The organism is Candidatus Xiphinematobacter sp. Idaho Grape, from assembly GCF_001318295.1.
Classification (GTDB): Bacteria; Verrucomicrobiota; Verrucomicrobiia; order Chthoniobacterales; family Xiphinematobacteraceae; genus Xiphinematobacter.
Map to the genome: position 1 here is coordinate 519,043 of NZ_CP012665.1, position 55,641 is coordinate 574,683.

Here is a 55,641-nt window from a genome sequence, read left to right on the forward strand (position 1 = left end):
AAATCCGAATGACGCGTCCTCATATCCATGGTTCTAGCACCCCTTAGAAAGGAGGCGACATCTAGCCCTTGGAGGGACATGGGGACTAATCCCCCTGCACTCATAACAGAAGTACGCCCACCCACCCAACTATGTATAGGAAAACGTCTCAGCCAACCTTCTGCCCTAGCAATGGAATCTAGCGTACTATCGACCTCAGTGACTGCCACGAAGTGTTTATTGAAGGGGGAAATTCCGGCTTGCTTGAAGGCATGTTGGACTGTCAGCAATCCATTATGGGGTTCTTTAGTGTTCCCGGATTTCGAGATCACTACAACAAGAGTAGCATCCAACTTACCAGAGAGCTTTGCCAGTACCCTTGCGAAGCCATCTGGATCTGTATTATCCAGAAAGTGAACCGATAGGGGATCTTGTGCGTTTCCTAGGGCATCGGACACGAGTTGTGGACCAAGAGCGGAACCTCCAATTCCAATAGAGAGTACATCCGTAAACTTTTTCCCGGTAACCCCGCGTACGGTGCCAAGGTGAACATCAGCAGAAAATTTGAGAACAGTATCCAGGGCATTGGCAATGCCCATACGTAACTCTGCAGTGGGGGCAAGACCAGGATCTCTCAACCAGTAATGGCCTACCATACGGTTTTCATCTTGGTTAGCGATATTCCCTCTTTCTAATTCCTCCATAGACAAAAGAGCTTGTTTTGCACGGCTTTGCATACTAGGCAAAAAATCCTCCGAAAAACCCATACGGCTGATGTCCAAAGAAAAACCCGAATCTTCATAGCGTAGAAAGTATTCCTGGAACCTAGTCCAGAGGGACATTGCGCTCATAGAGCATAGCAAAATGAAAGATGGAATTTGCAGACCAAACCCGTTAACTGGAGAGATACTTCTTGGCAAACGTAAAACGCATGGAAAGGGAATTCTTTACTCTGTCCGAAGCAGAAACTCAAACAGTGGGTGAGGCTCTTGCGGCGAAGCTCTCCACTGGCAGTGTGCTCTGTCTAGAAGGACCCATGGGGGCTGGAAAAACTCAGTTTGTTAAGGGGTTAGCTCGGGGACTAGGATTTTTCGGAGAAGTGACAAGTCCCACCTTCCCCTTAATTCATGAATATGAGGGTGGTCGTCTCTTCTTGGTCCACTTTGATTTCTTTCGCCTAGATTGTGAGAAAGCAGTAGAGGAGTTAGGATTTAGTGATTACCTGGACCAGGCCATACTTGCCATTGAATGGGGAAGTAAGTTCCCTGCACTCTTGCCCTCTGGTACACGAACTATTCTGTTTAGGATTTTAAAAAATGGGGGGCGATGTATTGCCTTTTCGCACACACCTTGAAAGTATTGGCCATAGAAACTTCGACTCACCAAGGGAGCATAGCTATCCGGCAGGAGGGCAAGCTCTTGTTGATAGAACGCTTTGTACATCCCAGAGGCGGTGTGGAAGTTTTGTGTCGCACCTTAGAACAGATAATAAAGAGAGAGGGGCGTGTGCACCGCATTGCTGTTGGAATTGGACCGGGTACTTACAATGGGATTCGGGCTGCTATTTCCCTGGCTACGGGTTTAAAAATTGCCTGGAGGATTCCCTTGTGTGGTATCCCTTCCATTCTTGGGATAGAGTCCCTTACAGAGCGCTATGCGGTTGTCGGAGATGCGCGGGGAGGGTCGTTATTCTTCGGTGCTGTTTCTGGGAGACATCTAGAAAACCTTCAGCTCTTGTCTCATACAGAGTTTCAAAGGAAGCTCTACATTTGGAGCCAAACTTGTAAGGATCCTGTCTATGCAGCCGCTCCAGTTCCAGCGCTTCCAGAGCTACGTGTGCTTGCTCCCAGTGCTGGGAAATTGGCCTTTCTTGCGGAAGAGTACCCGACTTCAGAGCAAGGGCCTTCCCCCCTCTACCTGAAACCCCCACACACTACTCAGTCTACCTCTTCTCAATTTATCTTTTAACTAAGACATAACTGGTTGGTAGGTCACTTAAAAAGTCCCTTTCCTTTAAAAGTTCCTAAACCTAGTAGGGCACCCCGGTGGTTGCAGGAAAGACAGCGGTTCCTGCTTCACGAGACTCACAACGCACTTGTCAAGAGTGCAGATCCCCACGCGACGTGGGCAAATCGCTGACCGCGACGGCATCCCGCTAACACAGGTTAAAGTCAGTCATAATTTAGCTGTCAGATTCCCCGTGCTCTTTAGTCAGACTGACGAAGAGGTACTTGCATTTGCTAAGCAACACATCCTTTCTGGAAAGGACATTCTTGAGTGTTACAAAAGGCACAGCATTTCCCGTTGAGCATAGCAAGAGGACTTTGCAGCCTGCAGAAATTTACTGTCCTAAGTGGAATGGTAGCTCCCAGATTGGTGGCTGCGACCTATAAACCAGGATCCTATTATCCACATGGCAGGTTATTAGCAGCTAGTATAGTGTTTGGTTGTGTGGGGAAAGAAGCTCCCCTTTCTATCCGTATCCTTACAGTGGAAATGGAGGTTTCATCTCCCTAGAAAGTGAGGGGCGGCCAAAGCCTTATCTCAACATCCCTTCCACTCCATGTTGCCAAGGGCCTTTCATGCAGTTTATCCTCCTGGTTCCACTTTTAAAGCGGTAACAGGCCTCGCCAGCACTTTTCAATAACTCCATTGCCTTGCACACAGCCGTTTCGATTGTCCAAGCGCCTTTAGAGTTGGAAGTTCTGCCTTTCACAACTGGAAAAAGTATGACGCTGGAACGCTGGATTTCTTCGAAGCTTTGGTCTAGTCTTGCACCGCCTGGTTTTACCAGGTCGTTCCAAAAACAGGAGCTGTTTCAGTCGTTACCCTTGCTCAGAGCTCGGCTAGTAAGCAGGTGCAGACCATCGACAATCAGATTGTAAATGCCTATCAAGATTGTGTCTAGGGGGGCGTTTTGACATCCCGAGAGGGATTTGTCGGGTTTGTAAGGGCTGCGCTTGCGGAGATAACAGGAGGGTACAAACCGGCACGGCACGCCAAGCACAGGTTTAAAGTTACCACGGTTGCTGCTAAATGGGGATAGAGCTTAATGGAGGCCAGGGACCAAGTCCGAGGAACGAGCTTTCGCCTGGTGTGTTGGTTTCTCCCACCTACAAACTGTCCTCGGCACGCCTTGCAGCAATCTCTGAAGGAGAAGCAGGCGACAGCGCCTTTCACTGTGGATTCATAATTGCAGCACCGCTGATCGCCAAAGTGTTTGCCACTATGTTTTGGCGGAGTGCAGAGAGACACGATGGTAAAGACAATGGAGAATATACAGAAGATGGTGGTGTGAAAAGAAGCGCGGAAAAATTAAAGGCGACTTACAGATTTGGGTTGTAACAACCTGCTGAGACGAGTAGCAAAGCACTCACCGTTGAGGAACTCCGGCTGGACGCACGCATCGGTCGGAGCTAGTCCGGGGTCTCCTCCGCGAACATTACAACGCTTTTTTCAAAATTTCGGGAAGCTTGCTAGAGTTTCTGCATATCAAACGGAACAACTCCCAGTGAAAGAATTTGGTTGCATGCTGACATGCAAAGGCTGTGGACCGACAAATACTTAGACTAACAGGACACACTTCCTCACTAGGAGTACACAAAAATGCACATCGCAATTCGCAGCCTAGTTAGGAGCGCAGTAGTCCAGGACTACAAGTAAAACTCACGACAATTGCAACCCCTTGTGAAAGGAAAAAGAAAGCTATTAAAAAGAAAGTTATTTCTAGCTGCTTACTTAGATGCCCTAAGAATAGGAGTATCTCCAAGAGTCACGCTAAACTGGCCACGTAAGGATGTGTACATACTTGGCTGATAAAATGTCCGAAATTCTAAAATTTACTTGCACCTCTCCCTATGGGACGAGTAGCCTCCCCCCTCAGTGCGGGTGCTCGGAAGAGGGGGTGGTCCCTTGGTCCCTGTATGCACTAGGTGAGTGGATTATTGTTTTTTCCACGGAGGGTCTTTTCGCAATTTCTCAACTTGATGCCAACAACTAACCAGCTCGTCCGTAGTGGGCGAAGCAGAGTCACTGTAAAGTCAAAATCGCCAGCGCTTGCCAAGTGCCCTCAGCGCCGTGGCGTTTGCGTCCAGGTGATGACGCGGACGCCGAAAAAACCGAATTCCGCGCTACGAAAGGTGGCCAAAGTACGTTTGACCAATAGTCAGGAAGTAATTGCTTACATCCCTGGTGAGGGGCATAATTTGCAGGAGCACTCAATTGTATTGATACGTGGGGGCCGTGTGAAAGACCTTCCAGGAGTACGTTATCACATTGTGCGGGGCACGCTGGATAGTCTCGGGGTGGACGGCCGCCGCCGCGGTCGCTCAAAGTATGGGTCGAAACGTCCAAAACCTGGAACTGAGAAAGAAGCTCAGGGGAGCAAGAAAAGGTAGATTAGTTTATGTCACGGAGACACAGAGTCCTTCATAAAGAGGCCAAGCGCGATGCGCGATATGCCAGCCCATTGGTTGCCCGTTTGATTAATACTGTCATGCGTTGCGGAAAAAAGTCAGTTGCGGAATGCATTGTTTATACTGCTATTGAACAATCACGTGAGGGCAGTAATGCCATTGATCCCTTAGAGACTTTTAATAGGGCAGTTGATAACATAAAGCCCCGTCTAGAGGTCAAATCTCGCCGTATGGGTGGAGCTACTTACCAGGTGCCCGTTGAGGTGAATCCTGATCGTCAGATTGCTCTTGCCATTCGATGGATTGTTATGCTCGCAAGCAAGCGGAAAGGACTACCAATGGTAAAGGCACTCGCTCACGAGTTAAAAGATGCTGCGGCAGGGCAGGGGAGTGCCATTAAAAGGCGGGACGATATGCATAAAATGGCTCAGGCCAACCGTGCGTTTGCACACTTTCGTTGGTAGCTGTAGATGATCGAATCAAGATTCAACTTCACCGCTTTGCGTTGCTACAATGGCCCACCTTAATTCACCGCCGGCTCGTGCATTTCCGTTAGAGCACACGCGCAACATTGGGATTGCTGCGCATATTGATGCTGGAAAAACCACCCTTACTGAGCGCATTCTCTTTTATACTGGCATGATTCACAAGCTTGGTGAGGTTCACGAAGGAACTACAGTCACCGATTGGATGGAGCAGGAACGTGAACGAGGTATCACTATTACCTCCGCAGCTACTACCTGTACATGGGATCAGCATAAGGAGGAAGGAGTCTGTAAATTGTTTGAGGGACAAAAGCAGCGGATTAACATTATCGATACTCCTGGTCATGTCGACTTTACGGCAGAAGTAGAACGTTCCTTGCGTGTCTTGGACGGGGCCGTTGCCGTCTTTTGTGGAGTTGCTGGAGTGCAACCGCAGTCTGAGACTGTTTGGAGACAGGCTACGAAATATGGTGTTCCCAGAGTTGCCTTTATCAATAAAATGGACCGCACAGGGGCCGATTTCGACATGGCCGTGCGCAGCATGCGTACCAAACTGAATGCGAATGCATGGCCAGTCCTGATCCCGCTAGGGAACGAGAGCAACCTGCGTGGCCAACTTGATGTAGTCAATAAAAAAGCTGTCCTCTACCTGGAGGATAATAGTCTGGGTTCTACATATGAGATCGTTGAGGTTCCGGAGGAGTGGAGAGAAACTTCTGAAAGAGCGTATCGTGACCTCTTCGAACAAATGGTGGACTTGGACGACGAGCTCGGCATGCTCTTTCTGGAAGAAAGAGCCATTTCTGTACGAGATCTAAAAGCTGCTGTCCGTCGTCAGACTATTGCGAATCGCTTTGTACCCGTGGTAGGGGGATCTGCCTTCAAGAATAAAGGGGTTCAGTGCTTAATTGATGCAATTGTAGATTACCTCCCGAGTCCATTAGACGTCCCCCCCGTGCGAGGCCAAGATCCAGACAGTGGTTCTGTTATGCTAGCAACAGCAGATGACAGTAGCCGTTTTTGCTCGCTAGCCTTCAAACTCTGGGCTGACCCTTTTGTAGGAAAGCTAGTCTTTTTCCGGGTTTACTCTGGGAAGCTGAGCAAGGGTGATGTTGTGTACAACCCAAGAACCAACAAGCGGGAGCGTATTAGTCGTCTCATTCAAATTCAGGCAGACAAACGCGAAGATATAGATACCTGCTGTTCTGGGGATATTGCTGCTATCGTTGGTATCAGAAATATTACTACTGGTGATACACTTTGTGACGAGAATTGTCCTATTTTGCTTGAGCCGCCATCTTTTCCTGATCCAGTAATCTCTATGGCTATTGAGCCAAAGACTAGGCAGGATCAGGAAAAGATGGCAGTTGCCCTACAGCGTCTTTCAGAAGAAGATCCAACCTTTCGTGTCTGTACCAACACAGAAACAGGCCAAACAATTATTGAGGGGATGGGGGAGCTACATCTTGAAATCATTCGAGATCGGATGCTACGAGAGTTTAAGGTAGGTGCCAATGCGGGTAGACCTCAAATTGCCTATAAGGAAAGCGTTTCCAAGTCAGCCAGTGGGGAAGGTCGGCTCGTCAAGCAATCCGGCGGTCGCGGCCAATATGGGCATGTCATTATTAGGGTGTGCCCCAACGACCGCGGTAAGGGTATTACAATTGAAAATAAGGTAGTAGGTGGAACTATCCCAAAAGATTTTATCCCAGCAGTTATCAAAGGCCTCCACGAAGGTCTGCTCAATGGGGTTCTGGGAGGATATCCAGTCATTGACGTACACATTGATATTGTAGACGGTTCCTATCATGAGGTAGATTCCAGCGAGGTTGCATTCAAGATGGCTGCTATTTTTGCAGTTAAGGACGGCCTTAAAAAGGCAACCCCAGTTCTACTCGAGCCCATCATGAAGGTGGAAAATATAACTCCGGAAGAGTTTCAAGGAGACATTATGGGTGATCTCAATCGCCGCCGCGCGCGCATCGTGGGTATCGATGGGAAGGGCACTGTCTGCATCATCAATGCAGAAGTACCCTTGGCGGAAATGTTTGGGTATGCCACTGCAATCCGTTCACTCTCGAAAGGTCGATCATCCTACTCTATGCAGCCGTCGCACTTTGAACAAGTGCCGCAACAAACGCTCGGCGTGGTACTAGAGCAGAAAATTAATGGAAAGGACTGATGCCTACAGCAATGAAGCAAAAGATTCGGATCCGTCTTAAAGGGTATGATTTTCGCATCCTTGATGCCTCCGCTGCAGAGATTGTTGAGACGGCGCGCCGTACAGGTTCCAAGGTTAGTGGTCCAATTCCACTACCAACAGAAATCGAGCGCTTTACTGTTAACCGCTCGCCCCATGTGGATAAAAAGTCGATGGACCAATTTGAAATTCGGACTCATAAGCGCCTCCTGGACATTGTAGAGCCAACTGCAAAAACTGTTGACGAATTACGCAAACTCAATCTACCAGCTGGCGTAGACATTAACATCAAGATCTAGCTCGTATGAGTATCGGACTGATAGGAAAAAAGAAGGGGATGACTCGATTGTATGACGATAAAGGGCGCACCGTTCCCATAACTGTCATTGAGGCGGGTGGGAACTGGGTGCTACAAGTGAAAACACTGGAAAGGGATGGCTATATCGCCATTCAGGTAGGTTTTGACGGCCAAAAAAAACAACGAGTGACTCAGGCACAGCTTGGCCACTTTTCCAAAAGTGCCTCTGAACCCAAAAGGACAATTCGAGAATTTCGAATGGATCCGGATGAAACTGCTCCGTCACTTGGCAGTCTGCCAGTAACCCATTTCCAGGTAGACCAATTTGTAGACGTTATTGGGTATAGTAAAGGGAAGGGATTTCAGGGAGTTGTCAAACGGCATGGCTTTGCCGGACAGCCAGCTAGTCACGGATCTATGATGCATCGCAGAAGTGGTGCTATTGGCAATCGTTCTACTCCAGGTCGGGTGTGGAAGAACATTGGCATGCCTGGCCATATGGGCAACAGGCGTATCACCGTGCAAAACTTGAGGATTGTCCAAGTGCGAGAACGAGATGGTATCCTCCTAGTTTGCGGAGCTATACCTGGCCCAATAGGGAGATATGTTCTCATTTGTCCCTCTAAGAAGAAGAAAGGCGGCATTCAGCTTTTCAACAGATAGATATGGGTGCAGCTATACTAACAGTGCAGGAAGCTGAGGAGGCAAAAGTTGCGTTGATTACCAATGCGAAGGGAATACAAGCTGTGCATGATACGGTGGTTGCTCTTCACGCAAATTCCCGTAGTGGTAGCGCTAATACTAAGTCTAAGGGCGATGTGTCACTGTCCGGTACAAAATCTTGGCGGCAAAAGGGGACAGGACGTGCGAGAACTGGGTATAGATCCTCTCCCATCTGGAGAGGAGGAGGGGTAGTTTTTGGCCCCAAGCCGCGCAGCTTTTCAAAAAAAGTCCCTAAGCGAATCAAGCGTCTCGCCTTACGTAAGGCTTTTAGTGTTCGCCTTTTTGAGAAAGATATACTCATCGTAGACTCCTTCCAGGTAGCAGAGCCAAAAACAAAGCAGTTCCTTGCTCTTCTTGACAACAGTGTTTCCCAAACATGTACAAAGGTGCTTGTTATCGACGTCATGTTTGATACAACAACCATGAGGGCGGCGCGTAATGTCCAGGGAGCGCTTCTGGTACCCGCCAAGGATGTTCATGCTGCTCACCTGCTGTCTTTTGATAAAATTCTACTTACCAGAACAGCCCTTAGTACTATCGCTGCAAGGTTCTCCAAATGACGAAAGAAGCACAAAATCCAGTTCGTGGCGTGCTTTTTACAGAAAAAGCGACCCTCCTCTCCAGCAAATCGAACCAGTATACCTTTCGTGTTCTGCCATCCGCTAACAAAATTCAAATTCGGCAGGCGCTCAGGCAGCTTTTTAACAAAAAGATATTGGCTATCAATACGATGAGTTGTTCCGGAAAGAGAAAACGTGGATACCGGTCTAGCAAGTTTGGCCGCAAGGCGAACTGGAAAAAGGCCATAGTTACACTGAGTAGTGTGGAGAAGCTCGACTTTACGTAAGCTAAGATATGGCTTAAAGATTCAGACTTAAGTTTATGGCTCTAAAAACCTTCCATCCCCTCACTCCGTCTCTGCGTTTTAAGGTACTCCCCAAATTTGATGAGATTACCAAGGTCTGGCCTGAAAAGTCCCTGACTCTTCCTCTGAAGAGGACTGGCGGTCGTAACAACCAGGGGAGGTTAACCAGTCGTCACCGTGGTGGTGGACACAAAAAGAGGTTGCGAGTTGTCGATTTCAGACGTTACAAGCTGGGGGAAGCAAAGGTGTTGGCAATTGAGTATGATCCCAATCGCAGTGCGCGCGTTGCCCTGCTGGAGTACGTGGACAGGGAAAAAGCTTACATCTTGGCTCCGGCAGCTCTTCGAGTGGGACAGAAGGTGGTGGCAGGGGACAAAGCAGATCCTACTGTTGGCAATGCGTTGCCTCTAAGATCCATCCCTCTTGGGACTCCCATCCATAATATTGAGCTAGTCCCTGGGCGTGGTGCCAAGCTCGTGCGTAGCGCCGGGGTACAAGCTTTTCTAGCTAATCGGGAAGGAGGGGCTGCTTTCATTAAACTTGCGTCTGGTGAGATACGAAAAATCAGTGAGAAGTGTTTTGCGACGATTGGGCGAGTAGGTAACGTCGATCACATGAGTATTTCTAGCGGAAAGGCCGGGCGCAGCCGCTGGTTGGGGCACAGGCCACACGTGCGCGGGGTAGCTATGAATCCAGTGGATCATCCCATGGGAGGAGGACAAGGTAAGAGCAAAGGCGGTGGCGGACGTCACCATCCCGTCAGTCCATGGGGCCAGCTTGCTAAGGGATTTAAAACAAGGCGGAAACATAAGCCTTCTAGTCGCTTTATCGTGCAACAAAAGCTGAGAAATAAATAGCTACCTCATATGGGCAGATCACTTAAAAAAGGGCCATTTGTTGAATGGAAGCTTCTTGAAAAGATCGATGATTTGAATAGCAGTGGGACGAGGAAATCCATTAAGACATGGTCCCGGAAGTCTACTATCACCCCTGACTTTGTCGGACACACTTTTAACGTCCACAATGGAAAGGTCTTTGTTCCAGTCTTTGTCACGGAGAATATGGTTGGCCACAAGCTAGGTGAATTTTCTCCCACCAGGATTTTTAGGAAGCATGGCTCGCACACCGCCAAGGCAACCAAGTAGACTGAAGAAGTAGGCTGATTGTTTTTTTAAGGGCCGTGTACTTTTTACTTTTCTCACGAAAAGGGTTGTCCAGAACCAATGAATCTTGTTCACTATTGCCAACTTTGGAGGTTTGTCTACAAAGGTTAGATAATGGGAAACCGAGATAATGCAGGTAAAAGCAGTATATAAGTATGCAAGGATCTCAGCGTTCAAAGCGCGTGAAGTGATTCGTTCCATTCGTGGCCTGCCTGCACTTGAGGCCGTAGGTGTCCTGCAACTAGGCGCGCTCTCTAAGAAGGCGTCTCCGTTGATTCTTAGGACGCTCAAGAGTGCGATCGCAAATGCTAGAAGCAACGGTAATGTAGGTGTTCTTGTGGTTAAAGAGGCTACAGTAGGGGAAGGGCCGACTTTCAAAAGGTTTCGGCCAAAGGCGCGCGGCAGTGCTGGTCCAATCCGGAAGCGTACTAGCCACATTACCGTCGTTCTGAGCGATGCAATCGAGGTGAAACAAAAAGGGCAAGGGATGAATCGGGAACCACTTCCTGGAAGTCCGTCCGAGGAAGTTCTAGATACAAGCGGGTCTAAACATAAGCGGGGGGCTTGATTCTGATGGGGCAAAAAATTCATCCAAAACTCTTCCGGTTACCTCTCACGCGAGATTGGGCCTCGCGTTGGTTTGCCCCTAAGAAGGATTATGCTGAATCCCTGCTAGGGGATGAAAGAATTCGTCGGTACCTGAAAAAAAAGCTAAGGGGGGCCGCAGTTTCTAGGAGTGTTGTCGAGCGGGCCTGGAACAGCTTGCGTGTCACAATCCACACAGCACGACCAGGGGTAGTTATCGGACGTAGAGGGGTTGAGATTGAGAAAATGACTCAAGAAATCTCGGATATGGCGATGGGTAAGCAGGTAAAGATCGACATTGTGGAAATCAAGCGTCCTGACCTGGATGCGCAGCTCATAGCGGAAAATATTGCTTCCCAGCTGGAACGCCGTATTTCTTTCCGTCGTGCTATGAAAAAGGCAGTACAAACTACTATGGATGCAGGAGCTCTAGGCATCAAAGTGCGATGTGCAGGGCGCCTGGGGGGGGCGGAAATTGCCAGAACAGAGTGGACGCGGGTCGGAATGGTTCCACTGCACACTTTGCGAATTCCTATCGATTATGGATTTAGTGAGGCTAACACAGTAGCTGGTAAGATCGGCGTCAAAGTGTGGCTTTGCAGAAAGGAAGAAAAAACCAAGGCGGAAGTGATCTGAAGGTACCCCCAAAACTGTCGCATGCTTAATCCAAAAATGGCCCTCTTATGCCACTAGTGCCAAAACGCGTAAAGTATAGAAAAGTTCAACGTGGGAGCCGTGCAGGGACAGCGTCACGTAATTTGAAGATCGATTTCGGTGAATTTGGGTTGCAAACCCTGGAGCGGGCCTGGATCACGAATGTTCAGGCTGAGGCTGCACGTATCGCAATGACACGGAATATGAAACGGAAAGGGAAGCTCTGGATTCGTTTTTTTCCGGATAAATCTGTCACAGCACGTCCTCCTGAGACCAGAATGGGAAAGGGAAAAGGCCAGCCCGCATATTGGGTGGCTGTCGTACGCCCAGGTAACATCCTTTTTGAAGTGGATGGTGTGTCGGAGTCCATTGCTAGGGAATCTTTGCGCCTTGCCGCCAACAAATTGCCGGTACGCACTCGCTTTGTTGTCCGTCACCACGCAGTAAAACTGATGAGTACTGCTAACTAGTACAGCGAGTCCTAGGCTATACCAATATGAAAAACGATCTGAGAGACCAGTTATACGGATTGACCCTTGATGACCTCCGTGCGCGTGAACAGGAATTAAGAAAAACAATCTTTAAACTTCGCCTTCAGCAGCAAAGCGGACGGTTGGACAAGCCTAGCATGTTGCGAACTCTTCGTCGCCACATCGCTCGTGTTCAAACCATTATGAATGAAAAGATTAGAGACACAAATAACAGCGTTAATGTTGCCTTGTTGAAATGACCGCCTACAATGACGGAGAGAATGCCCATGTAGATCATTTGCCGAGGCGTGCCTTGCATAAAGTGCGTACGGGGAAGGTGGTTTCGGATAAAATGGACAAAACAATAGTTGTCAGTGTTGTGTCTAGAGTTGCCCACCCCCGTTTTAGGAAAATTGTTAAGCAGGTGAAGAAAGTTTATGCTCATGATGAAAGGAACGAAGCTAGAGTGGGAAACTACGTTAGTGTTGTGGAAACGCGGCCATTGAGTAGTCTGAAACGCTGGCGTTTGGTAGAAATACATAAAGCGTTAAGTTGAGTAGCAACAGAACCTAGCAGCATAAGCTCCATGATCCAGGTAAGAAGTATTTTAAGTGTTGCTGATAATACTGGTGCACATAAGGCTAGTATGATTGGTGTTATTGGAAAGGCGACCCGTGTTGCCAGAGTAGGAGACACTATTCGAGCCAATATTAAGGAAGCCAGTGCTGGGGGATCTGTTAGAAAGGGTGAAGTCGTCCTTGGGGTGGTTGTCCGTACTAAGAGTCATATTAAGCGAGAGGATGGTTCCTATCTACGATTTGATACAAATGCTGTTGTTCTCATCGATAAAGATGGAAATCCACGCGGTACCCGCATTTTCGGTCCTGTGGCACGTGAGTTGCGCGAAAAATTTATGAAGATTATTTCTCTTGCACCTGAAGTGTTATGATGGGTGGGCGCTTTTCCATTTGTCGGGGTGACACGGTAAAAGTAATTTCTGGAAACCATCGCGGTGCCCAGGGTAAGGTTCTTCAAGTTCTGAGGAAAAAGTCTAGAGCTATTGTAGAGGGGGTACACCTCCTCAAGAAGCACCAGCGTAAGAGTCAGGAGTACCCAAATGGTGCCCTTATCGAGAAAGAAGGACCCATTCACATTTCTAACCTTCAGCTGATAGAAAAGGGAAAGGGAGAAAGAGGAAAGAAGAGCGCCATAAAAGGAAGCCCGCGGGAGAAACCCCCTTCCGGAGAAGGCTAACAAATTCAAGATGCAAGCTAAGCTACAAGAAGAGTACAGAAGGCGCATAATTCCGGTTCTCCTAGAGAGGTACAGGTACAGGAACGTCCACCAGGTCCCCAGAATTGAGAAGGTAGTCATCAACACCTGCGTGGCCTCGGCCTCTAGTATAAAGGAGGCCCTAGAAGTTGCCCAGGCTGATCTAGGCCTAATCACCGGACAGAAGCCTATAGTAACTCTTTCCAAGAAAAATGTCTCTAATTTCAAATTGCGAAAACACCAAGAAATTGGCTCCAAGGTGACACTCCGTGGGCGCATCATGTACGAGTTCTTGGAGCGTTTTATCTTCGCAGCCTTGCCAAGAATACGTGACTTCCGTGGAGTTTCTGCTAAGGCTTTCGATGGCCATGGAAATTACACAATAGGGATCAGTGATCAGTCGATTTTTCCCGAGGTTGAGCTTGATAAAGTCAAGTACACTATTGGCTTTGACATCACCATCGTAACTACTGCTAGCACTAATGAGGAAGCAAGGTCACTCCTAGCCGAGGTTGGTATGCCATTTTCAGATAAGAAGTAAGGAGCCCAAAACTCCCCCTAGATTTTTTACCGTTAACTTGATTCACTGCCATCTATGAGCGTTTTGACCGATCCCATCGCTGACCTCTTGACTAGACTGCGCAACACCTTTCGGGCCCGTAAGAGCGAGTTTACTGTTCCCTATTCAAAATTAAAGAGCGAGATTCTGCATCTCCTTAAGCGAGAAGGATATATAAAGAGTGTCGAAGTGGATTATACAGGAAAACACCCGACCTTGAAAGTTCACGCTAAATATGTAAACAAGGGATCTGCCATTGCCGGTTTGCGGAGAATCAGTCGGCCTGGGCTCCGGAGATACGTGGGTTCTAAAGAGATCCCTCGCGTATTAGGGGGGATGGGGATCGGACTGCTCTCGACGCGGCTAGGAATCTTAACCGATCAGGAGGCCCGCCATCGCAACGTTGGTGGGGAAATCCTTGCTCACGTCTGGTAGGCCGATATAAATCCCGACAGTAGTCGGGATCCATTTGATTTTAATAAAGTTTGCCTCTACGAGAAAAGTGGCTCCTGAGCAAGGAGCTGTTGCAAAGAGAGACAGAGAAAAACATGTCACGACTTGGTAAGAAGCCGATTAAACTTCCTCAGGGGGTAAGCGCTGTGTTTTCCCCGGATGGCAGCGTAGCAATAGAAGGCCCAAAGGGGAGATTAGCATGGGTACTGCCTCCCATGATAAGGGTTCAAGTCAAGGAGAGGGAGGGTGAATTGCTAGTAGGACGGAGTGATGACTCACGTCGCGCGAGGGCCATGCATGGGCTAACACGGACACTTCTCTCTAACATGGTATCGGGAGTTTCAAGTGGATTTAAGCGAGAATTAGAAATTCATGGAGTAGGCTTTAGAGCCGCTGTGCGGGAAAAAGTTCTAAATCTTAGTCTGGGATTTTCACGCCCAATTCTTTTTCCGGTTCCAGAAGGCATCCAGGTTACCGTAGTGGACAATACTAAGCTAACTATAGAAGGAATTGATAATCAGCTTGTTGGGCAATGTGCTGCAGATATTCGGAGGTATTATCCACCGGAGCCCTTTAAGGGAAAGGGCATCCGACTAAAAGGGGAACAAATTCGTCGCAAAGAGGGGAAAACGGTTCAATAATCGCTTCTTCATTATGTCTAATGTCCAAAAACGTACCATTCGCCACTTTCGAATTCGAAGGAAGATCTTTGGCACCACACAGCGTCCGCGTCTGAGCGTGCATTTTTCAGGTCGGCACATTACTGCCCAAGTAATCAATGATGTAGATGGCAAGACAGTTGCTTCCGTAAACACTACAGAAAAAGACCTGAGGGGGACCGCTAGGGCAAATACGACTGGCGCGAAGACAGTTGGCACACTTATTGCTAAGCGAGGACTAGCGAAGGGTATCCGTCTCGTTGTGTTTGACCGTGGGGGGTTTCGATACCACGGTAAGGTAAGAGTGCTGGCTGATGCAGCACGAGAGGGGGGTCTCCAATTCTAGCCCAGCGCTTCCCCTTTCTCCGCGAGGACAAAACATCACATGCTAACTCCCAAGAATAGTAAAGAAAGAAGGAATACCTCTCGGCCTCCACGAGGAGCCAACAGGCAAGCTGCCGATTCCAAAAATACCCTCACTGACAAAGTTGTTTTCATCAACCGATGTGCCAAGGTGGTCAAGGGTGGACGCCGTTTCAGTTTTAGCGCGCTAATTGTCTCAGGCGACCGCCAAGGACGGGTTGGAGTTGGTTTTGGAAAGGCAAATGAGGTGAGTGAGGCTATCCGGAAGGCGACAGTAGCAGCGCACAAATGCCTGCTTAATGTTGCTATTACTGCAAATACGCTTCCCCATGAGGTGGTTGGGGAGTTTGGTGGGGGGCGTGTCCTACTACGGCCTGCTTCTCCTGGAACAGGAGTAATTGCTGGCGGCGGCGTACGCGCTATGATGGAAGTTGTCGGTATTCGAGATGTCCTGGCCAAGTCTCTTGGATCTAGCAATCCTACCAATGTGGTTAAGGCGACCCTGAATGCTCTAACTACCCTCCGAAAGCGTGAGCAGGTTGATCAAGTTCGTGGGAAAACTACTCCATTCCAAGGCTTCCTTGCAGCCGGCTGAATCAGCTATCGTCAGCCAACAGGCTATCCTAATTATGAGACTTCATGACTTAAAACCCCTCCCTGGAGCTAAACATCGTAGAAAGCGCCTTGGTGTAGGCGAAAGTAGTGGCCGTGGAAAAACCTCCGGCAGAGGACATAAGGGACAGAAAGCGCGTTCTGGTGGAAGTATTCGCCCGGGATTTGAAGGGGGTCAGATGCCGCTGATTCGGCGCTTGCCAAAGCGTGGTTTCAACAATTCCCGTTTTAAGGAAACAGTTGGAGTCGTCAACGTGGGCGATTTGGAGGAGTTCTTTGAGGATGGTTCATTGGTCAATGAGTCAACATTACGCAAGAGAGGGCTTGTACGAGGACATCTGCAGGTAGTCAAGCTCCTAGGAAAGGGCAGTATAACAAAGCAGTTCAGTATCGAGATAGATCGCGTTAGTGCTGCAGCGAAAGAAAAAGTGGAGAAAGCTGGAGGGAGCGTCGTGCTATGCAAGACCTCTTCGGAAGGTACTTAGAGAAGTATTTGTTCTCCTCATGGGAGCAATCCGGGGTGCTGCGAGGATATTGTTTTGTGGGATGTTGTGGGTGTTACGCATCGATGGACTGGGCACATACCCCGTCTCTGGTTAGCTATGGTTTCCGCCTTCAACAACATCTTTAAGATTCCCGAGCTTCGGAGGAGGACAATGTTCACCTTGGCCATGATCGTAGTCATGCGTTTAGGAGCAGCGATCGCCACTCCAGGGGTAAATGCGGAAGTACTTCGGCAGTGGTTTGTTAGTGCTACTGGTTCGCACTCAAGCGGTGGTGTCGCCACACTCTTTAATCTTTTTACAGGTGGAGCGCTGGGTAATTGCGCGATTTTTTCATTAGGCATCATGCCCTACATTAGTGCATCCATTATGCTGCAGCTACTAACAGCGGTGGTTCCTCGTCTTGGAAAACTAGTACGCGAGGAAGGGGGACGCCAAAAAATCATGCTTTATGCCCGGTATATTACTATTGGACTTTGTATCGTCCAGGGCTATTTCCTTGCGCTTTCTCTTGAGAATCCTGCCTCCAGCCCGTTTCTTCAGGGCATTGTCGGAACAATGCAGCGGTTGGATATGGAGCTAGTTCCGTATCCTGGTCTTGGGTTCCGTCTACTCACCATTATCACAATGACTGCAGGCACTCTTTTTCTCATGTGGCTAGGTGATCAAATTACCGATCGAGGGATAGGTAATGGCACTTCCTTAATCATCACAGTAGGAATCCTTGCCCAGCTTCCTGCAGGTCTCTTCCAGGCTTGGAAGACATTCGTTCCCACTGTTACCGGTGTAACGGCCAGCATAAATCCTCTCGTTCTAGTTCTAATGTGCGCCTTTTTGGTGCTTGTGATAGCTGCAGTAATTGCTGTCACTCAGGCACAAAGAAAGATTAGTATCCAGTATGCAAGGCGAGTAATGGGGCGCAAGGTATACGGCGGGCAAACGCAATACATGCCCCTCAAAGTTAACTACGCAGGGGTGATGCCCATTATCTTCGCACAAGCAATCCTGATTTTTCCTTCCACTATTTTAAAGATGGCATTCCCTCAACATAGAACTGCCTCCAATTTAGCAGACATGCTAGCCTCTGGATGGTTGCATTATACTCTCTACGGGTGTATGATCTTCTTCTTCAGCTATTTTTGGGTAGCGACGCAGTTTCAACCTGTGCAAATTGCCGATGATTTAAAAAAATGTGGGGGGTTCATCCCTGGTGTACGCCCGGGAAGGCCAACAGCGGATTTTTTGGACTATGCTATGACGCGGCTAACCTTCGCCGGTGCCGTCTTCCTCACTGCCATTGCTATCCTGCCGCAGATTCTATACCAGGGGCTAAGTCTGCCTTATACAGCAGCACAATTTTTTGGAGGCACGGGGTTGCTGATTATCGTTGGTGTCGTCCTCGATACCATGCGCCAGGTGGAAACTCATCTGCTCCAGCGGCACTACGATGGCTTCTTGCGTAAAGGGCGACGGCGTGGTGCCGAGTACTACGTGGGTGGCGGAGTAGTTACAGCAGATTCTTCCCTGGTGTGGGCTTATGTTGCTGTAGCGATCCTAGTTATCACTGGTACCACTATTTTCGTAGCTTACCGTCACTAAAGAAGTGAGCAGACAGTGTAAAGACAGCCAGCATCCTGGGGCTTTCTTCGTAGAAAGAGAGAACACCAGCCTACCCTTGTCCCTGCATAATTTTCAGGAAAGAGAAGGTAAACTATGATCCCTATTAGGAAGAGCAAGGAGATTTTTCAGATGCGTCTGGCTGGTGAGATCGCGGCTGGGATTCTCGGAGAGCTTGTTGGGATGATAGTGCCTGGGGTAACGACGAAAGATGTTGATGAGGCAGCAGGAAAGTTAATGGATGCAGCTCAAGTGCGTAGTGCCTTTCTCGGCTACCGAAATTTTCCTGGAAGAATTTGTATTAGTCTTAATGAGGAAGTCGTTCATGGGATTGGTAGCAGCCGTCGTCACATTCAATGTGGAGATATTGTGAAACTCGATGTGGGTGTTATTCGAGAGGGTTGGGTTGGTGATACCGCTGCTACCATCACTGCCGGTGTGGTCTTGCCTGAGGTTTCCCGCCTAGTCTCCGCTACCCAAGGAATTCTTATGAGCGCTATTTCTATAGCCACGGCTGGAAGGAGACTGGGTGACCTTTCCGCCCACATTGAAGAATGCGCTTTTGCTGCTGGTTATAGCGTTGTCCGCGAATTTGTGGGACACGGTGTTGGTCGTAATCTTCATGAAGAGCCACAAATCCCGAATTTCGGCGAGCGCGGTACCGGGCCTGTATTGAGGGCTGGCATGACTCTTGCCATCGAACCTATGATTAATGCTGGTAGAGCTGATGTCCGTATTCTTGAGGACAAATGGACTGTTGTGACTGTAGACGGAAGTCAATCTGCTCATTTTGAGCACACTGTGCTCGTGACGAATGAAAAACCAGAAATTTTAACATGTCCAAGGAAAACTCCATTGAAGTAAAAGGTAAGGTAGTTGAGCTTCTACCTAATACGATGTTTCGTGTGGAACTGGAGGGCGGGCAACGCGTCCTGGCCCATATCTCTGGAAAGATGAGGTTAAATTTTATTCGCATTCTTCCTGGTGACATGGTTACAGTGGAGGTCTCTCCTTATGATGTGGCCAAGGGACGCATCACTTATCGGTGCAGATAAAGAGCTACAGTAAGCGCTAGAATGAAAGTCCGAGCTTCAGTAAAACGCCAGTGTGAAGGCTGTAAGATCGTGCGGCGGAAAAACGTTGTGCGGGTTCTTTGTAAGAACCCAAGGCACAAACAGCGTCAAGGTTAACCAATATCAGTCCAACATTTATTATGCCTCGACTCCTTGGTGTTGAAATTCCTGGTGATAAGCGTATTGAAGCTTCCCTGCAGTATATTTATGGAATTGGCAAACACACGGCTGCTCGCATTTTGGAGCAGGCCGATGTTGGGGTGGATCTTCGGGCTAGAGCGCTAAGCCAAGAGCAGATTGCGGCGATTGTTCACGCCATCTCCGCCAGCAAGATTTTAATTGAGGGAGACCTGCGTCGAGAGGTTCAAAATCACCTTAAACGCCTACAAGGCATCAATTGCTACCGTGGGATACGCCATCGTCGTGGGCTTCCTGTACGTGGCCAACGAACGTCTACTAATGCTCGCACCAGGAAGGGAGCTCGTAGGACAGTCGGCATTGTCCGGAATAAAAATGTCAAATCTGGCAAAGTATGATTTTCCTTTTCATAGCAAGCGATATTTGCTAGCCATCCCATCCAGGTTTTCGTGCAATCTCTTTCTTCTACAATGTTCTACAATGTCCGATAAGAAAACTGATGAGGAAGCGGTGATAACCGGGGAAGAGGTGGCTGCCAAGCGTAGGCCCGCGGCAGGTGCCACTCCCAGGTCCCAGAGGGGGAGTGGGAGACGGTCGGATGGCAACCAGGGAAGGCCGGTCGTTAGAGCTAAAAAGGGTGGCAGGAGTGTGGTTCAAGGTGTTGTCCATATCCTCGCCAGCTTCAACAACACCATTGTAAGCATTGCGGATCAGAACGGGAAGGTTGTAGGCTGGTCTAGTGCTGGTAAGTGTGGTTTCAAAGGGTCAAGAAAAAGCACAGCTTACGCCGCCCAACTTGTAGCACAAGATGCCTGCCGTCAGGCAATGGTGGGGTATGGTCTTAAAGAGGTGGAGGTGCGTGTAAAAGGTCCTGGGGCAGGGCGCGAATCAGCTGTGCGTGCTATTCAAGCCATTGGATTGGAAATAAGCCTCATTCAAGATGTCACTCCTACTCCACATAATGGATGTCGTCCTCCCAAGCAACGCCGCGTTTAGTTGATTATTTTTTTCTCATGGCACGCCGTACCGGACCAAAAACGAAAATCAGCCGCCGATATGGTACCCTCATCGAGGGGTCTGCCAGGGCATTCGAGAATAAGACTTATCCCCCAGGAGTGCATGGTCCCAGTAGAGGCATGCGTCGCAAGCTCTCCGATTATGCATTAGCTCTTGCGGAAAAGCAGAAGCTGCGCTGCCAATATGGCGTGCTCGAACGCCAGTTCCGGCGCTATTTTCGGCAGGCCTTAACTAAAAGAGGGGTTACTGGAGAGATTCTCCTTCAACTGCTTGAAACTCGTTTGGATAACGTCGTCTATCGGCTTGGGTTTTCCAGGACACTGCGAGGGGCTCGTCAGCTTGTTTCTCATGGGCACATTTACTTAAATGGCCGCAAAGTAAATATTGCCTCTGCGAATCTTCGACCCGGAGACCATGTAAGTATTAAGGGCAGCCCCAGTTCCAAATCTCTAGTCCAGAAAGTCCTAGAGGTAGCTCACATCGTGGCGATCCCAGATTGGCTCTCAGTTGATCGTGGAAATTTGACTGGCAGAATAGTCAGGCTCCCTTCTAGGGAAGATATCAACCCGATTGCAAATGAGCAGCTGGTTGTCGAGCTCTACTCTAGGTAGGCTTTAACCTTAACCGCTCGGAAACCTAAAAGCAGCTGGATCCCTTGTGTCGGGTGGTGTGCGGCTAAGATCTTTAAATCTAAAAAAGAAATAGTATTCTCTGTAGGCTTGGATATTCCTACTCGGTCTGAAATCTGTCCCGGGGACACTTGGGACCTAAGGGCAATTTTTCCCAGTGGAGCTGACTGGGAAAATGCCTTTGAAGAGCTGAGAGTATGCTACACAGAAATCCTCAAATTTCGTGGGCATCTCTTAGACTCTCCCAAGACTCTGAAAAGCTGCCTAGAATTTAAGAGGAAAATTGACATGCTCGGCGAGAAAATACGAGAATACGCAGCGCTACGTCTTAGTGAAGATAGTTCAAACAACCAAGCACTCGATCGAGAGGCTCGCTTAGCTAGTTTTACCCCGCATCTACAGCAGTCTTCATCCTTTATAGCACCAGAACTTCAAAGAATACCTGATGATGTGTTCGTTAGTTGGCTGCAGGACCCTTCTTTGGAGGAATGGACGTTCTTTCTTCAAAAAATTCTGCGTACAAAACCACATACGCTCTCTGAGCCAGAAGAGCGTCTTTTAGCTCTTGTCGAAGAGGCATTAGGGGGTGCTAGCACTGTTTTTCGCCAGCTGACAAACGTTGATATGAATTTTGGTCATATTCATGATAGGGGGGGTGTCTACCGCAAAATTCAATTAACACAAAATACGCTCGCCTCCTTTCTTACTAGAAGGGACAGAACAATCAGGAGGAGGGCCTTCAGAAAATTCTACCAGGAATTTTCTGACCACAGGTACACGCTATCAGCTGCTTTGGTCAGCTCAGTGCGACGAGACGTATTTCATGCACGGGTACGGAATTTTTCATCATCACAAGAAGCAGCACTCTTTTATGATGATGTTCCTCTCTCGATATACGACAATTTGATCTTCACTATCCGTACTCATCTTCCCTTGTTGCACCGTTACTACAGCTTACGCCGGCGTGTGCTGAAGCTTCCTGCCATCCACATCTATGACACACTGGTGCCGCTAGTGGATTCTATCCAGATGAGCATTCCGTTTGAGGAAGCAGTAGAAAAAGTCCTGTCGTCAGTTGCTCCTCTAGGCGAGGAGTATGTTAGCGTACTCCGCAGAGGACTAATGGTCGAACGCTGGTGCGATCGCTATGAAAATAAGGGAAAACATAGTGGAGCGTTCAGCGCTGGTAGCTATTCTAGCCCCCCCTACCTTCTCATGAATTACAAGCAGGATGTCTTCTCTGACCTCTATACACTTGCCCACGAAGTAGGCCATTCTATGCATACGTGGTACTCAAGTAGGGCCCAGAGTTTTCAAAACTATCGTTATCCCATCTTTCTTGCAGAGGTCGCCTCTACCTTTAATGAAGCATTACTTACTGAGCACTTGCTTGCTAAAGCGAGTGCTTCCTCCGTATATGCCTATTTACTTAATCGACAGATCGACGACTTGCAAGGGAGTCTCTTTCGGCAAACAATGTTCGCAGAGTTTGAAAAAATCATCCATACAGCCGAAGAGGAAGGACGTGCACTCACACTAGAGTTTCTAAGATCCTCCTACCGGTCTTTGCTCGATGCTTTTTTCGGGCATGAAGTAGTAGTTGACGATGTCGCGGAGCTCGAGTGTCTGCGAATCCCTCATTTCTACGATGCATTCTATGTCTATAAATATGCGACTGGTGTTTCTGCGGCTGTAACCCTGTGCAATAAGGTACTGGCAAGCGGAGATGCTTCTGCATACCTTGGCCTTCTCCGGAGCGGAGGGAGTCGATTTCCAATCGAGACTCTACAAGCAGCAGGAGTAGACATGAACTCCCCGGAACCTATCCAAGTTGCATTACATCTATTTGCTCGTCGTCTGGAAGAGCTGGAAGCTCTTCTTGAATAAGAAGATAAGCACTTCACGTCTGGACATTGGAAAGCACCAAGCTGGGGGCCATCTTAACCTGGGAATCTGCGTGCAAGAAGAGTGGCATTATGACCACCAAATCCAAACGAGTTGTTAATAGCAATACACACCCTTTGCTCACGAGCCTGGTTAGGTACATAGTCAAGATCACATTCTGGATCTTGGTGCTCAAGGTTGATCGTTGGAGGCACGATTCCATATTTAATCGCCAAGACACAGGCAGCCATTTCCACCCCTCCGGCTGCTCCAAGTAGATGGCCAGTCATAGACTTCGTCGAGCTTACCATAGTAGTTTTAGCACTACTGCCTAACGCAAGCTTGATTGCCTTAGTCTCGCAAATATCACCAATGGGCGTAGAAGTCCCATGCGCATTAATATAATCGATTTCTCCAGAATTTACACCGGCATGTTGCATGGCCATTTTCATACAGCGCGCAGCTCCCTCACCCTCCGGGAGAGGCTGCGTCATGTGATAGGCATCACTACTTAAGCCATATCCAGAAAGCTCGCAGTAAATAGATGCTCCTCGGCGTTTAGCGTGTTCTAGTTCTTCAATAAGCAGTATCCCAGCCCCCTCACCCATAACAAACCCGTCGCGATCACGATCAAATGGACGAGAGGCTCGCTCTGGTTCATCATTTCTCAGACTTAGCGCATTCATGGCTGAAAACCCTGATATGCCCAAAGGGGTAATAGTAGCCTCGGCACCACCAGCCAGAAAAACATCAGCATCTCCAAACTTAATGATACGCCAGGCTTCCCCAATAGAATGATTAGCAGTTGCACAGGCAGTCACAATGGACATGTTGGGCCCACAGATGCCAAATTCCATTGAAACCACACCGCTTGCCATATTGCTAATCATCATAGCAATTGTAAAGGGGGAAACACGGGATGGTCCGCGTGCATACAGACGCTTTGTTTCATCCTCCATGCTTTGCAAGCCTCCTATGCCACTTCCAATCAGGACGCCGAAGCGATCACGTTGAATGGTCTTGATATCTAATCCTGAGTCCGACAAGGCCATGGTGGCGGCAGCTACGGCAAACTGAGTAAATCGGTCTGAGCGCCTAGCTTCCTTGAGCGCTTTGGCTTTTGCGACCTCCTCAAAAGATCTGGTGCTGGTGCAAAGATCCTGCTCAGCAGAATGATGGAATTTATTTGCCTCTTTAAAAACACCAACAGGATCAAAACTCCGGACCTCCCCTGCAATTTTGCAGGAGTAGATCTCTGAGTCGAATGCCTGATAAAGTCTGACACCACTTCGGCCTTCAATTAGGTTTTTCCAAAATGTTTTTACGTCGTTACCAAGCGGAGTTATAACGCCTAGACCTGTTACGACGACCCTACGATCACTCATCGATTGAATCAAACTTAGGAACCACAAGGGAGGCTCAACGGAAAGGGTTATTCATTGGCTGTGTAGAGCAGCCTAGAATTTACTGTGATCCCATCCCTACATTTTGCACAACCTGGAAGAGCTTACCTTCAGTTTGGATAGAAGGTGCAATGATAATTTCTGTTTCTTGAAATGCGCGAATGGATGCAGCGCCTACGTTACCCATACAGGTAGTGACGGCTCCTATGAGATTCTGGCTGCCATCATCCACGCCTGCCGGACCGAAAAGAATCTGTTGCAAGCTTCCCGTAGTGCCCACATGAATACGAGTGCCACGGGGGAGATTTGCATGGGGAGTGGCCATACCCCAGTGATAACCCTTGCCAGGGGCCTCCCTGGCTTTGGCAAATGCACTACCTACCATTACCGCATCCGAACCACATGCCAGCGCTTTGCATACATCGCCTCCTTTGCGCATTCCTCCATCGGTAATAATAGGAATATAGGACCCGCTTTTTTTATAAAAGGCATCGCGTGCTGCAGCACAATCCACCGTAGCGGTAACCTGTGGCACTCCTAAACCAAGTACTCCACGAGAGGTGCAGGCAGCTCCCGGGCCAACGCCAACAAGAACTCCTGCTGCTCCGCATTCCAAAATCTCAAGTGTCACGTTGTAGCTAACAGCATTGCCAACAATGACTGGCAGAGACATTTTTTTGCAAAAACTGGCGAGCTCAAGAGACTTATACTCATTAGAAATATGCCGAACGGTGGATACAGTACTTTGGATCACAAAAATGTCTGCTCCTGCTTCCGCCGCAATGCAGCCGTAAAGTTCTGCATTTTGTGGGATGGAGCTTACCGCAGTAGTTACTTGAGATTCCTTGATTTGTTGGATACGTTTAGCGACGAGTGCCTCCTGTACAGGTTCTTGGTATAACTTCTGCAGCAGGGAGGTGACATGTTCTCTCTTAGCTTTAAGGATTTCATCGAAAATTTCTTTGGGGCTTTCATAGCGGGTTTGTATTCCTTCCAAATTAAGGACTGCAAGGCCACCGAGGAGTCCCATTTCCCTCGCAAAACAAACGTCCACTACACCATCCATTGCACTCGCAAGAATAGGAATGTTAAGGCGGATAGGCTCCCCACTTTTTCTTGGAATAGAGAAAGTGATATCTACCTCATTGGGATTGATGGTAACTGTACCAGGAACCAAAGAGATTTCGTCAAACCCATAAGTAACGCGTGCCTTTCTATTTTTTCCGATCCACATTCCCATAGATACTAGTAGTTCGATGATAGTTTTTAAAACATGTGCGTTTACTACGTTCATTTAAGCTGCTACACCGTGGGCACCGGACAAGCGTAGCTGGAGAACAATCTTCGAACTCCATACCGCACAACAGACACCGAATATGGCAGCGTAGTAAACAAGCCACATGCCTCTTTCTACCTATCTCGTAGGCTATCCAGACAGCAGAAACCGCCGCAAGGAAAACTAGGGTGTAGATTTCTGGAAGTTGAGAGAGATTGATAGAAATCATGTTTCTTGGCAACTAGCAGCACGGTAAGGACAATTCCGAGAGAAAGTAACAAAAGCCTGTCGTCCCAGCAGAGATGCCCCGTCCTCCTTTAGTATTCCCGATTCTAAGTAGGTTTCTTATAGGTCGCACCTCTTACGCTTTTTCTCAAAACTCAGATTCTCTAAATAAACTGTGAAGTGGAAGCAGATCCCAGGATCTACCGTCTGGTATTTTCATGGCTGGACAACCACATACATGATAGACTAGGAGAAGAGGATATAGGAGAGGCGCCTTCTGAATAAGGCAGGGGGACCTTGCAGCTTTCCACCTGATTTAAGGTAATCAAGGGAAGACGAAGCAAAGGGAAAAGAGCGATGGGTGACAAGTCCGTAGTCAGCTGCATTTAGAATTCAGATCAGTTTTGATTGGGTAGTTCCTTATACAAAGGGATCGAATTTGTGGCTGCCAGATTATCTCCGAGCATTTCGCTGTATTTCCGTACTAAGGAGATAAACAACCACAGGTGATAAGTTTAGAGATCCCTGGGTGGGGGATGCGATACTAAAAAGAAACAACCCAGTAGCATGAAGCAAGGCAGAAATTCCTACTGCGATAACAAGTCTCCAAAAGGGGCCCTGAGACCAAAAGGGGCGTAGCCGCCGCCAGTCCTGGGTTTTTCTCATCTAAGAACGCTTTCCTTGTGTTGCCAGAACAACAGGATATCCCTGTCTAATAGATTGCCTAAGGACTTCTGCTACTAACCACAGGGGCGTCCATTGATCCGCCCTAACAATTACTGAGTGAGATTGGGAGTGCAGCTTCCTTAAACTGGCTTCTAATTCCGTGAGAGGAACGTTCCGGCCAGCTAAAAAGACACTCGGTAGCGGTAGGGCAGTAACACTGATTATCAAAGGATTCCCCTGGGGAGGAAGCAGAAATGGGGAATAGGGCACTTCGACTGCTATTCCTGGCTGTAACACTAAGGAAGTACAAATCAGCAAGAAGAACATGAGAAGAAGCGCAACGCTGGCTATCGGCGCTAAAAACAGCCAGGCAGAATCGGGAGAGTAGGTCCTTTGCAACTTCACAGAGCCTTCCCCTGCGATGTAGATTTCAACAGATAGATAATTTCAACCCCAGCTCGTTCCATATCGTGCATGAGAATATTAATGCGAAAAGAAAGGAACTTATAAGCCGTAAAGGCAGCGATGCCAACTGCAATTCCTGCAGCGGAACAAAGCAAACTCTGATAGACACCGTCAGCAAGCTCCGCAGCCGTAGTATACCCTCCATGGAGGGTAATAGCTTGAAATGCCTTAAGCAACCCTAAGACAGTGCCAAGCAGTCCAATCATCGGGGCGCCATAGGCAATGGCATGGAGAATGGGTAGGTTCTTTTCCAATTTCGGCACTTCCAACTGTGCAGCATTCTGAACAACTTCTCTGGTTTCTCTCTTGTCAAAGTCATACTGTAAAATAGCCTCGTGAAGGACGCGAGCCACCGGACCTGGCGTACAAGCGCACTCTTGTATGGCCTCCGAAAAATTCTTTCTCTCTATGAGAGTCGCCAGTCCTTTTAAGAAATCGCTGACATGGATACTCGCCCGATGGAGGGAAAGTAACCGCTCAAAAAAAACTCCAAGAGCAACAATGCTACAGAGTAGAATAACCCACGTGAGAGGTCCACCCTTTTGTACAAACTCAGCCATGACTCTCAGGGTTAATATTAGGAATTGCTGATCTTACACGGGGGTCATCTCTCTGTCGAGGATCAGATTTTTCTCTGCTTTTCAAAGCAAGAAAGGGTGAATTATTGTCGAGCTGTCAGACGCCATCGAGCCCAAGAGGCCTCTTGCTGCTCATTACTAGATTTCAGAAGAATAATGAATTTTAATGAGTCTGAACACACCATCCTTCATAAATATGTTACTCGCCATGGCCCCCCCTGATAGGTGAAACTAATCCCCCAACAAAGTGGCGTAGGAATTCTAAATTCTCCAGGGGACCCAGATAGAATAAGATGAAAGGCCCTTTTAGGAGAAAGAGTCTGTTAAAGGAGGGAAGCGACCCTTCCCATTCTGTGGCCCGTTCCATTTGACGGAAAGAAAGGCGACAATACTCCAGAGTATCTTCCCCCTCTCTCTTCCCCTCAGTTAGAGCTATAATCTACCTATGTCCGCTGTTTCTCCTTCTTCGCATCCTATCCTTGTCTATCTCCATAATCAGACCTCAGTAATTTCAGTAGGGGAGAAGTTGTGATATTCACGGGCCCGTAGCACCACTGGCCAAACAGTTGACAAGGAGCACGCTGGAAAGCGAAGCTCCGGAAGATGCTTGCGATTTACTCGTTTGAGTCTCATACTACCGTGCTCTAGTTTTGTGTGACTCAACGGAAAGTTTGCCAAGATGGACTTTGATTTTAGGTTTAATGCGGAAGGGTTGATCCCTGCTATTGTTCAGCAGGCGCTCGCTTCCCAGCATCATTACGGTCGTGTCCTAATGATGGGATGGATGAACAGGGAATCTATAGAACAATCCCTATCCAAAGGATTCATGCACTATTGGAGCCGTTCTAGAAATAAGCTTTGGCTTAAGGGAGAGACCAGTGGCAATGTTCAGAAAATCATACGTTGGTTTGTAGATTGTGACCGAGATACCCTTCTTTTTTTTGTAGACCAAAAAGGGTCAGCATGCCACTCCGGTTCCCAAAGTTGTTTCTTTTCGGAATTAGACGCAAAACAGGGTACGGTAATCCCACCTAAAGGGTACCTTTCCACGAGCGAAGGGGATTTCTCCAAAAAAGAAAGTGAGAGGTAGAGGCCTGTTTGCTTCTTGGCGAGTTGCGCCATCCAAATTAGGTGTGGGTCTACTGGAGTCAGGCCGCGTTTTATAAATTGGTATCACATAATCCCTGCCGGCACTGGACACACACAGCCTTGGTGCCTTTCGTGAGTTGTGCCGGTATTGTGTAAGGGAGCAGGGCAAAGGTGCAGGGGCACAAGCCTGGTGTTCCAGTTGTATGGACACTCAAAACTCCTACGGAAAAAAGCTGCCCCTTCTCTATCTTTGGATGTTTAAAAGTCTCCTCTTTAACCCCCTTAATGGAAAGTATAGAGTGGGTTCAATTCGCGCTTTTCTTCAGTTTATTTGTTTCTCGCACACAATTTTTGCCTTGCCCTTTGCTTTAAGCGCTATGCTCACAGCAGCGCACGGGTTTCCGTCCCGTAGAATTTTCCTGCTTATCATCATGGCTATGGTTTTTGCCCGGACAGCAGCCATGACGTTTAATCGAGTGATAGATTGGGAACTAGATAAACGCAATCCGCGCACTGCTTATCGCCACCTATTGGTGGGTCAACCAGTTGCCATTGCAGCCTGTGTCATCTCTTCCTTTTCCTTCATAGCTACTACTTGGCTAATTAACCGATTGTGCCTGGTGCTCTCTCCCCTCGCTTTAGGAGTCGTTTTCTTTTACTCCCTGACAAAGCGGTTCACCTATGCGTCACAATTTTTCTTAGGATTAGCGTTGTCAGTAGTTCCTATAGGGGCATGGAACGCAGTAACTGGGGAATTCGCTCTTCCCTCACTAATATTAGCGCTATGTATTTTCCTTTGGGTGGCAGGATTTGATATGATCTATGCCGTGCAAGACCTTGAGGTCGATCGACGTGAAGGTCTTAAGTCCATGGTAGTCCTACTAGGTATACCTGCGTCGCTACGTGTAGCGAAATGGCTCCACATGGGAATGCTTCTCCCTCTCAGCTTTTTCGGATGGGTGGAACGATTTGGTTTCTCCTATGCCATCGCATTAGGACTAATTTTCTGGATCCTGGTATACAGGCATTTCATGGTTGACTGTAGTGCGAAGGCTGCCAACTGGGCATTAAGTAATGCAGCAGTTGGATTGCTCCTTATGGCGGGGGTGTTTATGGACTTCTATTGGAAGTCCAGCCTCCGCTTCTAGTGCTAGAAGCTACGATTCAGGTACGGAGGGAAGAGCAACGCCGGTTTTATCCACACAACCGCAACCATCCCCCCAATCTTTCCGATTCTATTGGTTCCCCTCTAAAGGGAACCCCGTATAGAAAGCTACCAGGATGTACAGAGAACGAATCCTACACCGTGCCCGTACCCCCCCCAACGGCCCTTTTTGCAGTGGCTCTTCAAAAAAGACAAATCCTCAAGAGGAAGTAAAAGCTAGTACTGAGGCACTGATGGATCGATCCTATCGGACCATGCATGGATACCACCCTCTACGTTAAACAATTTTGTAAAGCCAGCGTCACGCAGTTGACACAGTGCCCTCATGCTCCGTCCCCCCGTTTTACAATGAATATAAATTTCATCGGCAGCATCCAGCTCACTCATGCGGGAGGCAAGTTCGCCTAATGGAATCAGGCGAGAACCGGGAATTCTGGCAATCTGGTGCTCATGGAGTTCACGTACATCTAAGAGGGTCAATGGGATACCGGAACTAAGCTTCTCCCTTAATACCTCGACGCTCACTGTCGGAACTGCAGTTCCGATTTCTGCTGAGCGTGAGACTCCGCAAAACTGTTCGTAGTCGATAAGTCCCGTAAGAGTGGGTCGCTCACTGCAGAGAGGACAACGAGGATCCTTGCGTATTCTAAACTCACTAAATTTCATCTTGAGAGCGTCGAAATGGAGAAGCCTACCTATAAGGCAATTTCCTATCCCTACTAAGAGCTTAATGCATTCAATGGATTGAATGAGGCCCACAATACCCGGGAGAACTCCCAAAACCCCACCCTCAGCACAACTAGGAACAGTTCCCGGAGGGGGTGGCTCAGGAAAAAGGCAACGATAGCAGGGACCACCCAGATGTGGGGCAAATACCGTACTCTGCCCTTCAAATCTAAAAATCGAGCCATAAATGTTCGGCTTCTTCAGAAAGAAGCATACATCATTAGAAAGGTATCGAGTTTGGAAATTATCGGTACCATCAACGATTAAATCGTAATCCATTACGATGCTCGCGGCGTTTTCGCTGCAAAAAAGGCAATCGTACGCCACCAGGCTTACATGGGGATTGATGTCCCTAATTCGCTCCAGTGCACTGTCAAGCTTTTTTCTGCCGATGTCCTTTGTTCCATGTAAAACTTGACGCTGCAGATTAGAGCGGTCCACGATGTCAAAGTCCACCAATCCTAGTTTGCCAATTCCAGCGGCTGCAAGGTAGAGGGCAATGGGAGAACCTAGCCCTCCAGCTCCAATACAGAGAACGCTGGAAGCTTTAAGCTTTTTCTGCCCCTCCAAGGTTATTTCTGGCATAATGAGGTGGCGCGCATATCGCGCAACTTCGTCGCGGCCAAGCTCGACAGAGTCAATTCGCTCCGTGCCAATGATGCTGCTTGTTCTATCCATACTTAAATCTAAATCCTCCCTAGGCTGAGGGTAAGAAGTAGTTTCCCAGGAATCAACAATGAAATTCCGCTACAGCCCGCAATTTCTGAATATTATAGGGCAGAAACTATTTTGACATGGGTAAAAAATATCCCCTTGCGAAAAGGGGCGAGGATTCCAAGCTCCGATTCGAAAAGAGGACTAATGGGGCTTAGCACGGTGCAATCTAGAGAGAATACGTGTCACATCAGCAATACACTGCTAATAGCCGGACAGCGGTTAACATGACAGTGGCTTATCCAATGACGGAGCTACTCCCTACCCACTTTCTAGGTGAGGCGCATTTGAAGGAGTGTCTATGGTATGTTCTCCGCGGATGAGGTCAGAGAGTTTTTCCCGCTCTCGAACAAGGAAAGATCTGGAATTGTCTACCATAACCTCTGCTGCAAGAGGACGGGAGTTATAACGGGAAGACATAACAGCACCATAGGCACCAGCACTCATAAGTGCTAAATAGTCTCCAGGCTGACAATTAGGGAGAGTGGTATCCTGCAGGAAGAAATCTCCGCTCTCACAGATAGGCCCAACAACATCCGCTGTACCTGCAGCAAGATGGGAGGAGTGTTTAAGAGGAACCACTTGATGCGGCGCTTCATAAAGGGCAGGTCGAATGAGATCGTTCATGCCGGCGTTCACAATCACGAAGCGCTTGGTAAATTTCTTCTTGACCTGGATTACTTGTGTGACAAGTACGCCAGCATTGCCAACAAGGCTGCGGCCAGGTTCGAACAAGATTTTAACTCCAAGGGAGGAAAGGAGTGGTAGGAGGGCCGCAGCGTATCTCTCCGGGGTTAGAAGTTTTGCATCTGCCCCTTCCCACCACTGTGGAGTTCCACTTTCTAGAGCTTCTTGATAGACAATTCCCATACCCCCCCCTATGCTGAAAGACTCAACTCCGTAACATTCCTTGAGACGGACGACAAGAGGGGATAGCTTTTCGACAGCCTCGACGAAGGGTCGACAATCTAGAATCTGGGAACCAATATGGGTCTGGATGCCGCGAATGAAAAGGTGAGGTAGACTGGCAGCGTAAGCGTACGCTTCTTCAGCGCAGCCCAGGTCAATCCCGAATTTGTTGTGGGCCTTTCCCGTAGTAATGTAAGAATGTGTACCTGCCTCCACGTCCGGGTTAATACGCAAGGCTATTGGGGCCCTTCTTCCCAGTTTTCCTGCAATTCTGTTGATAATCTCTAGTTCAGCTTCGGATTCTACAACAAAGCAGTGTACACTTTCCTTAAGTGCATAGTCGATTTCTTCCTGGGTTTTACCGATTCCTGCAAAGGTACAACGACCAGCACAACCACCGGCCTGAAGGACACGATAGAGTTCCCCACCAGAGACAATGTCAAACCCCGACCCTAGCTTAGCGAAAAGATTCAGGACAGCCAGATTAGAATTAGCTTTAACTGCGTAGCAGATTAGGTGGTCTAAAGGTGCTGAGGCAGCTTCCAAACGCTGGAAATTGTCCCGGATGGTTTGTGCTGAATAGACATAGAGGGGAGTTCCATAACGCTCGCTCAAGTAAGAGAGTTCCTGCTGTTCACAGCAAAGTGATCCCTTGTGGAAAGCAAAGTGATGCATGGTCAGAAAAAATGTAACCGCTGTTCTCCAATGTCAATAAGTCAGTGAAGTAAAGGATTTCCTAGAAGGGCAAGCTAGTGCAGAAGAGGAACAAAAAACGTCTGCAGATTTTCTATATGAAAACTGCTTATCATCCGTCAAAATAGGACTTCTATGAGTCATACAAGTGGAACCATCGGAAATCAATCGAGCCTACCAGTTGTCATTATTATCGGAGGAGGATTTGGCGGACTATCTGCCGCACGCGCCCTTGCAAATGTGGCGGTCCGAATCATTCTGGTTGACAAGAGCAACCATCATCTTTTTCAGCCGCTGCTCTATCAGGTCGCAACGTCTGGCCTGGCGGAAGCGGATATCGCTGAACCAATTCGCTCCATTTTACGTAACCAAAGGAACGTAGAGATTTTTCTCGATGAGGTAACCAGGATTAATACAGTTGAGAAACTGGTGGTGACGTCAGATTTGACCCTACACTACGACTATCTTATCCTGGCCTGCGGTGCACGCCATTCCTATTTCGGAAAAGACGAATGGGAGCAGCATGCCCCTGGCTTGAAGACACTAGGTGACGCTGTCAACATTCGAAACCGTATTCTCATGGCGTTTGAGGTTGCCGAGAAGGCTTCCGCACCAGAAGAGCGCAAACGGGCAATGACCTTTGTGGTAGTAGGTGGAGGACCGACTGGTGTCGAAACGGCAGGTGCTATTGCTGAACTGGCCTACTGTACTCTAAAAAGAGATTTTCGTCACATCAATCCGGCAGAGGCTCGGATTATTCTCATTGAGGCTACCTCCCACATTCTTCCTACGTTCGATCTTGTTCTTTCTAGAAAAGCTCTTGAACAATTGAAAAAACTTCGCGTTGATGTCCGTCTTAATGCGAAAGTCACTCGAATTACAGAGGACTACGTGGAAGTAAGTGGAATCACAATCCCTACGCGCACCGTTATTTGGGCCGCTGGAAATATGGCTTCTCCTTTGGGAAGCCAACTTGGTGTTGAAGTGGATCGTCAGGGGCGGGTGATGGTCAATGCAGATATGAGTATTCCTGGACACCCTGAGGTATTCGTGATTGGAGACATGGCCTTTGCTAAACGAGCCAACGGCACCCCTGTTCCTGGTGTTTCTCCAGCGGCAGTACAAGCTGGGCGTCACGTAGCAAGAAATATCCTTCGCCTATTAAACGGGATTTCTACGAAACACTTTGAATATGTGGACAAGGGAAGTATGGCTACTATTGGACGGCACGCTGCTATAGCTGATTTACATCTGATCAAGTTTAGCGGATATTTTGCCTGGATAACCTGGGCATTTATTCACCTTTATTTCCTCATTGGATTTAGAAAACGTTCACGTGTGTTTCTGAGTTGGGTGTTTTCCTACCTAACTTATACAACCACATCTCGCATAATTCTTCCCCAGACTCAGCAAGATGACCTTCTAAGAGGCCGTTCTGTTTCCAAAAACACTTAATCATTAGCAACGCTGGGTATTTGGAATCGGAAGATCTTCCTTGCCGAGTCCTGTTGCTCTCACCTTTGCGTAGAATTATCATTGCAAATTCTCCTCGCTTCTCCTTTCTTCCCAGGATACAGTGGGCCGGGGTCGGTGCAAGAGAGTATCAAATGAAGAAAGCGGATGATAAGAAGCTACTGCTGGGGTTGCCCTCCGGCAGCCTGATGGAGGCTACGGTGCAGCTTTTCGCGAAGGCAGGTTTTAGTATTTCCGGTTCTACTCGCTCCTACCGTCCCGCGGTGGATGATCCCGATTTAGAGGTCCGTGTCTTGCGTGCTCAAGAGATTAGCCGTTATGTAGAGCGCAGCTATTTAGATGCTGGAATCACTGGACAGGATTGGGTAGCTGAAAGTGGTTCTCACGTACGTGAAGTAGAAGTGCTCCCCTATAGCAAAGCAAGCACAAACCCAACGCGCTGGGTGTTGGTGGTGCCCGAAGAGTCTCCAGTGCACTCAGTATACGATTTGGAGGGAAAGCGAATTGCAACTGAGGTAGTTAGTTTGACTAAAGATTTTTTTAGAAAACATGGGGTGGATGTTCAGGTTGAATTCTCTTGGGGTGCTACTGAAGTTAAAGTGCCAGACCTAGTGGACGCGATTGTAGAGATTACGGAGACCGGTGCTTCGCTCCAAGCTAACAAGCTACGGGTCATAGATACTCTGTTAGAGTCATACCCTGTCCTGGTGACGAATAAGTGTAGTTGGAAGAATAAATGGAAACGAAACAAACTGGAGAGCCTTGCCCTCTTGTTAAAAGGGGCATTGGACGCCCATAGTCTGGTTGGAATAAAAATGAACCTCCCCTCGGCAAATTTGGAAAATTTGCTTGGGGCGCTACCCTCCTTGAGGAATCCCACTGTCTCTCCTTTGGCTCAGGCCAATTGGGTCGCGGTGGAAGCCGTTGTTGAAGAAAAAGTAGTCCGAGAAATCCTCGCTAAGTTGAAAGCACTCGGCGCAGAGGGGATTATTGAATATCCTTTGAATAAAGTTGTTTACTAAGTTTAAGTTGTGCGAGGATTGGCAATGTACTAGCGCGAGAGTCGTCTTTTGATTAACGAAAAGTAAGTCTTGGCAGTAGAAATTGCCTGGAAAAAATCACATGGGTTCGCTCAAAAAGAAGAGAAGAAGTAAGATTGCAAAGCACAAGCGCAGCAAACGAATGAAGCAAAATCGCCATAAGAAACGCTTGCGGTACAAGTCGTAGACTTCCCCCCCCTGTTGGAGAGGGGGGCGGGTTGTGCACTCTGTGCATGTTGATATTTTTCAGAAAGAGAGAGTAGGTTTTGGATTGCATGTTAGCAATGCTTGGCCTTGAGGAAGTCGAGGTAGCCTCTCAGAGATTTTATTTCCTAAGATGTCATTGAGAGGAAGTAGTCTCAGGATCAAAGAAGAATGAGTGTCGTCCAAAAAAACAGGTCCTGCGCAGGGTAGTGGCGTCTTTTGCTCAGATTCAGTTGTGGTGGATTAGACATGGCGTTGCCCTACGGGTTATAAAAACTCCTGGCCTTTCAGTTCTATGATCTGGGTTCCCCTCTTCTTGGAAGAGGGGTACTTCCTTTTAGCGAGGAGCAAACAAAACCACGCCTAGGGGATAGATCTCCACGACTAGTGCTTGGTAGTAGTGCTCGGCCAAGTCTGGGACTTGTACTGGATGGAGTAATTTTTCAAAGCAAATGCTCGCTGCTAAGCAATCTTTGTAATTTTACGGATCACTTCCCCGAAGCTGCACACGCGAACTTAATCCCAACGGAAGCATTCCTAGGCTTAATCAGAGATTCTCCTGCAAAAGATGGGGCTCCTTTCCATAAGCAAATTGCGGGAGAATAAGAGGCGACACAACCCCCACTCTGTATGCCTCGGAGAAAAGCCTCTCGAGAGCTTGACACCCCTTCCTACCATAGTCAAGCGTGTAGTCATTAACGTACATTCGGATAAATTGGTGTGCAAGCGCCACTCCCATTCCACGAGCGTAGGGCAGGCTGTACTCTATGGCAGAGCTTTGATGCTGAAGTCCGTATTGGATGCTTCCTCTAAGGATCTCCGCGATATCTCTTTGGACAGAGGGAGGAATGTCTTTCCGGATCACATTCCCTCCCAATGGGAGTGGGAGTTGTGTATAGGATTTCCACCATTCCCCTAGATCTAATACTTTTTTAAAGCCTTGCCTTAGATAGGTGAGCTGGCCTTCGTGAATAAGGAGGCCAACGTCCGCTTCTCCGTTTTTTACCGTGGAGAAAATTTTATCGAAGGGGACACTAATATGCTTGAATTCTCCTAAAAAAATCCGTGTGGTTAGGTAAGCAGTAGTCGTGCGTCCCGGGACGGCGATGCGTTGGTTAAGAAGCCATTTTCTACAATCATCTAGGGAAAAGAAGGAAGGTACAGAGGTTGTGTGGTGGGCAACCAACAGGGGACCATAGCCATCTCCTATGCTTGCTCCGATAGGAAGAAGTAGGTACTCATCCCTTAGATAAGCATAGGCATGAATGGAAACTGCTGAAACATGCAGTTCTCCCCGCGTAGCCTGTTTATTGAGCGACTCGATATCCTGAAGAACATGCCGGAAACGGTATCCCCTTAGGTCGATTTTTTCCTCAACCATTGCATAGAACATAAAAGCGTCATCTAGGTCCGGAGAGTGACCTATCATGAGGAGAGTGTCCTTCCAACTAGTCATAGGGCAGTCCACAGAAGAAATAGGTTTATGACTTCCAAACTTACTTAATTGCTCGGAATGTTTTGTTGTCAAAACTCCCTACCTAACTCAGCACCCGCATCAGCGCGGGATTAAAGCAGATAACAGAGCAGTTGTCTTTGGCTTTCAGGTTCCTAGGAAGGAGCAGCTTAAGATGATGCATCCCACAACAACACCCACCCCAGCAGCAATATTCCAACGCCAGGAAGATGCAGTAAGCCATGCGATCTGATCCCTCATCAGATATGGCATGCCAGCCCAGACAACACCACAAAGGATACAGATATAGGCTAGGACAACAAGAGGCAACCGATAATTCAGGGGCCAGAGAATACAGGAGTTAAGAATAGGATCAGCAGCTAAAAGAGCGAGAAATCCTGTACTTCTCGCGGCCAAAAACTCCTCCAAGAAGAGCCAAGTGAGTAGTGCTGCAAGTACCACAGAGCCTAGTGCGATCGTACGTAAGTTAGCAAACTCACCCAAGTCCATTCTTCTTACCAGAAAGAATGTCCACGTAGCAGCCATCAGTAGAAGAGCGGTTCCCCAAGTTCTAGACCTAGGAAATTTCTGTATCCACTGACTGCAGTCTTTTTGTAGGAGTGCTGCAGCATGGACAAGAATTAGAAGTGTACCTACTATAGCTCCCACAGCTTGGTGAGAAGAACCACTCATCACTTTGTAAGGGCAGGAGTTTAGCGGAGTCTGAGTCTCCCCCAGGCGCGATCAGTCAGTGCTGCATTAGCCGCTGCCACTTCCGCCATTTTTTTACTACTTCCAGTGCCACGGCCAAGTTCTCGCCTTTCCCATGTCACGCTGCACTGAAAGTGTTTTCGGTGTTCTGGACCGCTCTGGTTGAGCAGGATATACTCTGGTGTGGCTTGGGAAATAGCCTGAAGGATCTCTTGTAGTTCGCCTTTGGGATTAGATTTCTCAGAGTCCTGCAGAAGTTTTTCAAAACTGCTTTGTATTTGTTGGAGAATAAACCTGCGAACCTGTTCTAGTCCTCCGTCTAGATAGACTGCGCCAACTAGAGACTCAAAAGCATCAGCTAGTGTTGAAGCGCGGGTACGTCCTCCGCTAACATCTTCTCCATGGCCTATCATGAGGTATCTTCCGAGGCTAAGAGTGGCTGCATGATCTTTAAGGTTATCTCGTGAAACCACCCTTGCTCGTAGCTTGGTGAGTTCCCCCTCGCTGGAGTTAGGGAAGAGAGCATAGAGATGCTCGGTAACTACTAGCTGCAACACTGAATCTCCGAGAAATTCCAACCGCTGATTGTCAAACGGAAAACTTTTACGTTCCGAGGAAATACTTGGATGAGTGAGAGCTTCTGCTAGAAGGAGGGGGTTTCGGAACTTATATCCGATTTGCATTTCTAATGGATTCATTGGTGGGGCATCGGAGGGGATGAGGAGCCAGTGGCCTAAGAGGCCACGGCACGACGGTGTGGTTTGCCATAAGTTGTGTAATTTGACAAGAAGAAGACGCATTACAGCTCTGCAGTGGGCAACATAAGTGGGGCCCTACCTCCTGCCGAACAGTCTCTTCGGAGAACACCTAAAGTTTAACCTTTTCATTTACAAGCAGACGAGATTAACTGGCGGCGTAACCTTACTGATTATATCATGACTTTCTTTGAAAAAATTGAAAAGGAGCAACTCAAGTCCGAAGTCGTCCCCTTTTCAGTCGGGGACAGTGTTAAGGTACACATACGTGTGGTTGAAGGAGATAGAGAGCGTATTCAGGTTTATTCCGGAATTGTCATTGCTCGGAGAGGTGCAGGAATCAATGCGAGTTTTACCGTGCGGCGCCTTTCTTTTGGAGAAGGGGTAGAGAAAAGCTTTTCGCTTCACTCCCCCAGAATTTCTAGGATCCAAGTGGAAAGAAGGGGGTACGTTCATCGTTCTAAACTCTATTACTTGCGTAGACGCAAAGGAAAATCTGCCATGACAGTCAGGGAGAGATCCTTCTAAGGAGGCTCTTCCTCTACGTCTTCTAGCCTTGCACACCTTTTCGCGCTGTAACTAATTACGGTGCCGTAGAATCCTCAAAGGTTGCTTTGTACGAGGCTCCAGTAGTTGGGAGCCAGCTGCTGTACGAATTTTGCAGAGTATATGCCCCTCGAGGCAGCTAACTAATTGGGCCTCCTCCGTTTCCTTGGATGTCACCGAGGAAGGGTGCAGGGATCAAACTAGCAGAGAAAGTATGAGGGCAAATTGCTTATAGTTAATAAAATCAATTAGCGATTGTTTTCCTCTTTCCAAAAGGGAGTCTTTATCTTTAGCATACACCCAGTTCGCTGTATGGGTTTCTCCCTCTAAACTCTTAGAGGGACTCCTCTGACGATCATGAAGGTACCATCCGTTTGTTGCTTACTCGCTAGTGGTTTTGAAGAGATAGAAGCCCTGGTACCAGTGGATGTGCTGAGGCGTGCAGGCGGTACAGTAGTGCTTGCTACGGTGGAGAAGAAACTAGAGATAAGAGGATGCAATGGAATTTTGGTAACGGTAGATACTCTGCTTTCAGAAACTGCTGCCCCAGCCCTCTCCAGGGGGGGGAAGCCCCAGTTCGATGTTCTGATGATACCAGGTGGCCGGGAGGGCGTTTCTAGATTACGGGAAGATGGCCGTGCGCAGCAGCTGGCAGCTGCCTATGAGAAAGACGGGGCCTGGGTTGCAGCTATTTGTGCTGGACCAATAGTTCTCTCCGATGCTGGGCTGCTGGAATACCGCCGCTTCACGGCGCATTCTTCCCTTTCCAGAGAGCTACCTTATGCCTTTGTTACTACAGAGCGCGTAGTGGTGGATAGGCGCATCGTGACGTCCCGTGGTGCCGGAACCGCACTCGATTTTGGCCTGACCTTGGTAGGCCTCCTCATGGGCACCCAAAAGATGGAAGAGATCTCTCACTCCATCATGGCTTGATGGCCTCGAAAAATGGAGCAGTTTGCCAAAGAAGTGCACCATATTCCCTTGGGGGGGTTTGTGTTTTTACGCGGGTGCTGGGGCAGGAAGGCCCCCTGGGGGGATACGTTGCTCCTTATCACTTGGTATGGACGGGGTGGTAGGAGAAGTTGGAGGAGAGGGAGGTAATGGGGGTGGTTTAGGTACCATAACAGGGGGGTTGCGTAATTCGCCAAATTCGATGATTTCCTTGACGTGAATAGCGCTCAAAGTTTCGTACTCAAGAAGAGCACTAGCAATAAGTTTGATTTTCCTCCTATTCTTTCTCAGGATTGTGGTGGCACGTGCATAGGCATCGTTAATGATGCGTTTAACCTCAGAATCGATTTGCCTTGCGGTATCCTCACTGTATTCACGGCCGCGCATCATTTCCCGTGCAAAAAAGACGTAGTCACTATTCTCACTGTAACGGACCATTCCTAGGTCACTCATACCCCATTCGCATACCATCTTTCGAGTTAATTGGGTTGCCTGTTTGATGTCTCCAGCAGCACCGTTAGAGATATCATTTGTAAACATTTCTTCGGCAATGCGACCACCCATCATGACGACGAGAGAATCAGCCGCCTCTTTCTGCTGGGTGGAATATTTATCTCCTTCCGGAAGGTGCATGGTAGCACCCAAATACGGGCCACGGGGGATGATGGTAACCTTGTGTAGTGGACTGGTATGTTCCAGGAGAACATTCAGTAGAGCATGTCCTGACTCGTGCCACGCGGTAGAGATTTTTTCCCGCTCACTCATGGCTAAGCTGCGACGTTCCTTTCCCCATCGTACCTTGTCACGAGATTCTTCAAGCTCCTGCATAGTAACTGCTGGAAGTCCCTTCCTGGCAGCCATAAGAGCCGCTTCATTGATGACGTTGGCAAGCTCTGCACCAGAGTAACCTGGCGTGCCACGGGCCAAAGTAGTAAGGTCTGCGTTCCCGTCAAGTTTGATTCTCTTTGCATGCACCTTAAGAATCTCCTCCCTTCCCTTGACGTCGGGGAGGCTAACAACGACCTGTCGGTCGAAACGCCCGGGTCGCAGCAGCGCAGGATCTAGCACGTCGGGGCGATTAGTGGCAGCTATGATGATAACTCCATCTTGGGTATCGAATCCATCCATCTCTACAAGAAGCTGATTGAGGGTTTGCTCCCGTTCATCGTGCCCACCCCCTAAGCCATGTCCACGGTGACGCCCGACAGCGTCGATTTCATCGATGAACATTAGGCAAGGAGCACTTTTCTTTCCCTGCTCAAACATATCCCGTACTCGGGAAGCCCCTACCCCCACAAACATCTCGACAAAGTCTGAACCACTAATACTAAAAAAGGGAACCTCCGCTTCTCCAGCAATAGCACGTGCCAGGAGGGTTTTTCCTGTACCAGGTGGTCCTACCATCAGTACACCTTTTGGGATGCGGCCGCCGAGCTTCTGAAACTTCTTTGGATCCTTTAGAAAATCTACCAACTCAGAGACATCCTCCTTCGCCTCTTCAATACCTGCAACATCTTTAAAAGTAGCACGGTTTTTATCACGGGCCATCATACGGGCCTTGCTCTTGCCGAAGCTAAGGGCTCCCTTTCCAGCTATCTTGATTTGGGAGCGGAAGAAAAAATAGATGGCAATAAAAAGCAGGAGGATAGGTACTGTATTGATCAGTGTGCTAGCCAAAGCGTTAGACTGAGACCGGATATTTGGCTTAATCCCGGCCTCCTGGAGAGCTTGCTTTAGCTGATCACCGTCATAGGCAATAAATGCTGTGGTTTGGAAAGCCTGCAGCCCGTGATCTGAACCAGCAGCTGCCCCCCCCTTTCGGTAAAATCCAACAATAGTTTCTGTCTTGCGTCCCTCTTCTACATTGATAGAAAGCTGGCGGCCAGGGGTGGAAACGACTCTTGACTCCTTGAGGAGCTGGTAAAAGCGAGAATTGGAAATATCCTCCGATTGGGAAAAAGCTCCCCCACGCACCAGTAAAGCTCCTCCCAGCAAAGCAATAGCTACCACTACCAGAAGCAAGCCACGCCAATTAACCTGGGGCTCTTTGTCATTATTGTTGCTGAGTCGTCTGCGACTTTCCTTGCTTTGGTTATGTTTGTTTTCGGCCATGATTTTGGTCTCTGTCTGCAGCAAAAACGGCACCCAGGCTAAAGTGTAACCCCGAGTGCAACACCCCTTCAAGGGAAATAGTTTTAGACAATGTGGATACTGGCTATCCGCGCCTTTGAAAGAGCTTGCTTTCCATTCCTTCCACTGCACTCCTTCGGCGCTTGTACAGGGGAAATGGGTGGGTAGTCAAATTTCTGCAAAGAGCGAAGCAATCAACTTTTCACCAACCTCTTCGATGAAGTTTGCATGCCTTTTCAAGAAACTATGCTTGACTTCCTACACCACACTAGCCTACACACGCACCCTTCCCCTTCCCACATCAACATTAGATATGAAATTACTCCCCCAAAGGCTAGAGAGGGGCCGTGTTGGAAAACATGTGCTGTTCCCTCCTGCTTCACGGAATACCATGCTTCTCCTTGTTATCACTGTTGTCGCCGCGGTATTTGGTTTATGGCATCCTGCTGCTGCGGCAGATGATTGCCATTGGGACGTACGTGCTGCGGATTGGGAATCCCCAGATAGCTGGATAGGGCGAGCTGTTCCAACAGCTGGGAGTACGACATACATTGGCAATTATGGGACTGCGCGTATTCGAGGTATGGCCGAAGCTGATAGGCTGTATGTCGGAAGTAGAAAAAATGGGACGGTGGAAGTAGGTCCAGGTGGCAGTCTGACGATAGCAAGGGATTTGGAGATTGGCCTAAACACCACAACAGGTCATCTCGATGTTAATGGAGGAAAGGTGAGTGTGGGCTCTTCCTTATCTCTCGGCTCCAAAGACTCGATAGGCACTCTAAGGGTGTTCAGTGGAGGAGAGGTAGAAGTAAATGGAGACTTGTCTATCAGCCAGGAAAGGGGAATAGGAGAACTATCGGTTAACGGTGGGAGGGTAAAAGCAGATAGAATTACCTTTGGTAGAAGGATTGCCGATTTTGCTGATACACCAAGAGGCGTCCTAAACATCACAGATGGCTTGGTAGATGTAAACTCTATCCAGCTTGGGTTCCTACAGCCAATGGGAAATGCGGCTTTATTTTTAGATGGAGGGGTACTTGCCATAGGATACACGGATGGTTTCCATGGGGAGCAGATACTAAGGATGAACGGTGGAACCATACAAGCGAAGGGGAATTCCAACGATTTCCTTGCAGGATTCAGAAGTAAAACTTTGCTTCTTAGCGTAAGAGGTGGAACGATCGATACTAATGGGTTTCACGTAAGACTTACTAGCGGATTTCAAGGTCAGGGTGGACTAAATATAATGAGTTCCCGGGGAACAGGTGTGCTCAATCTCCAATGCCCGCAGCAATACACAGGATTTACTTACATCGGAGAAAATGCTTTGCTGCGGCAGGAGATGAATCTACCCATCGATCCACAGTCTAATGTTGGACTCGACTCAGGAGGTGCTTTCGATCTAGCTGGTTATGATAGCACTATCAACGGGCTTTTCGGGGAGGAGGGAAGCGCGGTGACTAATAGTTCGTCCAAGGCAGTAGAGCTAACGGTAGGAAGCGCCAGTGGGAGCGGGTTGTTCGCTGGGGATATCATAGAAAGGAAGGGGAAGGTTAGTCTCACCAAAGCAGGTAAAGGTGAGCAATTCCTTGCAGGAAACAATGCCTACAGTGGAGGTACCAAAATCCTAGACGGTGTGTTGTCCGGCACTACTGATTCCCTGCGTGGAAACATCGACAATAGCGGGAAGCTGGTTTTTTCCCAAGCACGCGATGGCACCTTTAAAGGGAAAATTACCGGATTTGGCAAGGTGGAGATCAATGGAAGGGGGGGGGCACTATGCATTGACGACTTGCAGAAGTATAGGGGTGGTACCGTTGTCAAAATGGGAACGCTGTCATTGCGGGTAGGGCTGCCGCAATCCAGTATTCATATCCATCCAAATGGAGTTGTAAATGGAGGAGGAAAGGTGGAGCAAACTGTCTTTAACAATGGGACGCTACATACACATTTTGCAGGTACCCCCACCAGTTTTCTTGCTGGGACTTACAGACAGGGCCCAAATGGTGTTCTGGTCATACCAATTATGGGTGACGACTCCTACGGTGAACTATGGGTTTTAAGCGACGCTCAACTAGACAAGGGTGCTGTGGTTATACCTCAATTCAGGCCAGGATACTTTCCATCTAGCAACGTAGAATATGACATTGTACATGTTGGGGGGCATCTTTCAGGTCGTTTCAGAGACATTAAACTCCCGGGGGTCCTGCAAGTGCAGCTGCAGCACAATGATAAGTGCGTCACGATGCAGATAACGCAAGAGCAATTTTCAGGGAAGACTCCCGCTCAAAAGTCCGTTGCCAAGATTTTCAATGAAATAGTCCGCAACAGGGGTCTAGCAACCGAGCACAATAGCGATTTAGAGAGGCTTGTCTGGGATCTAGAATTTGTTCCAAAAAAGGAGTTGGGCTATTATCTGGACGTGGTAGCTCCCCAACAAGTGGCTGGCATTAAGGATATTATCTTCAGCGCTGCTAACATGCACTACATGCAGATAAACGATCGCCTTGCTAGGATACGGGCGGGAGTGCACGGTACTTCCCTTAACGGGATTAGACCTAGCGCTTTACAGCAGCACGCGCTCAACTGTAGGAAGGATTACGGGGAAAACCAAGAGACAAACCAGACTCCCTCCTATGCAAGCTCTCCCCAATGGAATACGTTTGCCACAGCTTCCGGCATGTTCTCCAGCATTTCCGGTATTAATGGCTTTCCAAGGCAGCGTGCAGCTACTGGTCACTTCTCCGCTGGTGGAGACTGCTACCTCAATGAAAGGATGAGTATAGGTATCTTTGCTGGCTATCAAGGAGTAAGGTCCAGGCAAAATGGTCATACTTATAACCACAGCTCTCACGATAGCAATGGGATTAAATATGGGATATACGGTACCAGTTCTTGGAATGGATTCTATGTTAATGCTATCATAGGAGGAGGGCATAATGATCATACCCTACGTCGCGCTTTTGGAACGGCTAACAACCAGTGGGCCATGCGAAGCTTCCCGTGGAGTGGAGAGCTAGCCTCCCAGCTGGGAGTAGGATATGAGTTCAAGTTAGGCAGGTGGATGCTGGGAACAAACAGCTCAATGCAATACACTTATCTCCTAGTCTCGAGCGTAGAGGAAACAGGGGGGACAAATCTAAATGTCCGTTCAGAAAGACAAAATGTAGGTTCGCTCGTCGGAACTCTTGGGACAACTGTTGCGTATTTATGGGATGTAGCAACCGGATACCAGATTGCACCGAGATTGGGACTGGCCTGGCAGCACGAGTTTGCAAACTATGGAGAAATGATAGCGGCAGCATTTAATAATGGTAACGCTATCAATGGAAAGGCCTACCGCTTTGGCTATCAAGGCGTTAAGGGGAACAGGAACACAGCCTTCGCCACAGCTGGGGTGAGTGCTAGCTTGGGAAAGAGTGTTTGGTGTTATGCTTACTATATGCCACAGTTGGGAACTAGGATCACTTCTCACAGTGTCATGCTAGGGGTTAGCTACACCTTTTAAGGCTCTTACTACAGGATTTGAGAATAGGGTTTTCTCCTTCTCTCCTCTCTAGATGGCTCTGGAGATGGTACTTCGGCACACGGAGAAGGGGATATCGGGGGCATACTGCACATGTAGGGAGCCCTGGGAACTCTAAAGCCAAAAAGGCATCTAAACCAAAGGGGCGGTAGTTTCCAAACAACTGGGTTGTGGCCAATGTGCTCTTATTGAGCATGTAAGTCTCGCTGGTCTGCGCCAGGCATGAAAATCATTGAGCGTTATATTGGGAAGTCCATTTTAGTATCCACTGTTTTCGCGGTGGGGATACTCAGTCTTGTTTTAATACTAGGCAATATTTTCAAAGAATTGCTTGATCTACTTATTAATCGGGATGTGCCAGTTCAAACGGTACTAGCCTTTATACTGTTTGTTTTTCCATTTTCCCTCACCTTTACTATCCCTTGGGGACTCTTGACCGGCCTCCTTCTGGTTTTCGGACGAATTTCTGCTGATAACGAACTAATCGCCTTACGGGCAAGCGGAGTAAGTATTTCTCTGATTACCATTCCAGTATTCTGCTTCGCACTCGTCCTAACTGCCATTTGCTGTTGGATTAATGTTGACATTGCCCCAAGCGCAGAGAAGAAAATGCTAAACAGCATCTTTAGAATTGCTACTCATAACCCAAGCTCCCTTTTTAGTGCAAACGATGTCATGGATCAATTTCCCGGCCATCGTATCTATGTAGGAGAGCGTCAGCAGAATCAGCTGACTAACATCATTTTATTCGAAATCAACGGCGATCACTGCACCACTAGGATGGTGCATGCCAGGAGTGGCGTATTGCGGCCTGATCCAGTTAACAACTGTTTACTGCTAAAACTTCGCGGGGCTCAATTTGAAGAGCACGATATTACGGACCCCTTGAACATCCAAAAAATTTGCCAAGGGATCAGTCTGGTTGAGGGTACCTTCCTAATTCCACTTCAGAAGCTTTATAAGAAACATGATAACACAGGACGACTTAGTTCTTCTACTATGCATGAACTTAAGCAGGCTTTAAGTGTAGCTTCTGACCCTAAGAGGGCGCTTAGAATCAAAGTAGAAATCAACCGAAGATTTTCTACTTCTCTTGCCTGTGTTGCTTTTACCTTGGTAGCTATTCCGTTTGGCATTACCACGCACCGTCGAGAAACCCCCATAGGTTTTGTGTTTAGCATGGCCATCGCATTTTTCTATTTCCTTTTTATCCTTGCTGCTCGTTCTTTGCAGGAGAACATATATGCACACCCTGACTTGTTGATATGGTTGCCCAACGTCTTGTTTATTGGCCTGGGAGGCTATCTTTTCTTTAGAATTTCCACCAAATAGCAATAGCATGTGTAGAGCTCTACAGCTACAGAGCCCTTGTTACGTGAACACACCACTAGCACTAGCATTACTCAAATTTGTATTCTAAATGCGAAACGCGAACGGTCTCCGCATCCCCACGCGCCCATGGTCATACCGAGAGCATGGTACTTAGCATGCAACTTAAGGTAAATTTATCTAAAAAAGCTGGAAGACAACCTGAAGGTGCTTTATTTGTGTCCCTAATACAACGCCTAGCACTGGGCACACCCAACAGTGTCAACCATGCTACAAGCTCCTGACCAAATTTATTGTCAGCTACCAGCAAAGAAATTGTTCTCAGCTCGGTTTTTTTGTTATGCGCAGAAAGAAAGTTACCCTCTACGATACGACTCTTCGGGATGGGGTGCAAGGGCAGGGAATTTCATTTAGTCTTCTGGATAAATTACGGATCACAGAGAGATTGGCCAGGTTCGGGATAGATATTATCGAAGGTGGATGGCCAGGTTCCAACGTAAAAGATATGGGTTTTTTTCAGGAGGCTCAGGGTCGTTCCTGGTGGGGAGCAAAGATTGCAGCTTTTGGAAGCACTCGCCGTGCCAACACAGCTGTTTCTCGAGATCTGCAAATACAAACCTTGCGCGATGCAAATACACCTGTAGTCACTTTCTTTGGAAAGAGTTGGAAACTTCACGTTACTGAAGTGCTGGGAACTACTCCTTTAGAGAACCGTTCCATGATTTCGGATACCGTAGCTTATTTTAAGCACCTTCATCGTGAGGTAGTCTACGACGCAGAGCATTTTTTTGACGGCTATAAGGACGACCCAGAGCACGCATTGGGAACTTTGGAAGCTGCTCGTGAGGCCGATACGCTGGTCCTTTGCGACACAAATGGAGGAACTCTGCCGCATGAAATTGAAGGAGTGGTTCGTGCTGTGAATAGGCTCTTCCCTGGACGTATAGGCATCCACACCCATAATGACTGCGAATTGGCTGTAGCGAACTCTATTGCTGCTGTACGTGCCGGCGCTGTACACGTGCAGGGGACTATAAACGGCTATGGAGAGCGGACCGGGAACTGTAATCTGACGAGTCTCATTGCTAATTTGCAGCTGAAATTAAAACTACCTATGGTGGACAACCTCTCTGAGTTACGGGATATTTCACTTTTTGTAGATGAACTTGCAAACTGTCCTACAAACATCCGCGCGCCATTCATTGGTGCTACTGCCTTTGCCCACAAGGGAGGCATGCACGTCAACGCTGTCCAAAAGCTAGCGCGCTCTTATGAGCACATAAAGCCCTCTTCGGTAGGTAATGAGCAAAATGTCCTAGTTTCTGAGCTTTCTGGGAGAAGTAATGTTTTGCTTAAGGCAAAGAGGATTGGGCTCACTCTACATATGGAATCCCAGACGATCAAAGAAGTCCTCCTCCGCATTAAAAGTGCGGAGGCAGACGGCTATGAGTTCGAGGCCGCTGATGCTTCTTTCGAACTTTTGGTACGTGATGTCCTAGGTCAGCGCTATCCTCTCTTTGAACTAAAGGAATATCTTTGCTCCTTCCACTGTGCTCAAACCCAACTACGTCTAGCTTGCAGAGCGACAATAAAACTCTCTGTGGGGAATAGTGCTACCCTTGAACACACCATAGGCGAGGGAGTGGGACCTGTAGAAGTGTTGGACAAGGCTCTTCGAAAGGCCCTGCGACCATTTTACGGATGGGTTGATCGGATACAACTTACCGACTACAAAGTACGCATCTTGGATAGCTCGCGTGGATCAGCCGCCAGAACCAGGGTATTAATTGTTTCTACAGACGGGCATCATTCCTGGGGTACTGTTGGGGTCTCTGACAACATTATCGAAGCCAGCTGGCTAGCGTTAGTGGACAGCTTGGAGTTTTATAGCCTTAAACTGTCGAACGGTTGGCCAGAAATAACTCCCGGGTAAGCCCTCCGCGAGGCCACCACTTCTCTAGAAGGTTTTGGACTCGTCAATGGGGAGTGACGGCGCATTCTGAAATGTAAAACGCCTCATTAACATTTTAACGTATCGTCCGTGTCTTTTAAGTTTGCGATGTTCCTCAATAAAGGTCGTCGGAATATGGTAGTTATCGAGAGTCCTTGCATATCTGGGCCGACAAGTTCCAATTAATAAGTTTTTGCGGATTTCGAAGTGAAGGTGCGGACTGTACATACCTCGATTGGTTCCAACCTCTCCTACTTTCTCTCCTCTAGCAACAAGTTGCCTCTCCCGCACTAGAACCCGATGAAGATGGGCATAAAAAGAGTCAATCAAGTAGAGCTTGCCATTCTCACGATATGCATGCCGGATGATAACAACGTTTCCCCACCCCCCAGAAGCATTTCTTGCGAACACTACCCTACCAGTTCCTATTGCGTAAACTGGAGCACCCAACAATGCACCCGAACCTTTTAATCCAACCCAGTCCTCCCCCGGATGCCGCTTGGACCACCCCTGCGACCTGCAGTACCCTATAGCGTTTGGACTGGCTACAGGATAATCAAATCCATCGACCGTTGGGACCTTAACCCTGAGGAGTAATTCCTTTGATTGGATAGGTAAAGAGGAAAAGATAAGGGTAGTCAGAAGAAGGACCAAGTGCATGTAAGAAATGAAGCGGATGATGTGCATGTGCGATTGGGGAAGCTGCGTAAAGTAAACACAGCTCAAGTCTAAAGAGATGTGTAGGATGCCTGATCATTATAAGGAAACCTAGCAGAAAAAAAGCAGACCAAGCACCTCCTGTAATTCTTTTCTGACTATATCTATATAGCTCTATACAGCTCTATCCCTCTCCGTGTGAGCTGGTTCTATCGGGGCCCCCCTATTTCCCCGCATATCTGCCGTCTAGATAAGAGCATAGGAGCATGTTATCATCCTGCGCTCTTTCGTGCCACGTAAAGACTCACAATGCCAAGGCATAACGACTGAGTCCGTATTTCTCGGAAGCCATTTTTCTTTAGAACGTACAGCAGAGACTGATCCATGGGAAACTGTTCAATAGACACTCCTAGATACTTATAGGCCTGCTTATTACCGGTGATCCATGCAGCAAGTATAGGGAGAAGATGATGCAGATAAATCCGATAGAGAGCCCGCACCCATGCTACCTTTGGCATGGAGAAGTCGAGAATGAAAAGTCTTCCTCCACAGGATAGGACCCGTGCCATTTCTTGAATAGCTTTTAAGTAGTTCCCCATGTTACGCAGTCCAAAAGCTACAGTGATCACGTCAAAAGCTTCAGAGCAGAACGGCATATCTGTAGCATCTCCACACACCAGCGTGTATATCCCTTTTCTCTTAGCTTGCAACAACATGGAATGACAGAAATCCATTCCAACTATTTTGGAGCTTGGGCAAGTCTCTTGCAGTACCCTCGCGAGGGCACCGCTGCCCGTCGCCAGATCTAGAATGCATTTTGCATTCCACCGCCTGACCATTTTGGCCACGTACTTTCGCCAAACACAGTCCAGCCCACAGCACAAGAGATGGTTAGCAAGGTCGTAGCGACCCGCTATAGAGGAAAACATCTCACGAATAAGATAGGAAGACTTAGCCTGCTTTACCACACCCCAAAAGAAACCAAACCACTGGCTTTCTGAAAGCTAGAACCTCCCATTGAAAGGTGCAACACAACCTGCACTAACAGCCCTGCCTCACATCGCTCCCCACATACAGGAACGCCTACCTTTTTTGGCTCCAGTGGTAGGACTCGAACCTACGGCCAACCGGTTAACAGCCGGTCGCTCTACCGCTGAGCTACACTGGAACAGAAGACCTAGAACGAGCACTAACCTGAAGGGATCTTCTGAGCAAGAATTTTTTCTAGAATACCTGCATAACAGGACGGTCTTGGATGAATGAATTAGTGTGTGGCTGGTTCCAAGTAGAGAAAACCTTCTAGAATAGAGAAGAAGGACAGGCGTGCACTGGGATACCGTTACTTCCTGTGTACCACCGGGTGCTGGGACCTTTTTACTGGCTTCGAATTTGGTAGCGTGGGGCGTACCTTCTCCCTGAGAAGGTTTATCGCAACCGACCCGTCTCACGGTTGTCCTCAACGAGGAGAGCGGTCTAGGACCTCTAATGCTTTCTGTAGGGTCGGTCTATCATAAATGCTCAACGTAGATACCCCCTTTCGGATACGTCTTGCAAGGCCAGCCAACACATCACTGGGACCTAGTTCCAGTAAAAGACTGCACTGCAGATGATCTAATAGACATTCTACTGATTGAGTCCAGCGCACACTTGCTACCATCTGTTTGGCGAGCGCAGAACGAATAGCTTTGGGGTCAAGAATAGGACTGGCATCCATATTAGAAACTATTGGAATGGAAGGGGAGGCTATAGGAATGCGTTTTAGTTCCTCTTGAAGATCTTGGTAAGCAGGCTCCATCAAACGAGAATGAAAGGCTCCATCTACACGGAGCGCTACCACTTTACGAGCGCCGTACTTTCTAGCCAAGGAAGTTGCAAGAGCTATTCTTGGCTCTGCACCGGAGATGATAATCTGACCAGGACAGTTAAAGTTAGCTATGTCCACATTTGCAATGGCAGCTAAGTCTCGAACGGCCTTCTCTTCGGCTCCAATTATTGCTGCCATTCCCCCCTTTATCTGTTCACAGGCTTCTTGCATGAAGCAAGCTCGCTGCAGGACTAACCTCAATCCCGTTTCAAAATCGAACGTTCCTGCAGCTGTATGAGCAGTAAATTCACCGAGTGACAGACCTGCCACAGCAGCAAATTGGAAATGAGGAATAGCGCTTTGTACTGCCGCTAAGATAGCTAACCCATGAACGTAGAGAGCAGGCTGACAAACGGTAGTTCGCATTAATTCTTCAGCTGGACCTTTAAAGGTAATCCTTGAGAGAGGGTATTCCAAGAGATGATCAGCCCTTTGGAATAACGTTGAGGCGCTGGGATATGCCTGACAAATGTCCTTTCCCATACCAACAGTTTGGGCGCCTTGTCCGGAAAACATTAGTCCGACTTTCATGAATGGGCTGGTGAGTTTCTATGGCTTACGGATGGCTCTATTGTCCTGAAAGGCTTCTGAGCTGTCAAAGTTCTTCGCTGAGTTCTTCCTAGGAGAAAAAGTTGTGCAGAGTGCCGTTCCTGCAGATACAATTGCAAGCAGGAGGAGGGATGGCAGAGTGGTTGAATGCACCGGCCTTGAAAGCCGGAGGGGTGAGAAAACCCTCGTGGGTTCGAATCCCACTCCCTCCGTACCATTTCTGGGATCCGCATGAGTGGGCATTTCAATATGGCTTGCAAGGAAGAGAGCAGGAAAAAAAGACGTTACGTGAGGGAATAAAGCTGCCGGTGGCGGGACTCGAACCCGCACACTCCTTTATAGAATAAGGGATTTTAAGTCCCTTGCGTCTGCCATTCCGCCACACCGGCGCAATTAGGTGGTTTTCAGTGTGCCTTTTGTTGTGGTCGCTACTGCTTCCGTATCTGTCTTATCTAACTAAGTAGAAATTAGAAAGTCTCGGATGTTTCTGCCTGGATGAGCGAGCCCGTCCTCCCGTCAGGCCGAGCTAACTTCTTATCATTTTTATTCTCAGATGGAAGTGTAGAGGCGATTCTCTTAGCCACTGGCCGTAAAATAAAGCATCGCGCGATGCTCTTTCTCCCTTAGGAAGATCCACTCTTGTCCCGCACGAATTAGTCCCACACGTCGCAGCAGATTTTTTTGATAAAGACCCAAGGCTAAAGAGCTGCTAATCCGTTTCGATTCTCGATCTAGGAGATTGGAATAAAAGCAGAACTATCTTGCAAAGTGATCGTTTGCCTACATACAGCACAGTCGGGAAATTTCCCATTTGTTAGGGAACTTTAAGGATTGAGTTCGAGACAGATTCCTGATTAGTAGTCGTGGGTAAGATCTAGGGAGTAGGCCGACCTATCGATTGTGAGTTTCATTCATTAATGCCCATTTTTAATGCTGCAGCTATTTCCTGGTAAGGAAGAGTTCTTGGCCTCTGCTTCCGGCGGGGACCTCCCCCCTGTTGTCCCGATCTGGACAGAACTAACAGCAGACCATGAAACGCCGATTTCCGCGTACCGCAAGCTCTTTGGTGAGGAAGTTCTTTTTTTGTTGGAGTTTGCAGAAGGACATAATCTAGCAGGACGCTATTCGATTATTGCCTTAGGCGCACACGCCACGTTCTCCGCAGAGGGGAACAGAGTTCAAGTGACGCAGGGCGGAAGCTGTACAACGCTCTTAGATGTACGAGATCCACTGAGTGAAGTGGAGAAATTTATGATCCAACATCGCTCTCCTGCTCAGGAAGATCTTTCCCCATTCTGGGGAGGAGCCATTGGCTATCTTGCTTACGACACCGTCCGTTGGTTTGAACCCACCATCCCTCTTCCATCTAACGACGAATTGGGATTGCCTGATATGTTTTTTCTTGTTCCGAAGACAGTTCTTATCTTTGACCATCACCTTCATCGTCTTAAGGTGGTCGTCAGCGCCTTAACAGGGAAATCCCCAGCTGGCCAAGTATTTGATGTGGCAGTAAAAAGAATTCGTTCCGTTGTAGGGCAGCTCTCCCAACCTGTACAGTTTATACCCCTATCTCCAGCCAACGTATCCTCTTCCACGCTCCCACGGTCCAATACCAGCCGTGAACGCTACCATAGCATGGTAGAGCGTGCAAAAGCATGGATTCACTCTGGAGATGTATTTCAAGTAGTACTTTCTCAACGGTTCGAGTGTTCCTACAGCGGAGATCCTCTAGAGGTATACCGCGCTCTGCGGTTTATTAACCCGTCGCCCTATCTGTTCTGTCTACGATTTCCCGGGGGTTTTTCACTCGTAGGCAGCTCTCCAGAAGTACACGTACGGGTAAGAAAGGGGAAGGTTGAGATCCGTCCAATTGCTGGAACACGCCGAAGCGGTCAAAGTAGAGAGGAAGCAGCAGTGCTGGAGAAAGACTTGCTTTCAGATGCTAAGGAGTGTGCAGAACACCTCATGCTAGTGGATCTGGCACGCAGTGATATGGGGCGTATTGCGGTATTTGGCTCAATACAAGTTACTGATTTCATGACGACAGAGCACTATAGCCATGTTATGCATATTGTTTCTCATGTTGAAGGAAGGTTAATAGGAGGTAGTTCCGCCTTTGACGTCGTCCGAGCTACGTTTCCTGCTGGTACAGTCTCCGGCTCCCCAAAAGTGCGGGCTATGCAGATTATTAATGAGTTGGAGATAAGTAAACGTTGTACATATGCTGGGATTGTGGGACGCTTTGGCTACGATGGGAGTCTGAATTCCTGCATTACCCTGCGGACCACTCTCCTGAAGGGTGGAAAGGCGTATGTACAGGCAGGGGGGGGGATAGTAGCTGACTCCACCTCAGAAGGTGAGTACCAGGAAACTGTGAATAAGGCCATGGCTTCCTTTCGGGCACTAGAGATTGCCAAGGCCGTCCCCACATGATTCTTGTCATCGACAATTACGACTCCTTTACCTACAACCTTGTACAATACTTCGGTGAGTTGGGGGCTCGCGTAGTTGTGCGGCGAAACGACAAAGTAGACCTCTCTGAGGTAGAAATCCTCCGCCCGGATCGCATCTGTATTTCACCTGGTCCGTGTACACCCCGAGAGGCAGGCGTCAGTGGGGAGATAATTCGCCATTTTGGGAACCACCTCCCTATCTTGGGGGTCTGCCTGGGACATCAGTGCATAGGCGCAGTTTTTGGAGCTGAGATTGTTCGTGCCAAGCACCTCATGCACGGTAAGACCTCCTCAATTTACCACAAGGGTAGAGGCATTTTTATAGGTCTTTCTAATCCTTTTCAGGCCACCCGATATCACTCTCTCTTGCTTCGACGAGAATCTCTCCCTGATTGTTTGGGAGTCACAGCAGAAACTGCAGAGAAGGAAATTATGGGAATCCAACATGTAGAACTTCCTCTCTATGGGGTACAATTTCATCCAGAATCCATTCTAACAGAAAACGGAAAAGCCCTTTTGCGAAACTTCCTACGGCTGTAATCCCAGAATGACAAGAGGGAGGGAGGATTTTATAGGTGTGGTCCGCTGACCTTCCGTGGCAATATTCGCCTAAAGCCCCCTTAGTATTTTTATGTACCTCTCTCTCCTTTCACATGCCAGACTCACCTGAGAAGGAAAGTCTTAATAGGGATTCGGCTGAAGATGCACTTCTAGGGAAAAGAGCTCCTTCATTTTCTGTTTTTAGTAGGCTCTTCTGGGAAAAAAGAAAGGCGCTTTTTTTACTACTGTTCCTGTTAGGAACCATAGCCATATGGAAAATGGTGGCTTATCGTCACCAGACTTTCCCTCCTCTTATCAAAGAGGAAGTTATCCCAGTCATGGTGGTAACTGCTGAGATGGAGAATTTTCCGATTTACCTTGATGGACTGGGAACCGTTCAAGCCTATCGCTCAGTACAGGTTAAGGCACGTGTTTCTGGACAGATCCGAGAGATCTGCTTTCAAGAAGGGCAAGCGGTCAAGGAGGGCGATGTAGTGGCCATCATTAACCCACATCTTTATCAAACCAGATATAACCAGGCTCTTGCTAAGAAGCTCCAAACCCAAGCTCAACTGGAAAGTGCACGTATTACTCTTATACGCCAACAACAACTTTTGGAAAAAGCAGTTCTCGATCAGCACTCCTATGATATGCAAAAACTCCTAGTAGCGCAGTTGGAAGCAGCAGTACAAGCGGACGAGGCTCATCTGGAAAATCAAAAGATCCAGCTTGAGTGGACCAAAGTCATCGCTCCTATTGCCGGGCAAGCTGGCATCCGTAAGGTAGACGCCGGAAACCTTGTTACAGACGGCAGCACTATTGTAATCATCAATCAAATTTCGCCGATTTATGTCTCCTTTGCACTTCCACAACGCCACCTGGGACAAGTCCTCCAACCACTCATGCAGGGAAAGAAGTTACAGGTTTTTGTACTGGATCAAAATAACCAAACCGTCTTGAACAAAGGTGTACTGGAAGTTCTTG

61 protein-coding genes and 3 tRNA genes (2 of these 64 cut by a window edge) are annotated in these 55,641 nt (G+C 48.2%); 48 read left to right on the forward strand and 16 right to left on the reverse strand.

The window, feature by feature from the left end; genetic code table 11:
• Positions 1-830, reverse strand: the 5' portion of a protein-coding gene (locus AMD24_RS02380) for a glucose-6-phosphate isomerase (RefSeq protein WP_062100501.1). The gene continues 790 nt to the left of window position 1, outside the view; 830 of the gene's 1,620 nt are visible here — the first part of the coding sequence; it begins with the start codon at positions 828-830; its stop codon lies beyond the left edge, outside the window.
• 80 nt (positions 831-910) lie between these two features.
• On the opposite strand from AMD24_RS02380, the gene tsaE reads away from it, so the two are divergent.
• The 34 genes from tsaE to pepF all read left to right on the forward strand — a co-directional run bounded on the left by tsaE (position 911) and on the right by pepF (position 22,619).
• Positions 911-1,333, forward strand: coding sequence for a tRNA (adenosine(37)-N6)-threonylcarbamoyltransferase complex ATPase subunit type 1 TsaE (gene tsaE, locus AMD24_RS02385; protein WP_062100502.1), 423 nt, complete (start codon positions 911-913; stop codon positions 1,331-1,333).
• A complete protein-coding gene (gene tsaB / locus AMD24_RS02390) occupies positions 1,306-1,947 on the forward strand; it encodes a tRNA (adenosine(37)-N6)-threonylcarbamoyltransferase complex dimerization subunit type 1 TsaB (protein WP_082383019.1) in 642 nt (213 codons plus the stop codon). The genes tsaE and tsaB overlap by 28 nt, the downstream gene beginning before the upstream one ends.
• A gap of 336 nt (positions 1,948-2,283) precedes the next feature.
• The gene (locus AMD24_RS04410) at positions 2,284-2,496 is read left to right on the forward strand and encodes a hypothetical protein (RefSeq protein WP_062100505.1); all 213 of its coding nucleotides are present in this window, start codon (positions 2,284-2,286) and stop codon (positions 2,494-2,496) included.
• Positions 2,497-3,075: 579 nt separating this feature from the next.
• Positions 3,076-3,324: a hypothetical protein gene (locus AMD24_RS02405; RefSeq protein WP_148565181.1), complete on the forward strand. Its 249-nt coding sequence runs from the start codon at positions 3,076-3,078 to the stop codon at positions 3,322-3,324.
• 641 nt (positions 3,325-3,965) lie between these two features.
• Positions 3,966-4,376 carry a 30S ribosomal protein S12 gene (gene rpsL / locus AMD24_RS02415; RefSeq protein WP_062100508.1) on the forward strand — a complete coding sequence of 137 codons (411 nt, stop codon included), beginning with the start codon at positions 3,966-3,968 and terminating at the stop codon, positions 4,374-4,376.
• Positions 4,377-4,384: 8 nt separating this feature from the next.
• Positions 4,385-4,858, forward strand: a complete 474-nt coding sequence (rpsG, locus tag AMD24_RS02420; protein ID WP_062100509.1) for a 30S ribosomal protein S7 — start codon at positions 4,385-4,387, stop codon at positions 4,856-4,858.
• A 49-nt stretch (positions 4,859-4,907) separates the two neighbouring features.
• Positions 4,908-7,061: an elongation factor G gene (gene fusA / locus AMD24_RS02425; RefSeq protein WP_062100510.1), complete on the forward strand. Its 2,154-nt coding sequence runs from the start codon at positions 4,908-4,910 to the stop codon at positions 7,059-7,061.
• An 11-nt stretch (positions 7,062-7,072) separates the two neighbouring features.
• Entirely contained in the window at positions 7,073-7,378 is a 306-nt protein-coding gene (rpsJ, locus tag AMD24_RS02430; protein WP_062100870.1) for a 30S ribosomal protein S10, read from the forward strand.
• A 5-nt stretch (positions 7,379-7,383) separates the two neighbouring features.
• The gene (gene rplC / locus AMD24_RS02435) at positions 7,384-8,040 is read left to right on the forward strand and encodes a 50S ribosomal protein L3 (protein WP_062100511.1); all 657 of its coding nucleotides are present in this window, start codon (positions 7,384-7,386) and stop codon (positions 8,038-8,040) included.
• 2 nt (positions 8,041-8,042) lie between these two features.
• Positions 8,043-8,660 (forward strand): 50S ribosomal protein L4, encoded by a 618-nt coding sequence (rplD, locus tag AMD24_RS02440; protein ID WP_062100512.1) that lies wholly within the window; start codon positions 8,043-8,045, stop codon positions 8,658-8,660.
• Positions 8,657-8,947, forward strand: coding sequence for a 50S ribosomal protein L23 (gene rplW, locus AMD24_RS02445; protein ID WP_062100513.1), 291 nt, complete (start codon positions 8,657-8,659; stop codon positions 8,945-8,947). The genes rplD and rplW overlap by 4 nt, the downstream gene beginning before the upstream one ends.
• A gap of 35 nt (positions 8,948-8,982) precedes the next feature.
• Entirely contained in the window at positions 8,983-9,822 is an 840-nt protein-coding gene (gene rplB, locus AMD24_RS02450; protein WP_062100514.1) for a 50S ribosomal protein L2, read from the forward strand.
• 9 nt (positions 9,823-9,831) lie between these two features.
• Positions 9,832-10,110: a 30S ribosomal protein S19 gene (gene rpsS, locus AMD24_RS02455; protein ID WP_062100515.1), complete on the forward strand. Its 279-nt coding sequence runs from the start codon at positions 9,832-9,834 to the stop codon at positions 10,108-10,110.
• A gap of 148 nt (positions 10,111-10,258) precedes the next feature.
• A complete protein-coding gene (gene rplV, locus AMD24_RS02460) occupies positions 10,259-10,696 on the forward strand; it encodes a 50S ribosomal protein L22 (RefSeq protein ID WP_082383020.1) in 438 nt (145 codons plus the stop codon).
• A 5-nt stretch (positions 10,697-10,701) separates the two neighbouring features.
• Positions 10,702-11,349, forward strand: coding sequence for a 30S ribosomal protein S3 (rpsC, locus tag AMD24_RS02465; RefSeq protein ID WP_062100516.1), 648 nt, complete (start codon positions 10,702-10,704; stop codon positions 11,347-11,349).
• A 47-nt stretch (positions 11,350-11,396) separates the two neighbouring features.
• The gene (gene rplP / locus AMD24_RS02470) at positions 11,397-11,837 is read left to right on the forward strand and encodes a 50S ribosomal protein L16 (RefSeq protein WP_062100517.1); all 441 of its coding nucleotides are present in this window, start codon (positions 11,397-11,399) and stop codon (positions 11,835-11,837) included.
• A 26-nt stretch (positions 11,838-11,863) separates the two neighbouring features.
• The gene (gene rpmC / locus AMD24_RS02475) at positions 11,864-12,097 is read left to right on the forward strand and encodes a 50S ribosomal protein L29 (protein WP_062100518.1); all 234 of its coding nucleotides are present in this window, start codon (positions 11,864-11,866) and stop codon (positions 12,095-12,097) included.
• Between the two features lie 38 nt (positions 12,098-12,135).
• Positions 12,136-12,393: a 30S ribosomal protein S17 gene (gene rpsQ / locus AMD24_RS02480; protein WP_148565203.1), complete on the forward strand. Its 258-nt coding sequence runs from the start codon at positions 12,136-12,138 to the stop codon at positions 12,391-12,393.
• 30 nt (positions 12,394-12,423) lie between these two features.
• The gene (gene rplN / locus AMD24_RS02485; RefSeq protein WP_062100520.1) at positions 12,424-12,786 is read left to right on the forward strand and encodes a 50S ribosomal protein L14; all 363 of its coding nucleotides are present in this window, start codon (positions 12,424-12,426) and stop codon (positions 12,784-12,786) included.
• Entirely contained in the window at positions 12,783-13,091 is a 309-nt protein-coding gene (gene rplX, locus AMD24_RS02490; RefSeq protein ID WP_062100521.1) for a 50S ribosomal protein L24, read from the forward strand. Before rplN ends, rplX begins: the two co-directional genes overlap by 4 nt.
• 10 nt (positions 13,092-13,101) lie before the next feature.
• Positions 13,102-13,650, forward strand: coding sequence for a 50S ribosomal protein L5 (gene rplE, locus AMD24_RS02495; protein ID WP_062100522.1), 549 nt, complete (start codon positions 13,102-13,104; stop codon positions 13,648-13,650).
• Positions 13,651-13,704: 54 nt separating this feature from the next.
• On the forward strand, positions 13,705-14,103 hold the full coding sequence (gene rpsH / locus AMD24_RS02500) for a 30S ribosomal protein S8 (RefSeq protein WP_062100523.1): 399 nt from the start codon (positions 13,705-13,707) through the stop codon (positions 14,101-14,103).
• 113 nt (positions 14,104-14,216) lie between these two features.
• The gene (gene rplF / locus AMD24_RS02505; RefSeq protein WP_062100873.1) at positions 14,217-14,762 is read left to right on the forward strand and encodes a 50S ribosomal protein L6; all 546 of its coding nucleotides are present in this window, start codon (positions 14,217-14,219) and stop codon (positions 14,760-14,762) included.
• 13 nt (positions 14,763-14,775) lie between these two features.
• Complete coding sequence (gene rplR, locus AMD24_RS02510; protein ID WP_062100524.1) at positions 14,776-15,126, forward strand: 50S ribosomal protein L18; 351 nt, start codon at positions 14,776-14,778, stop codon at positions 15,124-15,126.
• A 39-nt stretch (positions 15,127-15,165) separates the two neighbouring features.
• The gene (gene rpsE / locus AMD24_RS02515) at positions 15,166-15,738 is read left to right on the forward strand and encodes a 30S ribosomal protein S5 (protein ID WP_082383022.1); all 573 of its coding nucleotides are present in this window, start codon (positions 15,166-15,168) and stop codon (positions 15,736-15,738) included.
• Between the two features lie 34 nt (positions 15,739-15,772).
• Positions 15,773-16,240 (forward strand): 50S ribosomal protein L15, encoded by a 468-nt coding sequence (gene rplO, locus AMD24_RS02520; RefSeq protein ID WP_062100872.1) that lies wholly within the window; start codon positions 15,773-15,775, stop codon positions 16,238-16,240.
• Positions 16,241-16,357: 117 nt separating this feature from the next.
• On the forward strand, positions 16,358-17,857 hold the full coding sequence (gene secY, locus AMD24_RS02525; protein WP_062100525.1) for a preprotein translocase subunit SecY: 1,500 nt from the start codon (positions 16,358-16,360) through the stop codon (positions 17,855-17,857).
• 114 nt (positions 17,858-17,971) lie between these two features.
• A complete protein-coding gene (gene map / locus AMD24_RS02530; RefSeq protein ID WP_062100526.1) occupies positions 17,972-18,739 on the forward strand; it encodes a type I methionyl aminopeptidase in 768 nt (255 codons plus the stop codon).
• Positions 18,712-18,930, forward strand: coding sequence for a translation initiation factor IF-1 (gene infA, locus AMD24_RS02535; protein WP_062100527.1), 219 nt, complete (start codon positions 18,712-18,714; stop codon positions 18,928-18,930). The genes map and infA overlap by 28 nt, the downstream gene beginning before the upstream one ends.
• 21 nt (positions 18,931-18,951) lie before the next feature.
• Positions 18,952-19,065 (forward strand): 50S ribosomal protein L36, encoded by a 114-nt coding sequence (rpmJ, locus tag AMD24_RS04345; protein ID WP_082383023.1) that lies wholly within the window; start codon positions 18,952-18,954, stop codon positions 19,063-19,065.
• 23 nt (positions 19,066-19,088) lie between these two features.
• Positions 19,089-19,484 (forward strand): 30S ribosomal protein S13, encoded by a 396-nt coding sequence (rpsM, locus tag AMD24_RS02540; protein WP_062100528.1) that lies wholly within the window; start codon positions 19,089-19,091, stop codon positions 19,482-19,484.
• 82 nt (positions 19,485-19,566) lie between these two features.
• The gene (rpsK, locus tag AMD24_RS02545; RefSeq protein ID WP_082383024.1) at positions 19,567-20,082 is read left to right on the forward strand and encodes a 30S ribosomal protein S11; all 516 of its coding nucleotides are present in this window, start codon (positions 19,567-19,569) and stop codon (positions 20,080-20,082) included.
• 17 nt (positions 20,083-20,099) lie between these two features.
• Positions 20,100-20,714 (forward strand): 30S ribosomal protein S4, encoded by a 615-nt coding sequence (rpsD, locus tag AMD24_RS02550; protein WP_062100529.1) that lies wholly within the window; start codon positions 20,100-20,102, stop codon positions 20,712-20,714.
• 108 nt (positions 20,715-20,822) lie between these two features.
• Positions 20,823-22,619 carry an oligoendopeptidase F gene (gene pepF, locus AMD24_RS02555; RefSeq protein WP_235503170.1) on the forward strand — a complete coding sequence of 599 codons (1,797 nt, stop codon included), beginning with the start codon at positions 20,823-20,825 and terminating at the stop codon, positions 22,617-22,619.
• Positions 22,620-22,672: 53 nt separating this feature from the next.
• On the opposite strand, the gene fabF is transcribed toward pepF, so the two are convergent.
• The 4 genes from fabF to AMD24_RS02580 all read right to left on the reverse strand — a co-directional run bounded on the left by fabF (position 22,673) and on the right by AMD24_RS02580 (position 27,211).
• Complete coding sequence (gene fabF / locus AMD24_RS02560) at positions 22,673-24,001, reverse strand: beta-ketoacyl-ACP synthase II (RefSeq protein WP_062100531.1); 1,329 nt, start codon at positions 23,999-24,001, stop codon at positions 22,673-22,675.
• Positions 24,002-24,080: 79 nt separating this feature from the next.
• Positions 24,081-25,259: a GuaB3 family IMP dehydrogenase-related protein gene (locus AMD24_RS02565; RefSeq protein WP_062100875.1), complete on the reverse strand. Its 1,179-nt coding sequence runs from the start codon at positions 25,257-25,259 to the stop codon at positions 24,081-24,083.
• Positions 25,260-26,186: 927 nt separating this feature from the next.
• Positions 26,187-26,591 carry an ExbD/TolR family protein gene (locus tag AMD24_RS02575; RefSeq protein ID WP_148565182.1) on the reverse strand — a complete coding sequence of 135 codons (405 nt, stop codon included), beginning with the start codon at positions 26,589-26,591 and terminating at the stop codon, positions 26,187-26,189.
• Complete coding sequence (locus AMD24_RS02580; RefSeq protein ID WP_062100534.1) at positions 26,588-27,211, reverse strand: MotA/TolQ/ExbB proton channel family protein; 624 nt, start codon at positions 27,209-27,211, stop codon at positions 26,588-26,590. The genes AMD24_RS02575 and AMD24_RS02580 overlap by 4 nt, the downstream gene beginning before the upstream one ends.
• Before the next feature lie 697 nt (positions 27,212-27,908).
• Here AMD24_RS02580 and hisI point away from each other — a divergent pair.
• Positions 27,909-28,319 carry a phosphoribosyl-AMP cyclohydrolase gene (gene hisI / locus AMD24_RS02585; protein WP_082383025.1) on the forward strand — a complete coding sequence of 137 codons (411 nt, stop codon included), beginning with the start codon at positions 27,909-27,911 and terminating at the stop codon, positions 28,317-28,319.
• A gap of 202 nt (positions 28,320-28,521) precedes the next feature.
• The gene (locus AMD24_RS02590) at positions 28,522-29,466 is read left to right on the forward strand and encodes a UbiA-like polyprenyltransferase (protein WP_062100535.1); all 945 of its coding nucleotides are present in this window, start codon (positions 28,522-28,524) and stop codon (positions 29,464-29,466) included.
• A 233-nt stretch (positions 29,467-29,699) separates the two neighbouring features.
• On the opposite strand, the gene moeB is transcribed toward AMD24_RS02590, so the two are convergent.
• A complete protein-coding gene (moeB, locus tag AMD24_RS02600) occupies positions 29,700-30,887 on the reverse strand; it encodes a molybdopterin-synthase adenylyltransferase MoeB (RefSeq protein WP_062100537.1) in 1,188 nt (395 codons plus the stop codon).
• Between the two features lie 297 nt (positions 30,888-31,184).
• Entirely contained in the window at positions 31,185-32,507 is a 1,323-nt protein-coding gene (gene lysA, locus AMD24_RS02605) for a diaminopimelate decarboxylase (protein ID WP_062100538.1), read from the reverse strand.
• Positions 32,508-32,660: 153 nt separating this feature from the next.
• On the opposite strand from lysA, the gene AMD24_RS02610 reads away from it, so the two are divergent.
• The 3 genes from AMD24_RS02610 to AMD24_RS04440 all read left to right on the forward strand — a co-directional run bounded on the left by AMD24_RS02610 (position 32,661) and on the right by AMD24_RS04440 (position 35,225).
• Complete coding sequence (locus tag AMD24_RS02610; RefSeq protein WP_062100539.1) at positions 32,661-33,980, forward strand: NAD(P)/FAD-dependent oxidoreductase; 1,320 nt, start codon at positions 32,661-32,663, stop codon at positions 33,978-33,980.
• Between the two features lie 152 nt (positions 33,981-34,132).
• Entirely contained in the window at positions 34,133-35,020 is an 888-nt protein-coding gene (gene hisG, locus AMD24_RS02615; RefSeq protein ID WP_200906704.1) for an ATP phosphoribosyltransferase, read from the forward strand.
• A gap of 100 nt (positions 35,021-35,120) precedes the next feature.
• On the forward strand, positions 35,121-35,225 hold the full coding sequence (locus AMD24_RS04440) for an AURKAIP1/COX24 domain-containing protein (RefSeq protein WP_148565204.1): 105 nt from the start codon (positions 35,121-35,123) through the stop codon (positions 35,223-35,225).
• Between the two features lie 564 nt (positions 35,226-35,789).
• On the opposite strand, the gene AMD24_RS02625 is transcribed toward AMD24_RS04440, so the two are convergent.
• The 3 genes from AMD24_RS02625 to rnc form a co-directional block, all read right to left on the reverse strand.
• Positions 35,790-36,770, reverse strand: a complete 981-nt coding sequence (locus tag AMD24_RS02625; protein ID WP_235503171.1) for a menaquinone biosynthesis family protein — start codon at positions 36,768-36,770, stop codon at positions 35,790-35,792.
• A gap of 72 nt (positions 36,771-36,842) precedes the next feature.
• Positions 36,843-37,388 (reverse strand): hypothetical protein, encoded by a 546-nt coding sequence (locus tag AMD24_RS02630; protein WP_062100541.1) that lies wholly within the window; start codon positions 37,386-37,388, stop codon positions 36,843-36,845.
• Positions 37,389-37,408: 20 nt separating this feature from the next.
• Complete coding sequence (rnc, locus tag AMD24_RS02635) at positions 37,409-38,104, reverse strand: ribonuclease III (RefSeq protein WP_062100542.1); 696 nt, start codon at positions 38,102-38,104, stop codon at positions 37,409-37,411.
• 237 nt (positions 38,105-38,341) lie between these two features.
• On the opposite strand from rnc, the gene rplS reads away from it, so the two are divergent.
• Together rplS and AMD24_RS02645 are read left to right on the forward strand one after the other, a co-directional pair.
• A complete protein-coding gene (gene rplS / locus AMD24_RS02640) occupies positions 38,342-38,689 on the forward strand; it encodes a 50S ribosomal protein L19 (RefSeq protein WP_062100543.1) in 348 nt (115 codons plus the stop codon).
• Between the two features lie 375 nt (positions 38,690-39,064).
• Positions 39,065-39,640: a DJ-1 family glyoxalase III gene (locus AMD24_RS02645; protein WP_062100544.1), complete on the forward strand. Its 576-nt coding sequence runs from the start codon at positions 39,065-39,067 to the stop codon at positions 39,638-39,640.
• 66 nt (positions 39,641-39,706) lie between these two features.
• Here AMD24_RS02645 and ftsH read toward each other — a convergent pair whose 3' ends face one another.
• Positions 39,707-41,770 (reverse strand): ATP-dependent zinc metalloprotease FtsH, encoded by a 2,064-nt coding sequence (ftsH, locus tag AMD24_RS02650; protein WP_062100877.1) that lies wholly within the window; start codon positions 41,768-41,770, stop codon positions 39,707-39,709.
• A 331-nt stretch (positions 41,771-42,101) separates the two neighbouring features.
• Here ftsH and AMD24_RS02655 point away from each other — a divergent pair, with 331 nt between their 5' ends.
• From AMD24_RS02655 to cimA, 3 genes are all read left to right on the forward strand, one after another.
• Positions 42,102-45,296, forward strand: a complete 3,195-nt coding sequence (locus tag AMD24_RS02655; protein ID WP_062100545.1) for an autotransporter family protein — start codon at positions 42,102-42,104, stop codon at positions 45,294-45,296.
• A gap of 240 nt (positions 45,297-45,536) precedes the next feature.
• Positions 45,537-46,646 carry an LptF/LptG family permease gene (locus tag AMD24_RS02665; RefSeq protein ID WP_062100547.1) on the forward strand — a complete coding sequence of 370 codons (1,110 nt, stop codon included), beginning with the start codon at positions 45,537-45,539 and terminating at the stop codon, positions 46,644-46,646.
• Between the two features lie 337 nt (positions 46,647-46,983).
• Positions 46,984-48,576 (forward strand): citramalate synthase, encoded by a 1,593-nt coding sequence (gene cimA, locus AMD24_RS02670; RefSeq protein WP_062100548.1) that lies wholly within the window; start codon positions 46,984-46,986, stop codon positions 48,574-48,576.
• A 24-nt stretch (positions 48,577-48,600) separates the two neighbouring features.
• Here the strand turns inward: cimA and AMD24_RS02675 are convergent, their stop codons facing one another.
• From AMD24_RS02675 to fabD, 4 genes are all read right to left on the reverse strand, one after another.
• Positions 48,601-49,281, reverse strand: a complete 681-nt coding sequence (locus AMD24_RS02675) for a M23 family metallopeptidase (RefSeq protein WP_062100549.1) — start codon at positions 49,279-49,281, stop codon at positions 48,601-48,603.
• 242 nt (positions 49,282-49,523) lie between these two features.
• Positions 49,524-50,219, reverse strand: coding sequence for a ubiquinone/menaquinone biosynthesis methyltransferase (locus tag AMD24_RS02680; protein ID WP_256379090.1), 696 nt, complete (start codon positions 50,217-50,219; stop codon positions 49,524-49,526).
• Between the two features lie 125 nt (positions 50,220-50,344).
• Positions 50,345-50,419, reverse strand: a tRNA-Asn gene (locus AMD24_RS02685).
• A gap of 288 nt (positions 50,420-50,707) precedes the next feature.
• Entirely contained in the window at positions 50,708-51,646 is a 939-nt protein-coding gene (fabD, locus tag AMD24_RS02690) for an ACP S-malonyltransferase (RefSeq protein WP_062100550.1), read from the reverse strand.
• A gap of 143 nt (positions 51,647-51,789) precedes the next feature.
• Here fabD and AMD24_RS02695 point away from each other — a divergent pair.
• Positions 51,790-51,876: transfer RNA gene (locus AMD24_RS02695), tRNA-Ser, on the forward strand.
• Between the two features lie 91 nt (positions 51,877-51,967).
• Here the strand turns inward: AMD24_RS02695 and AMD24_RS02700 are convergent.
• Positions 51,968-52,053, reverse strand: a tRNA-Leu gene (locus tag AMD24_RS02700).
• 574 nt (positions 52,054-52,627) lie between these two features.
• Between AMD24_RS02700 and AMD24_RS02705 the strand changes: the two genes are divergently transcribed.
• From AMD24_RS02705 to AMD24_RS02715, 3 genes are all read left to right on the forward strand, one after another.
• On the forward strand, positions 52,628-54,097 hold the full coding sequence (locus tag AMD24_RS02705; RefSeq protein WP_235503173.1) for an anthranilate synthase component I family protein: 1,470 nt from the start codon (positions 52,628-52,630) through the stop codon (positions 54,095-54,097).
• Positions 54,094-54,657 carry an anthranilate synthase component II gene (locus tag AMD24_RS02710; protein WP_062100552.1) on the forward strand — a complete coding sequence of 188 codons (564 nt, stop codon included), beginning with the start codon at positions 54,094-54,096 and terminating at the stop codon, positions 54,655-54,657. Before AMD24_RS02705 ends, AMD24_RS02710 begins: the two co-directional genes overlap by 4 nt.
• 113 nt (positions 54,658-54,770) lie before the next feature.
• Positions 54,771-55,641, forward strand: partial view of an efflux RND transporter periplasmic adaptor subunit gene (locus AMD24_RS02715; RefSeq protein ID WP_062100553.1) — the 5' portion only. It continues 374 nt past the right edge of the window; only the first 871 of its 1,245 coding nucleotides appear in the window; the start codon lies at positions 54,771-54,773; the stop codon falls past the right edge of the window.

What these genes read in the sequence shown, in the direction of transcription:
- tsaE (WP_062100502.1), top strand. Translation starts at nt 911, where the DNA reads ATGGAAAGGGAATTCTTTACTCTGTCCGAAGCAGAAACTCAAACAGTG.
- tsaB (WP_082383019.1), top strand. Translation starts at nt 1,306, where the DNA reads ATGTATTGCCTTTTCGCACACACCTTGAAAGTATTGGCCATAGAAACT.
- rpsL (WP_062100508.1), top strand. Translation starts at nt 3,966, where the DNA reads ATGCCAACAACTAACCAGCTCGTCCGTAGTGGGCGAAGCAGAGTCACT.
- rpsG (WP_062100509.1), top strand. Translation starts at nt 4,385, where the DNA reads ATGTCACGGAGACACAGAGTCCTTCATAAAGAGGCCAAGCGCGATGCG.
- fusA (WP_062100510.1), top strand. Translation starts at nt 4,908, where the DNA reads ATGGCCCACCTTAATTCACCGCCGGCTCGTGCATTTCCGTTAGAGCAC.
- rpsJ (WP_062100870.1), top strand. Translation starts at nt 7,073, where the DNA reads ATGAAGCAAAAGATTCGGATCCGTCTTAAAGGGTATGATTTTCGCATC.
- rplC (WP_062100511.1), top strand. Translation starts at nt 7,384, where the DNA reads ATGAGTATCGGACTGATAGGAAAAAAGAAGGGGATGACTCGATTGTAT.
- rplD (WP_062100512.1), top strand. Translation starts at nt 8,043, where the DNA reads ATGGGTGCAGCTATACTAACAGTGCAGGAAGCTGAGGAGGCAAAAGTT.
- rplW (WP_062100513.1), top strand. Translation starts at nt 8,657, where the DNA reads ATGACGAAAGAAGCACAAAATCCAGTTCGTGGCGTGCTTTTTACAGAA.
- rplB (WP_062100514.1), top strand. Translation starts at nt 8,983, where the DNA reads ATGGCTCTAAAAACCTTCCATCCCCTCACTCCGTCTCTGCGTTTTAAG.
- rpsS (WP_062100515.1), top strand. Translation starts at nt 9,832, where the DNA reads ATGGGCAGATCACTTAAAAAAGGGCCATTTGTTGAATGGAAGCTTCTT.
- rplV (WP_082383020.1), top strand. Translation starts at nt 10,259, where the DNA reads ATGCAGGTAAAAGCAGTATATAAGTATGCAAGGATCTCAGCGTTCAAA.
- rpsC (WP_062100516.1), top strand. Translation starts at nt 10,702, where the DNA reads ATGGGGCAAAAAATTCATCCAAAACTCTTCCGGTTACCTCTCACGCGA.
- rplP (WP_062100517.1), top strand. Translation starts at nt 11,397, where the DNA reads ATGCCACTAGTGCCAAAACGCGTAAAGTATAGAAAAGTTCAACGTGGG.
- rpmC (WP_062100518.1), top strand. Translation starts at nt 11,864, where the DNA reads ATGAAAAACGATCTGAGAGACCAGTTATACGGATTGACCCTTGATGAC.
- rplN (WP_062100520.1), top strand. Translation starts at nt 12,424, where the DNA reads ATGATCCAGGTAAGAAGTATTTTAAGTGTTGCTGATAATACTGGTGCA.
- rplX (WP_062100521.1), top strand. Translation starts at nt 12,783, where the DNA reads ATGATGGGTGGGCGCTTTTCCATTTGTCGGGGTGACACGGTAAAAGTA.
- rplE (WP_062100522.1), top strand. Translation starts at nt 13,102, where the DNA reads ATGCAAGCTAAGCTACAAGAAGAGTACAGAAGGCGCATAATTCCGGTT.
- rpsH (WP_062100523.1), top strand. Translation starts at nt 13,705, where the DNA reads ATGAGCGTTTTGACCGATCCCATCGCTGACCTCTTGACTAGACTGCGC.
- rplF (WP_062100873.1), top strand. Translation starts at nt 14,217, where the DNA reads ATGTCACGACTTGGTAAGAAGCCGATTAAACTTCCTCAGGGGGTAAGC.
- rplR (WP_062100524.1), top strand. Translation starts at nt 14,776, where the DNA reads ATGTCTAATGTCCAAAAACGTACCATTCGCCACTTTCGAATTCGAAGG.
- rpsE (WP_082383022.1), top strand. Translation starts at nt 15,166, where the DNA reads ATGCTAACTCCCAAGAATAGTAAAGAAAGAAGGAATACCTCTCGGCCT.
- rplO (WP_062100872.1), top strand. Translation starts at nt 15,773, where the DNA reads ATGAGACTTCATGACTTAAAACCCCTCCCTGGAGCTAAACATCGTAGA.
- secY (WP_062100525.1), top strand. Translation starts at nt 16,358, where the DNA reads ATGGTTTCCGCCTTCAACAACATCTTTAAGATTCCCGAGCTTCGGAGG.
- map (WP_062100526.1), top strand. Translation starts at nt 17,972, where the DNA reads ATGATCCCTATTAGGAAGAGCAAGGAGATTTTTCAGATGCGTCTGGCT.
- infA (WP_062100527.1), top strand. Translation starts at nt 18,712, where the DNA reads ATGTCCAAGGAAAACTCCATTGAAGTAAAAGGTAAGGTAGTTGAGCTT.
- rpmJ (WP_082383023.1), top strand. Translation starts at nt 18,952, where the DNA reads ATGAAAGTCCGAGCTTCAGTAAAACGCCAGTGTGAAGGCTGTAAGATC.
- rpsM (WP_062100528.1), top strand. Translation starts at nt 19,089, where the DNA reads ATGCCTCGACTCCTTGGTGTTGAAATTCCTGGTGATAAGCGTATTGAA.
- rpsK (WP_082383024.1), top strand. Translation starts at nt 19,567, where the DNA reads ATGTCCGATAAGAAAACTGATGAGGAAGCGGTGATAACCGGGGAAGAG.
- rpsD (WP_062100529.1), top strand. Translation starts at nt 20,100, where the DNA reads ATGGCACGCCGTACCGGACCAAAAACGAAAATCAGCCGCCGATATGGT.
- fabF (WP_062100531.1), bottom strand. Translation starts at nt 24,001, where the DNA reads ATGAGTGATCGTAGGGTCGTCGTAACAGGTCTAGGCGTTATAACTCCG.
- AMD24_RS02565 (WP_062100875.1), bottom strand. Translation starts at nt 25,259, where the DNA reads ATGGGAATGTGGATCGGAAAAAATAGAAAGGCACGCGTTACTTATGGG.
- AMD24_RS02580 (WP_062100534.1), bottom strand. Translation starts at nt 27,211, where the DNA reads ATGGCTGAGTTTGTACAAAAGGGTGGACCTCTCACGTGGGTTATTCTA.
- hisI (WP_082383025.1), top strand. Translation starts at nt 27,909, where the DNA reads ATGGACTTTGATTTTAGGTTTAATGCGGAAGGGTTGATCCCTGCTATT.
- AMD24_RS02590 (WP_062100535.1), top strand. Translation starts at nt 28,522, where the DNA reads ATGGACACTCAAAACTCCTACGGAAAAAAGCTGCCCCTTCTCTATCTT.
- moeB (WP_062100537.1), bottom strand. Translation starts at nt 30,887, where the DNA reads ATGGATAGAACAAGCAGCATCATTGGCACGGAGCGAATTGACTCTGTC.
- lysA (WP_062100538.1), bottom strand. Translation starts at nt 32,507, where the DNA reads ATGCATCACTTTGCTTTCCACAAGGGATCACTTTGCTGTGAACAGCAG.
- AMD24_RS02610 (WP_062100539.1), top strand. Translation starts at nt 32,661, where the DNA reads ATGAGTCATACAAGTGGAACCATCGGAAATCAATCGAGCCTACCAGTT.
- hisG (WP_200906704.1), top strand. Translation starts at nt 34,133, where the DNA reads ATGAAGAAAGCGGATGATAAGAAGCTACTGCTGGGGTTGCCCTCCGGC.
- AMD24_RS04440 (WP_148565204.1), top strand. Translation starts at nt 35,121, where the DNA reads ATGGGTTCGCTCAAAAAGAAGAGAAGAAGTAAGATTGCAAAGCACAAG.
- AMD24_RS02630 (WP_062100541.1), bottom strand. Translation starts at nt 37,388, where the DNA reads ATGAGTGGTTCTTCTCACCAAGCTGTGGGAGCTATAGTAGGTACACTT.
- rnc (WP_062100542.1), bottom strand. Translation starts at nt 38,104, where the DNA reads ATGAATCCATTAGAAATGCAAATCGGATATAAGTTCCGAAACCCCCTC.
- rplS (WP_062100543.1), top strand. Translation starts at nt 38,342, where the DNA reads ATGACTTTCTTTGAAAAAATTGAAAAGGAGCAACTCAAGTCCGAAGTC.
- AMD24_RS02645 (WP_062100544.1), top strand. Translation starts at nt 39,065, where the DNA reads ATGAAGGTACCATCCGTTTGTTGCTTACTCGCTAGTGGTTTTGAAGAG.
- ftsH (WP_062100877.1), bottom strand. Translation starts at nt 41,770, where the DNA reads ATGGCCGAAAACAAACATAACCAAAGCAAGGAAAGTCGCAGACGACTC.
- AMD24_RS02655 (WP_062100545.1), top strand. Translation starts at nt 42,102, where the DNA reads ATGAAATTACTCCCCCAAAGGCTAGAGAGGGGCCGTGTTGGAAAACAT.
- AMD24_RS02665 (WP_062100547.1), top strand. Translation starts at nt 45,537, where the DNA reads ATGAAAATCATTGAGCGTTATATTGGGAAGTCCATTTTAGTATCCACT.
- cimA (WP_062100548.1), top strand. Translation starts at nt 46,984, where the DNA reads ATGCGCAGAAAGAAAGTTACCCTCTACGATACGACTCTTCGGGATGGG.
- AMD24_RS02675 (WP_062100549.1), bottom strand. Translation starts at nt 49,281, where the DNA reads ATGCACATCATCCGCTTCATTTCTTACATGCACTTGGTCCTTCTTCTG.
- fabD (WP_062100550.1), bottom strand. Translation starts at nt 51,646, where the DNA reads ATGAAAGTCGGACTAATGTTTTCCGGACAAGGCGCCCAAACTGTTGGT.
- AMD24_RS02710 (WP_062100552.1), top strand. Translation starts at nt 54,094, where the DNA reads ATGATTCTTGTCATCGACAATTACGACTCCTTTACCTACAACCTTGTA.